The 46,388-nt window shown below is 48.1% G+C and carries 53 protein-coding genes, 1 tRNA gene and 1 other annotated feature; of the genes, 49 read left to right on the top strand and 5 right to left on the bottom strand.

All coding sequences use genetic code 11. The features are described 5' to 3' along the window. Positions 1-578 precede the first annotated feature (578 nt). Positions 579-830: a binding site (T-box leader), on the top strand. A 41-nt stretch (positions 831-871) separates the two neighbouring features. From metG to spoVT, 19 genes are all read left to right on the top strand, one after another. Beyond that, positions 872-2,851: a methionine--tRNA ligase gene (gene metG, locus BLS58_RS14680; protein ID WP_090399546.1), complete on the top strand. Its 1,980-nt coding sequence runs from the start codon at positions 872-874 to the stop codon at positions 2,849-2,851. Between the two features lie 28 nt (positions 2,852-2,879). Continuing rightward, positions 2,880-3,653, top strand: a complete 774-nt coding sequence (locus tag BLS58_RS14675; protein WP_090399545.1) for a TatD family hydrolase — start codon at positions 2,880-2,882, stop codon at positions 3,651-3,653. An 11-nt stretch (positions 3,654-3,664) separates the two neighbouring features. Next, on the top strand, positions 3,665-4,249 hold the full coding sequence (rnmV, locus tag BLS58_RS14670; RefSeq protein ID WP_281241019.1) for a ribonuclease M5: 585 nt from the start codon (positions 3,665-3,667) through the stop codon (positions 4,247-4,249). Continuing rightward, a complete protein-coding gene (gene rsmA / locus BLS58_RS14665) occupies positions 4,249-5,130 on the top strand; it encodes a 16S rRNA (adenine(1518)-N(6)/adenine(1519)-N(6))-dimethyltransferase RsmA (protein ID WP_090399544.1) in 882 nt (293 codons plus the stop codon). The genes rnmV and rsmA overlap by 1 nt, the downstream gene beginning before the upstream one ends. Positions 5,131-5,196: 66 nt before the next feature. Beyond that, on the top strand, positions 5,197-6,069 hold the full coding sequence (gene yabG, locus BLS58_RS14660; protein WP_090399543.1) for a sporulation peptidase YabG: 873 nt from the start codon (positions 5,197-5,199) through the stop codon (positions 6,067-6,069). 254 nt (positions 6,070-6,323) lie between these two features. Then, a complete protein-coding gene (gene veg, locus BLS58_RS14655; protein ID WP_090399542.1) occupies positions 6,324-6,578 on the top strand; it encodes a biofilm formation stimulator Veg in 255 nt (84 codons plus the stop codon). Between the two features lie 114 nt (positions 6,579-6,692). Beyond that, on the top strand, positions 6,693-6,866 hold the full coding sequence (locus BLS58_RS14650; protein WP_090399551.1) for a small, acid-soluble spore protein, alpha/beta type: 174 nt from the start codon (positions 6,693-6,695) through the stop codon (positions 6,864-6,866). Positions 6,867-7,066: 200 nt separating this feature from the next. Next, positions 7,067-7,930: a 4-(cytidine 5'-diphospho)-2-C-methyl-D-erythritol kinase gene (ispE, locus tag BLS58_RS14645; protein WP_090399541.1), complete on the top strand. Its 864-nt coding sequence runs from the start codon at positions 7,067-7,069 to the stop codon at positions 7,928-7,930. A 58-nt stretch (positions 7,931-7,988) separates the two neighbouring features. After that, a complete protein-coding gene (gene purR, locus BLS58_RS14640) occupies positions 7,989-8,816 on the top strand; it encodes a pur operon repressor (protein ID WP_090399540.1) in 828 nt (275 codons plus the stop codon). Between the two features lie 17 nt (positions 8,817-8,833). After that, on the top strand, positions 8,834-9,211 hold the full coding sequence (locus BLS58_RS14635) for a RidA family protein (protein ID WP_090399539.1): 378 nt from the start codon (positions 8,834-8,836) through the stop codon (positions 9,209-9,211). Positions 9,212-9,286: 75 nt separating this feature from the next. Further along, positions 9,287-9,742 carry a hypothetical protein gene (locus tag BLS58_RS14630; RefSeq protein ID WP_143018928.1) on the top strand — a complete coding sequence of 152 codons (456 nt, stop codon included), beginning with the start codon at positions 9,287-9,289 and terminating at the stop codon, positions 9,740-9,742. A 118-nt stretch (positions 9,743-9,860) separates the two neighbouring features. Beyond that, a complete protein-coding gene (spoVG, locus tag BLS58_RS14625; protein ID WP_090399537.1) occupies positions 9,861-10,148 on the top strand; it encodes a septation regulator SpoVG in 288 nt (95 codons plus the stop codon). A gap of 178 nt (positions 10,149-10,326) precedes the next feature. Next, the gene (gene glmU / locus BLS58_RS14620) at positions 10,327-11,691 is read left to right on the top strand and encodes a bifunctional UDP-N-acetylglucosamine diphosphorylase/glucosamine-1-phosphate N-acetyltransferase GlmU (RefSeq protein ID WP_090399536.1); all 1,365 of its coding nucleotides are present in this window, start codon (positions 10,327-10,329) and stop codon (positions 11,689-11,691) included. Positions 11,692-11,768: 77 nt separating this feature from the next. Next, positions 11,769-12,719: a ribose-phosphate diphosphokinase gene (locus BLS58_RS14615; protein ID WP_090399535.1), complete on the top strand. Its 951-nt coding sequence runs from the start codon at positions 11,769-11,771 to the stop codon at positions 12,717-12,719. A gap of 183 nt (positions 12,720-12,902) precedes the next feature. After that, positions 12,903-13,535 (top strand): 50S ribosomal protein L25/general stress protein Ctc, encoded by a 633-nt coding sequence (locus BLS58_RS14610; protein ID WP_090399534.1) that lies wholly within the window; start codon positions 12,903-12,905, stop codon positions 13,533-13,535. Between the two features lie 111 nt (positions 13,536-13,646). Next, positions 13,647-14,207 (top strand): aminoacyl-tRNA hydrolase, encoded by a 561-nt coding sequence (gene pth, locus BLS58_RS14605; RefSeq protein WP_090399533.1) that lies wholly within the window; start codon positions 13,647-13,649, stop codon positions 14,205-14,207. Positions 14,208-14,306: 99 nt separating this feature from the next. Beyond that, positions 14,307-14,537, top strand: coding sequence for an anti-sigma-F factor Fin (locus tag BLS58_RS14600; RefSeq protein WP_176764779.1), 231 nt, complete (start codon positions 14,307-14,309; stop codon positions 14,535-14,537). A gap of 134 nt (positions 14,538-14,671) precedes the next feature. Next, positions 14,672-18,217 carry a transcription-repair coupling factor gene (gene mfd, locus BLS58_RS14595; RefSeq protein ID WP_090399531.1) on the top strand — a complete coding sequence of 1,182 codons (3,546 nt, stop codon included), beginning with the start codon at positions 14,672-14,674 and terminating at the stop codon, positions 18,215-18,217. 150 nt (positions 18,218-18,367) lie between these two features. Further along, positions 18,368-18,907, top strand: a complete 540-nt coding sequence (gene spoVT / locus BLS58_RS14590) for a stage V sporulation protein T (protein WP_090399530.1) — start codon at positions 18,368-18,370, stop codon at positions 18,905-18,907. A 231-nt stretch (positions 18,908-19,138) separates the two neighbouring features. On the opposite strand, the gene BLS58_RS17660 is transcribed toward spoVT, so the two are convergent. Further along, positions 19,139-19,294 carry a hypothetical protein gene (locus tag BLS58_RS17660; protein ID WP_176764778.1) on the bottom strand — a complete coding sequence of 52 codons (156 nt, stop codon included), beginning with the start codon at positions 19,292-19,294 and terminating at the stop codon, positions 19,139-19,141. 167 nt (positions 19,295-19,461) lie between these two features. Here BLS58_RS17660 and BLS58_RS14585 point away from each other — a divergent pair, with 167 nt between their 5' ends. After that, positions 19,462-19,647: a hypothetical protein gene (locus BLS58_RS14585; RefSeq protein WP_090399529.1), complete on the top strand. Its 186-nt coding sequence runs from the start codon at positions 19,462-19,464 to the stop codon at positions 19,645-19,647. Between the two features lie 247 nt (positions 19,648-19,894). Further along, positions 19,895-20,824 (top strand): ectoine hydroxylase, encoded by a 930-nt coding sequence (thpD, locus tag BLS58_RS14580; RefSeq protein WP_090399528.1) that lies wholly within the window; start codon positions 19,895-19,897, stop codon positions 20,822-20,824. Position 20,825: 1 nt separating this feature from the next. Here thpD and BLS58_RS17865 read toward each other — a convergent pair whose 3' ends face one another. The 4 genes from BLS58_RS17865 to BLS58_RS14560 all read right to left on the bottom strand — a co-directional run bounded on the left by BLS58_RS17865 (position 20,826) and on the right by BLS58_RS14560 (position 22,277). Beyond that, positions 20,826-21,050: a hypothetical protein gene (locus tag BLS58_RS17865; RefSeq protein WP_090399527.1), complete on the bottom strand. Its 225-nt coding sequence runs from the start codon at positions 21,048-21,050 to the stop codon at positions 20,826-20,828. A 47-nt stretch (positions 21,051-21,097) separates the two neighbouring features. Further along, positions 21,098-21,373, bottom strand: a complete 276-nt coding sequence (locus BLS58_RS14570) for a cytotoxin (RefSeq protein WP_245723195.1) — start codon at positions 21,371-21,373, stop codon at positions 21,098-21,100. After that, positions 21,357-21,692, bottom strand: a complete 336-nt coding sequence (locus BLS58_RS14565) for an AbrB/MazE/SpoVT family DNA-binding domain-containing protein (RefSeq protein ID WP_090399526.1) — start codon at positions 21,690-21,692, stop codon at positions 21,357-21,359. The genes BLS58_RS14570 and BLS58_RS14565 overlap by 17 nt, the downstream gene beginning before the upstream one ends. A gap of 120 nt (positions 21,693-21,812) precedes the next feature. Further along, positions 21,813-22,277, bottom strand: coding sequence for a metallophosphoesterase (locus BLS58_RS14560; protein WP_090399525.1), 465 nt, complete (start codon positions 22,275-22,277; stop codon positions 21,813-21,815). A gap of 45 nt (positions 22,278-22,322) precedes the next feature. Between BLS58_RS14560 and BLS58_RS14555 the strand changes: the two genes are divergently transcribed. The 28 genes from BLS58_RS14555 to lysS all read left to right on the top strand — a co-directional run bounded on the left by BLS58_RS14555 (position 22,323) and on the right by lysS (position 46,074). Then, a complete protein-coding gene (locus tag BLS58_RS14555) occupies positions 22,323-22,928 on the top strand; it encodes a CadD family cadmium resistance transporter (protein WP_090399524.1) in 606 nt (201 codons plus the stop codon). Between the two features lie 23 nt (positions 22,929-22,951). Continuing rightward, complete coding sequence (locus BLS58_RS17655; RefSeq protein ID WP_176764776.1) at positions 22,952-23,098, top strand: hypothetical protein; 147 nt, start codon at positions 22,952-22,954, stop codon at positions 23,096-23,098. Positions 23,099-23,113: 15 nt separating this feature from the next. Further along, a complete protein-coding gene (locus tag BLS58_RS14550; protein ID WP_090399523.1) occupies positions 23,114-23,680 on the top strand; it encodes a cysteine hydrolase family protein in 567 nt (188 codons plus the stop codon). Between the two features lie 50 nt (positions 23,681-23,730). Further along, positions 23,731-25,203, top strand: coding sequence for a bifunctional methyltransferase/pyrophosphohydrolase YabN (yabN, locus tag BLS58_RS14545; RefSeq protein WP_090399549.1), 1,473 nt, complete (start codon positions 23,731-23,733; stop codon positions 25,201-25,203). A 12-nt stretch (positions 25,204-25,215) separates the two neighbouring features. Further along, positions 25,216-25,479 (top strand): RNA-binding S4 domain-containing protein, encoded by a 264-nt coding sequence (locus BLS58_RS14540; RefSeq protein ID WP_090399522.1) that lies wholly within the window; start codon positions 25,216-25,218, stop codon positions 25,477-25,479. A 96-nt stretch (positions 25,480-25,575) separates the two neighbouring features. Next, entirely contained in the window at positions 25,576-25,884 is a 309-nt protein-coding gene (gene yabP, locus BLS58_RS14535; protein WP_090399521.1) for a sporulation protein YabP, read from the top strand. Continuing rightward, complete coding sequence (gene yabQ / locus BLS58_RS14530; RefSeq protein ID WP_090399520.1) at positions 25,881-26,429, top strand: spore cortex biosynthesis protein YabQ; 549 nt, start codon at positions 25,881-25,883, stop codon at positions 26,427-26,429. The genes yabP and yabQ overlap by 4 nt, the downstream gene beginning before the upstream one ends. A 5-nt stretch (positions 26,430-26,434) precedes the next feature. Further along, entirely contained in the window at positions 26,435-26,824 is a 390-nt protein-coding gene (locus BLS58_RS14525) for a septum formation initiator family protein (protein ID WP_176764775.1), read from the top strand. 110 nt (positions 26,825-26,934) lie between these two features. Continuing rightward, positions 26,935-27,315, top strand: a complete 381-nt coding sequence (locus BLS58_RS14520) for a S1 domain-containing RNA-binding protein (RefSeq protein ID WP_090399518.1) — start codon at positions 26,935-26,937, stop codon at positions 27,313-27,315. Between the two features lie 120 nt (positions 27,316-27,435). Further along, positions 27,436-27,512, top strand: a tRNA-Met gene (locus tag BLS58_RS14515). Positions 27,513-27,798: 286 nt separating this feature from the next. Further along, the gene (gene spoIIE / locus BLS58_RS14510) at positions 27,799-30,294 is read left to right on the top strand and encodes a stage II sporulation protein E (protein WP_090399517.1); all 2,496 of its coding nucleotides are present in this window, start codon (positions 27,799-27,801) and stop codon (positions 30,292-30,294) included. A gap of 75 nt (positions 30,295-30,369) precedes the next feature. After that, on the top strand, positions 30,370-31,110 hold the full coding sequence (locus BLS58_RS14505; RefSeq protein WP_090399516.1) for a vWA domain-containing protein: 741 nt from the start codon (positions 30,370-30,372) through the stop codon (positions 31,108-31,110). Beyond that, entirely contained in the window at positions 31,070-32,071 is a 1,002-nt protein-coding gene (locus BLS58_RS14500) for a serine/threonine protein kinase (protein WP_245723193.1), read from the top strand. The genes BLS58_RS14505 and BLS58_RS14500 overlap by 41 nt, the downstream gene beginning before the upstream one ends. A 511-nt stretch (positions 32,072-32,582) precedes the next feature. After that, positions 32,583-33,341 (top strand): threonine/serine exporter family protein, encoded by a 759-nt coding sequence (locus BLS58_RS14495; protein ID WP_090399515.1) that lies wholly within the window; start codon positions 32,583-32,585, stop codon positions 33,339-33,341. 13 nt (positions 33,342-33,354) lie between these two features. Next, positions 33,355-33,789: a threonine/serine exporter family protein gene (locus tag BLS58_RS14490; RefSeq protein ID WP_245723192.1), complete on the top strand. Its 435-nt coding sequence runs from the start codon at positions 33,355-33,357 to the stop codon at positions 33,787-33,789. Beyond that, complete coding sequence (tilS, locus tag BLS58_RS14485) at positions 33,779-35,155, top strand: tRNA lysidine(34) synthetase TilS (protein WP_090399513.1); 1,377 nt, start codon at positions 33,779-33,781, stop codon at positions 35,153-35,155. The genes BLS58_RS14490 and tilS overlap by 11 nt, the downstream gene beginning before the upstream one ends. Positions 35,156-35,191: 36 nt before the next feature. Then, positions 35,192-35,734, top strand: a complete 543-nt coding sequence (gene hpt / locus BLS58_RS14480; RefSeq protein WP_090399512.1) for a hypoxanthine phosphoribosyltransferase — start codon at positions 35,192-35,194, stop codon at positions 35,732-35,734. Positions 35,735-35,800: 66 nt separating this feature from the next. Continuing rightward, complete coding sequence (gene ftsH, locus BLS58_RS14475; RefSeq protein ID WP_090399511.1) at positions 35,801-37,864, top strand: ATP-dependent zinc metalloprotease FtsH; 2,064 nt, start codon at positions 35,801-35,803, stop codon at positions 37,862-37,864. A 232-nt stretch (positions 37,865-38,096) separates the two neighbouring features. Continuing rightward, positions 38,097-38,858, top strand: coding sequence for a type III pantothenate kinase (locus tag BLS58_RS14470; RefSeq protein ID WP_090399510.1), 762 nt, complete (start codon positions 38,097-38,099; stop codon positions 38,856-38,858). 41 nt (positions 38,859-38,899) lie between these two features. Continuing rightward, positions 38,900-39,796 (top strand): Hsp33 family molecular chaperone HslO, encoded by an 897-nt coding sequence (hslO, locus tag BLS58_RS14465; RefSeq protein ID WP_090399509.1) that lies wholly within the window; start codon positions 38,900-38,902, stop codon positions 39,794-39,796. A 75-nt stretch (positions 39,797-39,871) separates the two neighbouring features. Beyond that, positions 39,872-40,804, top strand: a complete 933-nt coding sequence (gene cysK / locus BLS58_RS14460; RefSeq protein ID WP_090399508.1) for a cysteine synthase A — start codon at positions 39,872-39,874, stop codon at positions 40,802-40,804. Between the two features lie 143 nt (positions 40,805-40,947). Beyond that, the gene (locus BLS58_RS14455) at positions 40,948-41,538 is read left to right on the top strand and encodes an anthranilate synthase component II (RefSeq protein WP_090399507.1); all 591 of its coding nucleotides are present in this window, start codon (positions 40,948-40,950) and stop codon (positions 41,536-41,538) included. Positions 41,539-41,581: 43 nt separating this feature from the next. After that, positions 41,582-42,430 carry a dihydropteroate synthase gene (gene folP, locus BLS58_RS14450; RefSeq protein WP_090399506.1) on the top strand — a complete coding sequence of 283 codons (849 nt, stop codon included), beginning with the start codon at positions 41,582-41,584 and terminating at the stop codon, positions 42,428-42,430. Next, the gene (folB, locus tag BLS58_RS14445; RefSeq protein ID WP_090399505.1) at positions 42,423-42,782 is read left to right on the top strand and encodes a dihydroneopterin aldolase; all 360 of its coding nucleotides are present in this window, start codon (positions 42,423-42,425) and stop codon (positions 42,780-42,782) included. The genes folP and folB overlap by 8 nt, the downstream gene beginning before the upstream one ends. Beyond that, positions 42,782-43,315 (top strand): 2-amino-4-hydroxy-6-hydroxymethyldihydropteridine diphosphokinase, encoded by a 534-nt coding sequence (gene folK, locus BLS58_RS14440; protein ID WP_245723191.1) that lies wholly within the window; start codon positions 42,782-42,784, stop codon positions 43,313-43,315. The genes folB and folK overlap by 1 nt, the downstream gene beginning before the upstream one ends. After that, a complete protein-coding gene (locus tag BLS58_RS14435; RefSeq protein WP_090399503.1) occupies positions 43,267-43,476 on the top strand; it encodes a helix-turn-helix domain-containing protein in 210 nt (69 codons plus the stop codon). The genes folK and BLS58_RS14435 overlap by 49 nt, the downstream gene beginning before the upstream one ends. Positions 43,477-43,499: 23 nt before the next feature. Further along, positions 43,500-44,492 (top strand): tRNA dihydrouridine synthase DusB, encoded by a 993-nt coding sequence (gene dusB / locus BLS58_RS14430; RefSeq protein ID WP_090399547.1) that lies wholly within the window; start codon positions 43,500-43,502, stop codon positions 44,490-44,492. Between the two features lie 85 nt (positions 44,493-44,577). Then, positions 44,578-46,074: a lysine--tRNA ligase gene (lysS, locus tag BLS58_RS14425; protein ID WP_090399502.1), complete on the top strand. Its 1,497-nt coding sequence runs from the start codon at positions 44,578-44,580 to the stop codon at positions 46,072-46,074. The last annotated feature ends 314 nt before the right edge of the window (positions 46,075-46,388 follow it).

Here is a 46,388-nt window from a genome sequence, read left to right as displayed (position 1 = left end):
CAACACCTGTCGATTTCATTGTTGTTTACCTCCTTAAAATAACGTGTATTTTTGTGCCTTTTTTGACACTTTCTCTTTATAATAATTATAATAACAGTATTGTAAAATAAAGTCAATATAAAACATTTCAAACCAAATTTGATACAAATTTTCCTGAGTCGTTCCTCTCCCGCCTCTCACATCCCACCTCCCACCTAAGGGCATCGTCAAAGTCAATATAATCACTTATGTCCGGAAGTGTAGAGACGGAAAATAGCAATTCCCTCCGTTTGAGGAGTTTCTTGTAATTACAAAGCGCTGCTTGTACCTCTCGGGGCAGCGCGAACGCCGTTTGAGGGATTACAAAGCGCTGCTTGTACCTCTCGGGGTAGTACGATCACCGTCAGAGGGATTACAATGCGCTTCTGATCCCTCTCGAAGAGGCAATACTTCCACATGAGGGTTCACAGAGTGGAAAGACGAATGTTATTTCTTTTAATAAATTGTTGGACTTTGACTTTACCTTGCCTCCCACATCCAGAAAGCTTGACATCGGATGGAGAGTTCCTTATAGTTTTTGTAAGACATAATGATTAAGAATGAAGCCTGGGAACGGATGAGTAAATGCTTACGTGTCCACAGAGAGCCGCATGAGTGCTGAGAGGCGGCGGCAAACGGAGTGTTGAATATGGTCCGGGAGGTATTATCCTCGATCTGCGCCTGCAGTAAGGGGAGGACGTCTGTCTGCGTTAATAGACGGCCATCAGCTTAATTGAGCTGGTGCTTTGAGCTCCTGGGTTATACCAGGAGGAAGCAGGGTGGTACCGCGTGAGTGAACTCTCGTCCCTACATGGGGCGGGAGTTTTTATATTTAAAACGAGGAGTTTTTTAAATGTCAAAACCAACATTCTATTTAACGACACCGATTTATTACCCGAGTGGCAAATTGCATATCGGCCACGCGTATACGACGGTGGCCAGTGATGCATTGGCTCGTTACAAGCGTCTGAAAGGTTATGATGTCATGTTTTTGACGGGAACGGACGAACATGGCCAGAAGATTGAGCGAAAAGCAGAAGAAGCGGGCACGACTCCGCAAGCTTTCGTCGATGACATTGTTAAGGGCATCCGTTCACTTTGGGATACACTGGACATTTCCTATGATGACTTTATCCGCACAACGGAAGACCGCCATAAATGGTCGGTGCAGGAAGTCGTTGAACAGTTGAAGGCTCAGGGTGATATTTATTTAAGTGAGTATGAAGGCTGGTATTCCGTTTCCGATGAAACGTTCTATACGGAGCTGCAACTGGATGAACCCATCAAGGAAAATGGTAAAGTCGTGGGCGGCAAGAGTCCGGACAGCGGTCATCCCGTGGAGTGGGTGCGGGAGAAATCGTATTTTTTCCGGATGTCGAAATACGCAGATCGCTTGCTCGCTTTTTATGAAGAAAATCCTGATTTTATTCAACCGGAGAGTCGTAAAAATGAAATGATCAACAATTTCATCACGCCGGGGCTGGAAGATCTCGCAGTTTCCCGCACGGCCTTTTCCTGGGGCGTTCCGGTTAAAAGCGACCCTGAGCACGTCGTGTACGTATGGATCGACGCGTTGTTGAATTATATCACCGCGCTTGGATACGGCACCGAAAATGATGAGAAATATCAACGCTACTGGCCGGCAGACGTTCACGTGGTCGGAAAAGAAATCGTCCGCTTCCACACGATCTTCTGGCCGATTATGCTCATGGCTCTCGACCTTCCCCTGCCCAGGAAAGTGTTCGGCCACGGGTTTGTGCTCATGAAAGATGAGAAAATGTCGAAGTCCAAAGGCAATGTCGTCTATCCGGAAACATTGGTCGAGCGCTACGGGCTTGATGCCGTTCGCTATTATTTGCTGCGTGAAGTGCCATTCGGTTCCGATGGCCTGTTTACGCCGGAAGCTTTTGTCGATCGAATTAATTTTGATCTCGCCAATGACCTGGGCAATTTGTTAAACCGCACGATCGCGATGATCAATAAATATTACGACGGGAATCTGCCAAAGTATATTAAGGACGGAACCCCTTATGACAGCAATCTCGTTGAACATGCTTACGCCACCGTCAAGAAGGTGGAAACACACTTGGAGGAAATGGAGTTTTCCATCGCGCTAACATCGATTTGGCACTTCATCGGACGCGCGAATAAATATATCGATGAAACGCAACCGTGGATGCTGGCCAAAGATGAGGGAGGAGAAGGCGAACAACTGCAAACGGTCCTGTACCATTTGGCAGAATCGCTTCGCTATATTGCGGTCTTAATTCAGCCATTCATGACGCGATCTCCCCTGGATATTGCCAGGCAGCTTGGTTTTGCCGACCGGGAGCAGTTATTGGCGTGGGGTTCGCTGCAATCGTTCGGTCAGCTGCCGGAGGGTACGAAAGTCATCGAGAAGGGGACGCCCGTCTTTCCGCGCATCGATGTGGAAACCGAGGTGGCTTACATCAGCGAACAAATGACGGGAGGTTCGTCGGCGCCTGAGCCCGAGCCCGAGCAGCCCGAGGGGCTCATCACCATCGATGATTTTAAAAATGTAAAACTGCGCGTCGCGGAAGTCACGGCTGTAGATCCGGTTAAAAAAACCGACCGCTTACTCAAGCTCCAACTGGATCTCGGCAGTGAACAGCGGCAAGTCGTCTCCGGCATCGCCGAGCATTATGATGAAGCAGCCCTCGTCGGTAAAAAGCTCATCTGCGTCAGTAATCTCAGGCCGGCAAAATTAAAAGGGGAAGACTCCCAGGGTATGATCCTCGCCGGAGAAGCGGACGGCACCTTGCGTGTCGTTACGGTTGACGGGGAATTGCCGAATGGTACGGTGATTTCGTAATGGACAGCAGTAAAGAAGGGATATGAATATGGCTAACTTATTCGATACGCATGTGCATTTGAACGTGGAGCAGTTTGACGATGACCGGGAAGCTGTTATGGAACGCGCTCGGGAAGCGGGTGTAGGCTTGATGAATGTCGTCGGGTTTGATCACGAGACGATTAAAGCGGCCATCGAGCTGGCAGAAAGCTATGATTTTATTTATGCCACGGTCGGATGGCACCCTGTGGACGCTGTGGACATGCAAGCCAAGGATTTGGATGGGATCGAGTCGTTGGCGACGCATCCGAAGGTGGTCGCGATTGGAGAGACGGGATTGGATTATCATTGGGACAAGTCGCCCGCCCACATCCAAAAAGAGGTGTTTCGCGAACAAATCGCGCTCGCGAAACGCGTCAATCTCCCCCTCGTCATCCATGGTCGTGAATCGCAAGAAGATATCGCCGCGATCATGGAACAGGAAGGACTGGGCCCTGCGGGCGGGATTATGCATTGTTACAGCGGAGATACTGAAACCGCGCGGCGCTGTCTCGATCTTGGTTTTCACATCTCCTTCGGGGGCCCCGTGACTTTTAAAAATGCGCAGCTGCCAAAGGATGTTGCTCAAACCGTGCCGCTGGAGCGCTTGTTGGTGGAGACGGACGCTCCGTTTCTCGCCCCTCATCCTTATCGGGGAAAACGCAATGAGCCGGCCTATGTGGCAAAAGTGGCGGAAAAACTGGCAGAACTGCATGGACTCTCTTACGAACAATTGGCAGAGACGACGATGAATAATGCGAAAGCATTGTTTAAAATCGCTTAAGGGGTGCTTGGATGACTCCGTCTAAAATGATCGTTGAGGAATGTATCGTCGTCGAAGGCAGAGGGGATACGGCCGCTGTTAAACAAGCCGTGGATGCGGACACGATTGAAACAGTCGGCTCCTCCGTCCCCGCCCATGTCATCGCGCAGATCAAACTCGCTGCCAGCCGCCGCGGGGTCATCATTCTCACTGATCCTGATTATCCGGGCGAGCGAATACGCCGTATCATTTCGGAGGCGGTTCCCGCTTGTAAACACGCATTTATAAGTAAACAGGAAGCTAAAGCTGCCCGGGGAAAAGGTAACGGGGTGGAACACGCACGTATCGATGCGATTCGGGAGGCGTTGGCGAGCGTTAGGGCACCTGTAGGCAGAGCCCAGCAAAATAACGGGCTCTCAACTCAGGACATTCGTGCCGCAGGATTGCTGGCGGGTCCTGACGCCAGGGAACGTCGCGCCCTTGTCGGTGATCGGCTCAATATCGGTTACGCCAATGGCAAGCAGTTTTTAAAACGCTTACAAATGTTTCGCATCGGCCACGAGGAATTCCATGAAGCGGTGGCTGAAGTTTTGCAACAAGAAGAGGAGCATTCGTGATGAGTCAAGCTATAGCTACGCCATCGAGAACAAGAGCGATTCTGGAAAAGCATAATCTCGCCTATAAAAAAAGCCTCGGCCAAAATTTTATCATCGATGGGAACATTTTGCGCAGGTTGGTCGAGGCCAGTGAAGTGACGACGGCAGACGGGGTCATTGAGGTTGGGCCGGGTCTGGGAGCGCTCACCGAACAGTTCGCCCGCCGGGCCAAAAAAGTGGTGGCCTATGAGATTGATCAGCGCTTGCTCCCGGTACTTGAGGACACGCTTGCCCCTTACGAGAATACCAGCATTCATCATCAGGATATTCTTGAAGCGGATTTGCAGGCCTTGTTTGCGGATGAATTCAAGGATACGACACATGTCGTCGCGGCCGGAAATTTGCCGTATTATGTAACGACCCCGATTATTATGATGTTTCTGGAACAAAGGTTACCGATTAAAACACTGACAGTGATGATCCAAAAAGAAGTAGGGGAACGACTGGCGGCGGCGCCGGGAACGAAAGCTTACGGCTCCCTGTCCCTCGCCGCGCAATACTATGCGGAGACAGAAACCATCCTGAAAGTCCCGGCGACGGTGTTCATGCCCCGTCCCAATGTTGACTCAACCATCGTTCGTTTTCGGGTGCGCGAAGCGCCCCCGGTCCAGGTTGGGGATGAACGCTTATTGTTCAGCGTGATCCGGGCTGCCTTCGCCCAGCGGCGCAAAACGCTGGCGAACAACCTGATCCGTTGGATCGAGGAAAAAACGGGAGATCAATCAGCTTTGCCAGCGGCTTTCGATGTTGCCGGTATCGAGAGCCGGCGCAGAGCAGAGACACTTACGCTGGCCGAATTTGCCGCTTTGACGGAAGCCTTGGCGACAGAACAGGTCATATGACATTCCGCGTCCGATTCACTCCCCATGGGCTCCTGGCATATGCTAAGGCATGAAGGAGGAGTCACGATGTCCCTAAAGATCGGTGATCTCGTCACCCGTTATTCATACGATGAAGACATTTTATTTCGGATAACAGCCATTCAAAAAGATGGAACTTACGAGTTAAAGGGCGAAGATTTACGGTTAGTGGCGGATGCGCCCTCTGAAGATTTGAACAAAATTGATGATGACGAACGGTTAAAACGGGAAAAAGAGCAACAAAAAAAAGAAGCGCAGTGCTATCATCTTTTTCGCCAGGATCACCGTTTGTCAAGAGAACAAAGCGATTATGAAATGACGTCAAACTATTCCACATCCACCCCTCATTACTTCGAATTGAGGGGTCGTGTTTTGCATCTGGACGGAGATCCCGGTTATTTGCAAAAATGCACGATGATGTATGAACGTTTGGGCATTCCCATATATGGCGCTCATATGAAAGAAACAGAAATGCAAAATCAAGTGGCTTCTCTTCTGGAAATGGTACAGCCGGAAATCCTCGTAATCACCGGTCACGACGCCTACACATCGGCCCAGGGAGAGCAAAAAGAAGCGAAAGCCTATCGTCATTCCCGCGCGTTCGCCCAGGCGGTTCGAGAGGCCCGCAAAGTTGTGCCGCAGCTGGATGACCTCATCATTTTTGCTGGCGCGTGCCAGTCCTATTTTGAAAGTCTGATTCGAGCGGGCTCCAATTTTGCAAGCTCGCCGGCGCGGGTGAACATTCACGCTCTCGATCCGGTTTATATCGCCGCGAAAATAAGCCTGACGCCGTTTATGAATCGGGTGCAACTGTATGAGATTCTGCGTAACACCCTAACGGGAGACGATGGGCTCGGTGGCATTGATACCAAAGGGGTCCTACGACGCGGATTGCCTTTGCGGGATGATACTGAAATGTGAAAGCTCCATGACACTTCTTTATTCTCATGAATTTCCGTATAAATCGTGAATAAATGCACAAGATAAAGGGAAATCTTGCCGTTTAGCTAAAGAAAACTTGGCTTATCGCCAAGCCTGGCGAAAGCCTTAGTTGCACTTATCTGCAAAAAAAGTATTGACAGGACAGATCCGGAGTTGATACAATTTATTGTTTTGTATAATTTGACGGCGGCGCGAATATATGTTAATATAGAACAAGTGAGGTGGGGCTAGAGATGGGTAAAACGTTAGTGGAAATTAAGGAATCCCTTGAAGAAAATGTCGGTAAACGGATTACACTGAAGGCCAATGGCGGGCGCCGCAAAATCGTGGAACGCTCCGGGCTGTTGGAAGGCACTTACCCCTCGGTTTTTATAGTGAAGCTGGATCAGGATAAACACAAAGTAGAACGTGTATCCTATAGCTACACGGATGTTCTCACGGAAACCGTACAACTGACGGTTTTTGCGGATGAAGAATTACAAGCATAAACCCCTTGCGACAGCTGTGTCATTTTTCGGGTTAAAAATGACAGCTATATTTTTGTCTTTTTGACGTACGCTATTAAGGCACGACGCATTAATTAAGCCAGGGGGATGGTTGTGTTGAGCCGGAAGCGTTCGATAATGTCCGATGCCTTAAAAGAAGAAATTGCCAAAGAAATCGGGATTTATGACACGGTGCAGCAAGAAGGCTGGGGTGGCATAAAGTCACGGGATGCCGGAAACATGGTGAAACATGCCGTTGAGATGGCTGAAAGAAATATGCAAAAACAATAGGAATGTCGTGCAACCCGGGGCCTTTTCCCGGGTTTTTCATTTGAATGGATGAGAAATCGGTCCCTCACCGATTTCCATAATCCTACCTCCGATCTCCGACCTCTGGAAAGCTGTACAGTTAAGCTGTTTTGCACTAAAATGATGGTAACAGTTTGAAGAGCGCTGACGTTTCGTCGTTGGCATACGGAGGAGAATGAACGATGAAGTGTTCAGTAAAAGCCCCTGCTAAAATTAACTTATCATTGGAAGTGCTCGCCAAGCGTCCGGACGGTTATCATGAAGTCGAAATGATTATGACGGAAGTGGACCTTGCCGACCGTCTCGATTTCACAACCAGAAACGACGGGCAGATTGTCGTGGAGATGTCCGAAGGATTTATTCCCCTCGATACCCGTAATCTGGCATATCAAGCTGCGCGCGTCCTTAAAGATCGATTTCAGGTTAAAGAAGGCGCGACTATCCATATTCAAAAAAACATCCCCGTAGCCGCAGGTTTAGCCGGCGGGAGCAGTAACGCTGCCGCGGTTTTGCGTGCGTTAAATGACATGTGGAATCTTTCCCTATCGAAAGAGGAACTGGCCGAAATCGGCGCACTCATCGGTTCGGATGTCGCTTTTTGTGTTCATGGCGGAACGGCAAAGGCACTCGGACGTGGGGAAAAGATTGAAAAACTGCCGACGGTACCTCCTTGCTGGGTCGTATTGGCAAAACCGCCGATCGGGGTTTCAACGGGCGATATTTACCGGCATGTATGGGTGTCCGAACGTCGTCATTCTCCATCGGCTGAGGTTGAAAATGCGATTTATGCCCGGGATTACGGACAGATTTGCAACCACCTCCATAATGATTTGGAGAGCGTAACGTTGGCTCTTTATCCGGAGGTTGGGCGGATCAAGCAACGAATGGTTGAGTCGGGCATCGATGCAGCGTTGATGAGTGGCAGCGGTCCGACCGTTTTCGGCCTCGCGAAGCACGAAGGTCAGGTTCAGCGGGTTTACAATGCCTTGCGCGGATTTTGCGAACGAGTGTATGCAGTGCGGCTGTTGACTTCGGAAACTTGCTAAAACCGGATGATAATGATATATTTTCTCTAAATATTCGTGTTTTAGTTAAGGGGGGCCTATGAAGAAGCTGAAACGAAGCAGTCGTCTCGTCGATATGACCTATTTTTTGCTGCAAAACCCACAGCAGTTGATTTCTCTCAGTCATTTCTCCGAGCGCTATGGATCCGCGAAATCCTCGATTAGTGAAGACTTGGCGATCATAAAGGACATATTTGAAAGTGAGCGCATGGGCTATTTAATGACCGAGCCGGGTGTAAGCGGCGGGATCCGCTATGAGCCGGCACTTTCTGCCGGACAAGCGCATGCCTTGGTTGACAAGCTCTGCTCCCGGCTGGAAGATCCTGAACGCTTGCTCCCCGGCGGTTATTTGTACATGATGGATGTCCTCGGGCAACCGGGGTTGATGAATCAGGTGGGGCGTTTGTTCGCAGGGATCTATCGCGGCAAGCATATCGACGTGGTCATGACGATGGCAACGAAGGGTATTCCGCTCGCCTACGCGGTTGCTTCTTATCTGGATGTCCCCGTAAGCATCGTTCGACGGGATCATCGCATTACGGAAGGGTCCGTCGTGAGTATTAATTATGTTTCCGGATCGGCCAAGCGTATTCAGACGATGTCGCTTGCCCGGCGGAGCATCCCTGCGGGAAGCCGCGTTTTAATCGTCGATGATTTTATGAAAGGGGGCGGCACAGCGAAAGGGATGAGCGAGCTGTTAACGGAGGTCAATGCCCATCTCGTCGATATCGCCGTGCTTGTTGAAGCCGATACCAAGGAACGGCTCATCGATGATTATATTTCTCTCGTACAGCTTGCAGAGGTGAATGAGCAGACAAACCAAATAAAGGCAAGTCCAGGCAATTTTAAACATTATCTTGCTGACTAAAAGGAGGAAAAAATGCCATGAAAACCATTTATACGAATGAAGCGCCTGAAGCGATTGGACCCTATTCTCAAGGTGTTGTTGTCAACAATCTTTTTTACAGCTCGGGTCAAATCCCCCTCACCCCAAACATGGAGATAGTCGGGGAAGGCATTCGTGAGCAAACTCATCAAGTACTGGAAAATGTACAGGCTGTTTTGAAAGAGGCGGGCGCATCCATATCGTCTGTCGTCAAAACGACCGTATTTATAAAAAATATGGATGATTTTCCTGTCATTAACGAAATCTATGGCGAGTATTTCAATGAGCATCAGCCTGCCCGCTCCTGTGTGGAAGTCGCGCGTTTACCGAAAAATGCCCAAATTGAAATCGAAGTGATCGCGCTTGTCAACGAGTAAGATGAAAAACCGCCCGTGGGTGGTTTTTTTTTCACTGTGATTGGCATACTGCAAAATGAAAGGAAGGATGTCCATATGCTTGATTTACCGCAAATCTCACAAGTTAGCGCCAATCTCCTTGAACATGCCCGTCATAAAGGCGTGTCCGAACTGGAATTACAACGTGCCATACAGGAGGAGAACGTTTCGTTTTTAAATGAAGTGAGTGACGAGCTTTTTAGCTATGATGAAGTATTTACGCATGCCAGGGAACAGGGTGAAGAGCTTGAACGGGCGTTATTGGAAGGATACAATATCAAATTTATTACTAAGGATGGGTTGAAAACATGGTTGAAACAGAAATTTGGGTTCGAAGAAGGTCGTGACTACCGGGAAGAGGAAGGGCAAATCAAGGGTCTGGTGCTTGATAAAGACGAGCGGCAGATGCTTGAGAGTTCACTGGCTGGTAATTGGACGATTGAAACGGTGGATAATGACGAGAATCAAAACGAACAAAGAGTTATTTTACATTTAAACGTTTGGTTTGATTAAGATGAAATCGGCTACATTTTAAATTTTTTATGGTTTAAAAAAGGATTTTGCCTGGGTCGTGTGGAACATTGTAGCACAGGGCTTTTGTAAGCGCTACATTAATAAAGGTGGTGAAAAAATGGAAGTTACAGATGTGAGAATGCGCAGAGTGAATACATCAGGTCGCATGCGAGCCATTTCTTCCATTACCTTCGATCAGGAATTTGTTGTTCATGACATCCGCGTGATCGATGGGAACAACGGGTTATTCGTCGCGATGCCGAGTAAACGTACCCCGGACGGGGAATTCCGGGACATCGCCCATCCGATTTCTTCCCGAACACGCGAGAAAATTCAAACAGCGGTTCTTGATGAGTACGAACGTCAAGGGGAACAAGTGCAATATGAGGAAGCGGGGGCTTCTTAAAAGGTGCTATGACCTTGTACGCCGTATGTGCAAGGTCATTACTCTTTTAGACTTATGCAAGTGATCACTTGTGGTACCCCAAATCGCTCTGGCGGAAGAGGTTTTATCTTGAAAATCAGCGGTGTATAGGATATATTTTTACATAGAAAAGACACTTGGCGAAACGGGAGGGGACCGAATGGATAATCGATACGCAATCATTCTCGCGGCAGGCCAAGGAAAACGTATGAAATCAAGCAAACCAAAAGTTTTACATACTGTTTGCGGCAAACCGATGGTTTCTCATGTTGTTGACCAGGTTCAAGCCGCCAACTTTGCACAAACCGCCGTCGTGGTTGGCCACGAAGGTGCGGAGGTGCAAAAGGTCCTTGGAGACGAGGTAAGCTTTGTATGGCAAAATGAACGTTTAGGTACAGGACATGCCGTTAAGCAGGCAAAACCGCTGCTCGGCGATAAAAAAGGGACGACGCTGGTGATCAGCGCTGATACACCGATGATTTCAGCCGTAACGATGCAGGATCTGAGTGATCATCATGAACACAGCGGCGCGAAGGCGACCGTTCTAACCGCCCGTGTCGATGATCCTACCGGGCTGGGGCGTGTCATCCGTGACCCGGAAACAGGCGAAGTGCAAAAGATTGTTGAACATAAGGATGCGAGCGCGAAAGAACGAGGCATATCGGAAATTAATACGGCCACGTACTGCATTGACAACGAGGCTCTTTTTTCTGCCTTGCAGGAAGTCACGAATGATAATGCCCAGGAAGAATACTACTTGCCGGACGTCATTGAAATTTTAAAGGCGCGCGGCGAAAAGATTTCTGCCTGGGAAACGCCTGATGCTGCGGAAGCGCTGGGCATTAATGATCGCGTAGCCTTGGCGGATGCGGAAAAAACGATGCAGAGACGAATCAATGAATACTGGATGAAGCAAGGGGTGACATTCGTGGACCCCGACCATACTTATGTATCCGTCGATACGGAATTAGGCGCCGACACCACCATTTATCCAGGCACGATGCTTCGCGGCCAAACCGTAATCGGGGAAGGGTGTGAAATAGGGCCTCACTCGGATATTACAGATAGTCGTGTGGTGGATTTTACGACGATTAAGCAATCGACCGTGTCCGCGAGCGTCATTGGCGAACATGTTCATATCGGCCCTTTTGCTCATATCCGTCCCGACTCGAGTATCGCCCAGGGAGCGAAGGTGGGTAATTTCGTTGAAATCAAAAATACCGAGGTCGGGAAAGGCTCGAAAGCTAACCATCTAAGTTACATCGGGGATGCCGAGCTCGGTGAGGACGTTAATCTTGGTTGTGGAGCCATTACGGTCAACTACGACGGGAAGGAAAAGCATGTGACCACAATTGAAGACGGCGCATTTATCGGCTGTAACGCGAACCTGGTGGCGCCGGTAACCATCGGACAAAATTCATTTGTTGCCGCGGGGTCGACGATTACAGATGATGTGCCCGGCGAATCTTTGTCCATCGCGAGAGCACGGCAAACGAATAAAGACGGCTACCTGAAAGAAAAATAAGGGGAAGTTATGTGGAATTGACTGTCTCCAACCTCTCACTTCCCACCTCCCACCTCTAGTACGAAGGAGATACAAACATGGCCATGTATAACGATCCTTATCTGAAAATCTTTACCCTGAATTCAAATCCTGAACTCGCTCAGGAGATTTGTAAACACGTCGGTGTTGATTTGGGGGAAACGTCCGTGAAACGGTTCAGTGACGGTGAAGTGCAAGTGAATATTGAAGAGAGCATTCGCGGTTGTGATGTTTATCTCGTTCAATCCACTTCGGAGCCGGCCAACGAACATCTCATGGAACTGCTCATTATGATCGATGCTTGTAAACGGGCGTCTGCAAAAACGATTAATGTCGTGATTCCTTATTACGGATATGCACGGCAGGATCGCAAGGCGCGGTCGCGGGAGCCGATCACGTCTAAACTCATCGCCAATTTGTTGGAAAATGCCGGCGCTACAAGAATACTGACCCTCGATTTGCATGCTTCGCAGATTCAGGGATTCTTCGATATCCCCGTCGATCAGTTATTGGGAACACCACTTTTTGCTTCATATTTTAAAGAAAAAAAACTGGAAGATGTTGTGATTGTATCGCCTGATCACGGGGGAGTAGTACGGGCAAGACAAATGGCGGATCGTCTGGAAGCGCCGATCGCGATCATCGATAAACGCCGGCCGCGTCCGAACGTCGCGGAAGTGATGAATATCGTCGGCGATATTGAAGGAAAAACCGCTATCATTGTTGATGATATTATCGATACGGCGGGAACCTTGCAACTGGCGGCAGATGCGCTTGTTGAGCAAGGCGCGGAACGCGTTTTTGCTTCGTGCACCCATCCGGTACTTTCGGGGCCGGCGATATCGCGAATCGAGGAGTCGAAACTGGAAGAACTGATCGTCACCGATACGATTTCCCTGCCAAAACAGAAACAAATTCCGCAGATTACCCAGCTTTCTGTAGGGCCGTTAATGGCAGATGCGATCATTCGTGTGCATGAACAGACATCCGTCAGTTCCCTTTTCAATTAAAGAAAGCTTGGCTTATCGCCAAGCCTGGCGAAAGCCTTAGTTGCACTTATGCATGATAAGAAAGTTATACTTTGTTTCTTATCTGCTAAAAAAAGTTGCATAAAGCCTCGTATAATGCTAAGATGAGCTATTAGAGTGTGCTTTTTCGATGAATAAGAGGATCAATATAGATGAGGTGAAAGTATGGCAATATTAAAAGCGAACGCGAGAGAGGATTTGCGACGGTCCGAAACCCGGAAATTGAGAGCTGAAGGCTATGTACCGGCCGTGTTATACGGTAAGAAAACGGAAAGCACACCTGTGTTTGTACAAGGCCTAACGTTCATGAAAACGTTGCGTGAAGTTGGAAGAAACGGCATTATCGATTTGACCGTGGACGACGGTAAAAAGCACCAGGTGATGGTTCATGACTTGCAACAAGATGTGATTAAAGGACACACGACGCATATTGATTTTTTTGAAGTGGACATGACCTCGGAAATGGATGTTGATGTCGCCGTGAACCTCGTCGGTGACGCTCCCGGTGAGTCAGAAGGCGGTGTCGTCTCCCACATGCTTTACACCGTTTCCGTTCGCGCCCTTCCAAGGGACATTCCCGAGCAAATCGATGTCGACGTCAGTGAGTTGGGAATCAATGATTCCATTTCCGTCGGTGACTTAAAAGCAGGAGAGAACTATGAATTCCAAAGCGATGATGAAGAGACGATCGTTTCCGTCCTTCCGCCAAGTCAAGAAGAGGAAGAAGAGCCTGCTGACACCGATGAAGAGCAAGAACCTGAGCTCGTGGACAGTGACGAAAGTGAAGAAGAAAATTAAGCTTCCGTCTTCCTGGTGTGCCCCGGGAGAAGAGGTTGTTACATTTCAGGAGGCATAGCCTACAGGTTATGCCTTTTTCACGATATGGCTCTCCTTCGAAGGAGGTTTAAAGTGAAATTACTTGTTGGTCTCGGCAATCCCGGGTTAAAATATGCAAAGACACGCCATAATGTTGGGTTTATGGTGTTGGATGAGCTCGCGAAAGAATCGGGAGTCAAGTTAAATAAACATAAGGCTTTTCAGGGCGAATATAATGAAATCACCGTTGATGGTGAACGTATCCTATTGCTTAAACCGCAAACGTATATGAACCGATCAGGTCGTTCTGTCCAGGCGATTGTCGATTATTTTGGCATCGAGTCTGCTGATATCCTCGTCATCTACGATGACCTGGACTTGGCGGTAGGTGTGACGAAATTTCGTAAAACGGGCGGCCACGGGGGGCATAATGGCCTTCGCTCCCTTATCGATCACTTGGATACGAAGGCGTTTAATCGCGCACGTATCGGCATTGGACGCCCCCGGGAAGGCCAATCGGTGACATCACACGTGCTTGCACGATTCAGCAAAGAAGAGCGTAAAGAGATAGAGAACGTGCAGCAGTACGTGACAAAAGCCTGTAAAGCCTGGATGGAAGCGGATTTTGACTATGTCATGAATCAATACAATTAAGTCCCACCTCTCACTTCCCACCTCTAACCTCTAGACTGTATATCTCCGATGTCACTCGTTAACACTACCTATAAGTGTAACGAAAGGAGAGGGTTGTGGATGGCTCTATACTATCATTGTCGCCAATGCGGGACGGAGATGGGCATCATTTCGGCATCCGGAAAGAGCTACCGGGATCTTGGATTTGGGCTTCTCTCCCAACAAGACCAGGAAGAAATGATGAATGTGGATCAAGCCGGCCATGTTCATGTGGACATCCTTTGTGAATCATGCGATGAGGCGACGGCGCTCAATCCCGATCTGCATGAACAAACAGTCTGGATCCATTAGCGGCGGACTTTGTTAGTCGTTTCGGGAGGTTCACGGGAGAAGACGATTGAGAATAGTTTGAAAAAAGGCGGGCTTAGAAGAGGTCGCTTTTCCTATCATTAAGAATGAGCTGAAGCAGGGGAGGATGCTTGTTCATGAAGTCGATCGCACAAACATTGGCGAAAAATAAACACATCCAAAGCATTGAGGACGGTTTGGAAAATGGGTTGCATGAACAATTGCTCACGGGGTTGAGCGGTTCTGCAAAAACGTTATTGTCCTCGGCTTTGTATGATACGGGACAAAAGCCACAAATCCTGGTGACGTATAACTTGCTGCAAGCGCAAAAGTGGCAAGAGGATTTGAGCGATTTGCTCGGAGAAGAACATGTTTATTTATATCCCGTGAACGAGTTGATTTCTGCAGAGATTGCCGTTGCAAGCCCGGAAATGAGAGCCCAGCGTCTGGAAGTGATGAACGCGCTGTTTAACGATTTTCAGGGTGTATTAATCGTTCCGATCGCAGGGCTTAGACGGTTACTTCCTCCGAAAGAAGTGTGGTCAAAGAGCCAAATGGCACTTCGGGAGCAGGATGAGCTGGATGTTGACTTGTTTTTAAGTCGTTTGGCCTCTATGGGATATGCGCGCGTAGATATGGTTTCCTCCCCGGGGGAATTTAGCGTGCGCGGGGGAATTATTGATGTCTATCCTTTAACGGAAACCTATCCGATTCGCGTGGATCTTTTCGATACCGAAATTGAATCGATTCGTTACTTCAATGCCGAGGACCAGCGGTCTTTGGATGGGATATCATCCGTGCAGATCGGGCCCGCGGATGAAACGGTATTGTTTGCCGACCATTGGCAACAGGCCGCCGAGAAGCTGGATGCCGCCATGGAGGAAACCATCAAACAGGTGAAAGATAGAGAGACAAAGGATCAATTACGGCAAAAACTGTCCTGGGAACGTGATCAGTTAAAAGAACAGATACGTTTTCAGGGTTTATACAAGTATATGACGTATTTTTATTCGGAGGCACAAACGCTTGTAGATTATTTACCCGAGGACGCTGTCGTCTTTATCGATGAAATCAGCCGGGTCCAGGAGACAGCGGAACGGCTCGATGAGGAAGAAGCCAATTGGCAGTTGTCGTTGCTGGAGCAAGGGGATGCCCCCCAGGGCATACGCGTGTCCGTGTCTTTCCAGACGATATTACAGACGATTCGGCAGCCCATCGTCTATTTTTCATTGTTCTTGCGGAGTATTCCTGCCACCCAACCGCAAAACATCGTCAATGTCAACTGTAAGTCCATGCAGCAATTCCACGGACAAATGCCGGTATTACAAGGGGAAATGGAACGCTGGATGAAAGGGGACTTCACCGTCGTCTTCATCGCGGCTGATGAAGAGCGAGGGCGAAGATTGCAAAATGTGTTGAGTGACTATGACATGGAGGCGGAATGGGTGACGCGCGATACGGAATTGCAAAGCCGGCGCGCCTATATCATGCAAGGGGATTTACACAATGGCTTTGAGCTTCCCTTTGATCAACTGGCCGTCATTACCGAGCGAGAGACGTTTACGAAGAAAGTCACCCGCAAGCGTCGCCAGCAAAAGTTATCGAATGCAGAACGGATCAAGAGTTATTCCGAGTTGCATGTCGGGGATCTTGTCGTTCATGTGGACCACGGCATAGGCAAATATTTGGGAATCGAGACACTGGCCGTCAATGGTCTTTACCAGGATTATCTTCATATTTCTTATGCCGGTAATGACAAATTGTATGTTCCTGTTGAACAAATCGACCAAGTGCAAAAATATGTCGGCTCCGAAGATAAAGACCCCAAGATTTATAAACTCGGGGGGCAAAGTTGGAAAAAGGTCAAGCGAAAGGTTGAGTCATCCGTTCAGGACATTGCCGATGACCTCGTCAAGCTGTACGCGGAGCGCGAGGCTTCACAGGGATACGCTTTTTCTCAGGATGATCAGGAACAACGCGATTTTGAAGCCGCTTTTCCTTATCAGGAAACCGAAGACCAGCTTAAAGCCATCAGCGAGATCAAGGAAGATATGGAGAGAGAGAGGCCCATGGACCGTCTTTTATGCGGGGATGTCGGCTACGGAAAAACAGAAGTGGCGATTCGCGCGGCTTTCAAGGCGATTATGGACGGCAAGCAAGTGGCTCTGCTCGTGCCGACGACGATTCTCGCGCAACAGCATTTTGATACTTTTAACGAACGATTTGCCGATTATCCGATCAACATTGGCCTTCTTAACCGTTTCCGCACGCGGAAACAACAGAACGAAACGCTCCGTTCTCTCAAGACGGGCGGTCTCGACCTGGTCATAGGGACCCACCGTTTATTATCAAAAGATATTCAGTTTAAGGACCTCGGCTTTTTGATCGTCGATGAAGAGCAACGCTTTGGGGTCACCCACAAGGAAAAAATCAAGCAATTGCGGGCCAATATTGATGTGCTGACATTAACGGCAACCCCGATTCCGAGGACGCTTCACATGTCGATGCTCGGAGTGCGTGACTTATCCCTGATCGAAACACCCCCGGAAAATCGTTTCCCCGTACAAACGTACGTGTTGGAGTATAACCCGTCACTCGTCAAGGAAGCGATTGAACGTGAGCTCGGCCGCGGGGGACAAGTGTACTTTCTGCACAACCGGGTTGATAACATCGAACGAATGACAGAGCAAATCTCCATGCTCGTGCCTGAAGCTGAAGTGGCTTACGCCCATGGTCAGATGCAGGAGCGAGAATTGGAAGCGACGATGATTGACTTTCTGGAAGGGCATAAAGATGTATTGGTGACGACGACGATTATCGAATCAGGGGTCGATATTCCGAATGTTAATACTCTGATTATCAATCATGCGGACCGGATGGGGCTTTCCCAGTTGTATCAAATCCGCGGCCGCGTCGGACGCTCCAATCGCGTCGCTTACGCGTATTTCTCCTATCAACGGGATAAGGTGCTCACGGAAGTGGCTGAGCAACGCCTGCAGTCGATTAAGGAATTTACGGAGCTCGGTTCCGGTTTTAAAATCGCCATGCGTGACTTGTCGATCCGGGGCGCCGGGAACTTATTGGGGGCTGAACAACACGGCTACATTGATTCGGTCGGTTTCGATATGTATTCGCAAATGCTTAAGGAAGCGATCGATAACCGCAAAGGGGTCCAGGAAGCGGAAACGAAGGCCTCCGATATTGAATTGGATGTGAAAGTGGAAGCTTATATTCCGGAAGATTATATTAAGGATGCCAAACAAAAGATCGAAATGTACAAACGCTTTCGGGGTCTGGAGACATTCGATGACTTAAGCGATTTACAGGATGAAATGATCGACCGTTTCGGTGAATATCCGGATGAGGTTCGTGCCTTGTTTTCGATATCAAGGATCAAGTTGTATGCCCGTCAGGAAGGTGTAGAATCGATCTCGGAAAGCGGAGGGAAATGCACCATCATGCTTTCAGAGGAAACCTCGAACGTTATCGACGGGGCTTTGCTCTTTCAATTCGTCAATGAGTTGGGCAGAGATGTCGTCGTCGGAACGGATGGCCCGAAAATAAAGCTTATCGTTCACGCCAAACGTTTATCTTCGGCTGTTTACGTCTCCTTGCTCGATAAAATCCTTTCCCGGATTCCGGAAGTGAGAAAAGATTATTTGTCAGAAACGGTGTCTTCGTGAATGATCAGCCGAATTGGTGCCCACATGTAAAAATTCTTTTATTATGGGTGAATAGTTCTTTTTTGGATGACGGATACTACCCATAATCACGTGAAGCAGACAGACCTGATCACTGAAAGAGATTTCATCATAAGAAAGAGAGGTATCTGCATGAAAGCTACTGGTATTGTCCGTCGCATTGATGATTTAGGACGAGTCGTCATTCCGAAAGAAATACGTAAAACCCTTCGAATCCGCGAAGGCGATCCATTGGAGATTTTTGTCGACCGGGATGGAGAAGTGATTTTGAAAAAATACTCCCCGATCTCGGAACTCGGAGATTTTGCCAAAGAATATGCCGAAGCTTTGTATGATAGTCTCGGCCACCCGATTCTCGTCTCCGATCGTGATTCCTACATTGCCGTTTCGGGAGGTTCCAGGAAGGATTATGCCCACAAGAGCATCGGCGAAATGGTGGAGTCTGCCATCGATAAAAGACAGACGGTGACGGAGTTTGAACACGGAGAGTACAATCTCGTCAGCGATCATCGCGACGCGATGCAAGGGTATGTAGTTGCCCCGATCATCGCCAACGGCGACCCGATCGGAGCTGTGGTGATGATTGCAAAAGATCAGGCTCCGGAGGAAAATGTTGCCCGTACGCTCATGGAAACGGCAGCCGGATTCCTGGCGAGACAGATGGAGCAATAGCTGGTGTCATGACGTCCATGTCACAATCTGGCTTCTTAATTTTCCTAGAAAAAAAACAGCCGGACGCTTTACAAGCCACCGGCTGTTCCTTTATCATGAAGAACATAGCATAAGGAATGTCACCAAATATCATAATGGAAGCAGGCTCCTTCTCGAGTCTGCTTCAGCTCTGTCTTGGGAAAGATGTCGGAGAGCGTAAACATTATTCAGAAATTTAAATAATGTGTGTGGTTATCTGTTCATTTTGCGGAAAAAACGTCTAAACTTCTTGCTTCTTTGTTTAGGTTCCGGTTTTACCAGCGTCGTTTGATTTTGATCCGCGTCTGTATTTTCCTGCTCACGAAGATCCTTCTCCAATAATTCACGCCCCTTTGTATAAATAAGCATCGAGCTTCCTCCTTTTCTTTGATGTTGGCCACCTTTAGGCAATATCATCGTAACACATCATTATTCATCGAGGGAAGTGTGAATGCATGGAATTTTAGACGCAGGGTTTCAAAAGGATGATGACTTGCGTTATGATAACAACATCTTACATTTGGGAGGGTAAGGCTATGACGCGCTACGATGTTAAGGTATCTTTAACCAATGGATACGTGCTCCACGTAGAAGAAGAAGGCGAAAGCGAAAATGAAGTCAAGAATGAATTCATCGGGGAAAGTGGAACATATAACAAAGACGGGGTTTCTTTTTTCAAGGAACACGTGATATCGGTGGAAGTTTCAGAGATAGAAAAATAAAGCGCCCGTCGGGCGCATTTTTTTCGTTCTGAATCCCGATTATTAAGACCAGAGTAAGCAATAAAGCGATAAAAAAAGCTAGAAGCTGCAAAAATAGTCCGATTTTGATCACATAATTTCACAGCTTTCCTCACCGTTTTATGCGTTCACATTTGCTTTAAAAGCGATTTGCGCCAAGAATTCTTACCAGATAAGATGGATATATAAGTTGATCAAAATTAATCAAATGAATGAAGGAGTGTTTCAGATGCGTACAGATTTTTATCCATCCAGGGTAGGAAGCAATGCAAAACTCATGAAACGCGAGGACCCGGTCATTCACAATCGAGGAGAGTTTGACGGACCTCTCAGGGAATCAGAGCTGGATTCCTATGAGAAGAACGGATTTCTCATGCTCAATGATGTCTTTTCAGAAGAAGAAGTAGATATTATGTCGGATCAACTTAAGCAGACGCTCGAAAGCGCCAGGGGAGTAAATTCGGAAACCGTCGTGACCGAGCCTGGAGGCGATGAAGTCCGGTCCATCTTTGAGGTCCATAAGAACAATGATTTCTTTAGCCGCTTGGCGTCGAACGAACACATTGTGAAAGCAGCGCAACAATTGCTGGGCAGCGAAGTGTACATTAACCAATCCCGCATTAACTTTAAGCCGGGCTTTAACGGCAAGGAATTTTATTGGCATTCCGATTTTGAAACGTGGCACGTGGAAGATGGGATGCCGAAACCAAGAGCGGTCAGCTGCTCGATTATATTAACCGATAATTATGAATATAATGGGCCTTTGATGTTGATTCCGGGATCCCACCAATGGTACGTCTCCTGCGCAGGAGAAACGCCGGATAATAACTATGAGCAATCTCTGCAAAAGCAGGAACTCGGTATCCCCGACAAGGAAACTTTGACCCAACTATTTGAAAAAGCAGGAAAACGTATTGAAACAGCCACCGGTAAAGCGGGTATGGTTCTATTTTTCGAAAGTAATACCATGCACGGTTCCGCCGGCAACATATCGCCTTTACCGCGAAGCAACGCGTTCTTCGTGTTTAACTCTATCCATAATCAACTGGAAGAACCCTTTGGCGATGCGAAGCCGCGTCCGGAATTTCTCGCGAACCGGGAAGGAATCAAGCCGATGGAACCCAAGCCAACATTTGAAAAAGACAAAGCGACAACATGATTTAAGGCGAGGCCACTCCATGCGGGGTGGTCTTAATTTTGGGTAAATAGTTTCCCGCGTAGAGGACAGTGAAGCCATAATCCGTCAGATCCTGGCAGCTAATGGCGCCACCCATGGGTAGTAAAGCCATAAAAAAGCCGCTCCATTCAGAAAATGGCGCCACTTTCTTTAAGTATACATCAATGAGCTTTTGGCGAGCAGCATCACGTGCGGATACGGGAATCACCGCTTAACCCTCTGCAACCGTAGTCGCTTGATCGCTTTTGTAGGTTGTTAGGGGTTATTTAAGGTGCGATCATGATGACCGCAGTTTCTTAATACAATCATTTCTGTGTTTTCAAAATGAAAGGTAATGCGAACGTCCATGTTGGCGCTGATTCCCCATATATTGGGATTATGGTAACCTTTCATTTTTTTCATTCTTAGTGAAGGGTGAGAGAAATCTTCGGTCATCATTACCAATGCTTTATTTATCGCTTTTTGCGATTGTTGATCCAGCTTTTTATAAGATTTTTTGAACCGACTGGTTCGCTCAACGTTCATCGCCATCGGATGTCTCATCGCTTTCCAAATCTGCAATTAAATCATCGACATTATCAAATGTTTTCACACGACCTGCTTTTATATCTTCCTCGGCTTCTCTTTCTTCTTCCTGCCATTCTTCCGTCCAAAACCATGCTTGATCTTTTGGAATTTCAACGGTTGGGACAATAACGATCCTTCCATTTTCTAAACGGCATTCCAGTCGATCCCCTTCATGTAAATTTAAAGCATCAACAAATTCTTTAGGGATAGTGACTTGGGAGCGTCTTTTAAAACGAATGGATTCACGTTGCATAGAAACACCTCGTTTTTTTGCTTGTGCCATATGATATGCTTTCCTTCTCATGTATGATTATACGACAATTTGATTTTCTGATTTCATTTTATCATAATTCACGTTTTTTCTCTACAAAATAACCGATCGCCGAGATAGGCGACCGGTTTTTTACGTATAACCTATAATCAGTAATGATTGTGTTTTCTGAATAGACGCTTGGCAAATCCTGACGGTTGATGTTTGCACGAGAGATTGTTGCACATACCCCAAGAAATCATGGACCGTCTCGTCACCGCCGTTCTTGTACCATTTCTCGCCTTTAATCTGCAAATCGTTGTAACCGGCTGGTGTTTTGACGTCTGTTGTGTTAACGAAGTCTAAAAACATCTTTTCGTGATTGCCTATTAAGTACGTCACTTGATCAGGGTATATACTGATCAAGCTCAACGCAAAGTTAACACATTGCCTGCTTTGCGGGCCTCTGTCGATCAAGTCACCTAAGATCATTAAATCATCGCCATCATGTATATAGATACCTGCATTGGAAGAAAAAATTGGCAAAATGTCTTTTTCTGTTTCATTTGACGGGTTGCGCTGTTTGAAAACTATGCTTAAGGTGGAGTAAGCTGTCATTGAAGAAAAATATATAGCTCGCTATATTAAAGTGGAGTTGTCTGCATGGCCATAACGATTTTAACTGCCATTATTGCGTATGTAGCTACAGCGATCGATTACCTCGTTATCTTGATCATCCTTTTTTCGCAAACGAGCAAAAAAGGTCAGCTGAAATATATTGTTATCGGTCAGTATTTAGGCACGGCCATCATCTTCGTGGTGAGCCTTTTGGCAGCGCTCGGGACGATCTTTATTCCTCAGCAATGGGTCGTCGGTTTACTTGGGCTTTTGCCCATATATTTAGGAATAAGAGTGTGGCTTAAAGGGGGAGAAGAGACGGAGGAAAGTGACATCTTGTCGCTTTTATCATCCGGGAGGTTTAATCATTTATTCTTGACGATCACTTTTATTGTATTAGCGTCAAGTGCAGATGATTTTGCCATTTATGTTCCTTATTTTACGACGCTTAATGTAAACGAAATCCCCGTGGTCATTATCGTCTTTTTGATCATGGTAGGGGTTCTGTGTTATATCAGTTACCAACTCGCCTCTATTAAGTATATTGCAGAGAAGGTAGAGAAATATGAACAGGGGTTGGTTCCCATCGTGTTCATCGGCCTCGGAATTTATATTATGTTGGAAAACGGAGTCTTTGAGGTACTGTTTTAAAATGGATCCGGGAGGGATGTATATTGGATCCGCTTACGATTATTATTATCATTGTCATGCTCATCTTTTTATTCCCGTTAATCAAGCGGGGCGTAGGCTGTTTATTCAGGTTATTGGCGCTTGCTGTATTAGTGATTGGAGCGCTCGTGTTGTTGGGAATATTCTTCTAGGGAGGCAAGCCATCCATGCTGGAGAAACAAAAATCAGGGACAGCTTTATTGCTTATCGATTTTATCAATAATCTGGATTTTCCGGAAGGGGAATTGCTGGAGCCGCAAGGGGTTGAGGCTGCTCTGAAAACGAAAGAATTAAAATCTTACGCGAAAGAATTAGGCATCCCCGTTATTTATGTTAACGACAATTATGGAAAATGGAAGAGTGATTTCGGGGATATCGTGAAATTTTGTACAAGCGCTGATTCCAGGGGAAAGGAAATGTCAGAAACCGTTTTGCCGGAAGAGGACGATTATTTTATTTTGAAGCCTCAGTTTTCCGGTTTTTTCAAAACGCAGCTATCCTTGCTTCTTGGGCATTTAGAGGTGAAAAATCTCATTCTCACGGGTGTAGCGGGTGATAAATGCATTCATTTTACGGCGAACGATGCTTATATGCGCGGCTACGACATCCGGGTGCCGAAAGATTGCACGGCTTCCAATTATAAAGAATCCAACGAGCGCGCCCTGACCTTATTGGCAGACGTGCTGGGCGTGGACACAACGACATCCGATCAAATCAGGCTTGCGATGAGATAAATTTAGAGAGTGGCAACGTAAAAGGAGCGAAAAATACCTTGAAGGACAATATGAAACCGACCGTGGAGATTATTGGCTTAGGCGCGGGTGATCTTGGGCAATTGCCAGTGGCCACATATCGACGCTTGCAAGGCGGGCAGATAGTGTATGCTCGCACGGCTCAGCACCCTGTTATTGCAGAATTACAGACTGAAGGGGTCGTGTTCGAATCCTTCGATGCCATCTACGAGAGGTATGATTCCTTTCAACCGGTATATGAGCATATCGCAGAAGCGGTGATCGGCGCGGCCGAGGTGTCCCGTGACGGCGTACGTTATGCCGTGCCCGGGCATCCGCTCGTCGCTGAAGAAACCGTGCAGCTTCTGCTGGCCGCGGAAGCAAAAGGGCGGGTAAGCGTAACCGTCGTCGGAGGAGGAAGCTTTCTCGATCCCGTGTTTACAGCGCTTCGCATCGATCCGAATGATGGCTTTCAGCTCCTTGATGCGACTGCGCTTACGGCGGAGGATATCACCTTAAAACAGCACCTGCTTGTCTCACAACTGTATGACAGCTATATCGCCTCCGAAGTGAAATTGACGTTGATGGCGCATTTTCCGGATGATTACGCGGTTACACTCGTCAAAGCGGCGGGAACCCCTGACGAGGATGTGAGGACGCTTCCGCTTTTTGAGCTCGATCGTGAAATGGATGTCAGCAATCTCACCGTCCTTTACGTGCCGCCGGTGCCGGATGAAAACTATTTGCGGCATACGTTCACCCGTCTTCGAGAGGTGATTCGCATATTGCGGAGCCCTGACGGTTGCCCGTGGGACCGGAAGCAGACCCATTTTACATTAAAGCGGTTTTTACTGGAAGAAACGTATGAGGTTCTGGAAGCGATTGACGAAGAAGACGACGATCATCTCGTCGAAGAACTCGGTGACGTCCTCCTGCAAGTTCTCCTGCACGCCCAAATCGGCGAAGACGAAGGCTATTTCGCGATCGAAGACGTCATCGCCGCTTTAACCGAGAAGATGATTCGTCGCCATCCGCATGTTTTTAAGGAAAAAATTGAAGGTGATCGCGCCGAAGATGTAGAAGTGCGTTGGGATAAAATAAAAGCAAGCGAGAAACAAAGCCGCGCCCCGGGGTCCATCCTTGTTGATATCCCGCGCAACATGCCCGCGCTCATGAACGCTTATGAGATTCAGAAGAAAACGGCGAAGTTAGGATTCCAATGGGATGAAAAAGCACCGATGTGGGAGAAACTCGAAGAAGAAATCACGGAGTTCAAGGAAGCCCTGGCAGAGAACCACGCCGAAGATGCAAAAAAAGAACTCGGCGATGTTTTCTTTATTCTCGTAAACCTTGCGCGAACGTATAAGATTCAGCCGGAGGAAGCATTGCTGATGACGAACCGCAAATTCATTCGGCGTTTTCAATATGTGGAAGAGCAGTTGAAAGCAGTCGGGAAAACACCGGAAGAAAGCGATCTGCCGGAAATGGACCGCTATTGGGAGCAAGCCAAAAACAAAGAAATGTAAGGGATGACGAATATGCGTATTGATAAATTTCTGAAAGTCTCTCGTCTTATTAAAAGGCGCACGATCGCCAAAGAAGTGGCAGGCGCGGGCCGTCTGCAAGTGAACGGACAAGTGGCGAAAGCCGGGACCGAGGTGAGCCCCGGGGATGAAGTTACGATTCAGTACGGGCGCAAAACCGTCAAGGTTCGTGTGGAACGTCTTGACAACGCGGCACAGAAAGGAGAAGCGACGAACCTGTACACAACGCTTGAGGAAGCGAAAGCGGAGGAGGAGTGATCCGATCCGACCGCCGACATTGGACGAAGCTTGTTCTTTTTTTCCCCTTGTATGCATAAGCTGGCGGTAATGAATGTCATTCCTGGGGGGATTATCATGAACGACTTTGGGCCGCAGCAACGATACAAAAGCGAAGGGTCTGCACCTGACCATGATATCGTTTTAAAAGGGCGGAAGATCTTGGAGATCAGCGGAGTCAAGGAAGTCGAAAGTTTTGACAGCCGGGAAATTTTGCTCGAAACCGTTATGGGATATTTGGCGGTGCGAGGCAAAGAATTGTATATGAAAAACCTGAACGTGGAAAATGGCCTGGCCTCGATCGAAGGGAAAGTTGATGATCTCATCTATGTGGATGAACACGGGCACGGGAAACCAAAAGGCTTTATCGGGAAGTTATTCAAGTGACACTAGACGTTCAGTTTCAAACGTTTTTCGCCATGATGATTGCCGGCGCTGCTATCGCGGCCCAGCTCGATGTCTATCATCGCTGTTTGCCGCAGGCAGCCAGATCCAAATGGCGCCAAGCCTTCGGTGATCTTTGCTTTTGGATCGTACAGGCCATTCTCGTTTTTGTCGTTTTATTTCAAATGAATGATGGCGATTTGCGCTTCTATATTTTCCTGTCGATCATTCTAGGTTTTTTCACGTATTGGCAGACGGTGCGTCCGTTGTTTTTACGAGTGCTGGAAGTTGTGATCAAGGTTGTCAATACTATTTATGCGATGATTTTGAGAATCTTCTATTTGTTCTTATGGACTCCTGTGGTATGGTTATATAAAGGAACGAGGCAAGTGCTCATGATCATCTATCAAAGCATACGATGGGTGCTCTATCAAGTCGCTTATTTGTTAGGGCGTCCGCTGTATTTGGGGGTGGGTGGTCCCCGCGCTGTATCGTTTGTGAAAAGATGGTGGAGCCGCCTGAGAAACTGGTTTTACAGGAGGAGATAAGACTAATGGCGTCCGGTATTCCCCCAAACCGTAAGGTTACACAGTTGAATAGGCACAAGATGAAAGAACAGGAACAACAACGATTGGCTATGCGTGAACAACGACGGAAACGCGGGTTAAGGCGGAGGTTAACCGTCATTGGCTTGGCAGCCGGTGTCGTTGTTATTTTCTCAAGTATAGGTCTCATTTCACAACATGGCATGATCGAAGCGAATGAAGCGGAAAAAGCCGAATTACAAGCGGAGCTGGAAGCGCTTGAAGAGAATGAAGAGCATCTCGAACAAGAAATCGTGAACTATAATGATGAAGAGTACATTACCGAAATTGCCCGCAAAGACTTTTATATGTCCAGGCCGGATGAAACGCTGTTTAAGCTGCCGGATGAAGAAGAATAGCTGTCACGGTTCATTTTTTTGCTCATAAGATAAACATCATGTATGCTAAAGATACCTTGGGGATCCAGAGTCCCCGGAGTGAAAAAAATTAAGGAGGAGCATTTCGTACAATGTCGATTGAAACAGGCAGTAAGTATCAGGGTAAGGTCACCGGCGTTACCCACTTTGGAGCATTTGTTGATTTACCGGAGGGGCAAACGGGGCTAGTGCATATCAGTGAAGTCGCCGACCAATATGTAAAGGATATCAATGAATTTATAAAGGTTGGGGACGACGTCACGGTAAAAGTGCTCAAAGTAGGGGATGACGGGAAAATCGGTCTATCGATCCGCAAGGCACAGGATCGAAAGCGTAGGCAAGGAGGCGGGAAACGGGAATCAAAGCAATCTTTCGAAGATAAGATGAACCGTTTTCTTAAAGATAGTGAAGAGAACCTGGCAACCCTGCGAAAGCAATCCGAAAGTAAAAGGGGCGGTGGATCGAGACGATAACTTACACTGTTTCAACTGTATGATAGAAAGCAAAAAAGAGAGGCGGATGCTTCTCTTTTTTGCATTACTCCATTGACTTCACTAAAGACACTCGTTATAATTTAGCCTGTGTTCTTAGAAGGCGGTGTAGCTCAGCTGGCTAGAGCGTACGGTTCATACCCGTAAGGTCGGGGGTTCGATTCCCTCCGCCGCTACCAATTAAATGAATCAACAACAATAGAGGCCAACGGCCTCTTTTTTTTCACCTTACTGTCGGAAAACCGGGCATTCCACGCTTAATCGATACATTTCTTTCTCCCTGATGGCCAAAATCCCAAAAATATTTTCCTGCCTTCCATGGAATGTGTTGGAAGAATCACCTTTTTCCTTTCCTGTGAAAGCCGTCGAACGATTTTTTTGATCACAACCGTATTCTGACAAACGTTGCGCCTTTAACCGTTTATACTCCATCACTAAGAAAATTAAAAAACGGTGGTGGCGCACATGTTGCAAAAAGAATCGATGCAGAATCAGCTTGGGAAAGTGTTTAAACCCTCTGATTGGATGGCTCGCGGGAAAGATCTCTGGAAGAAAGGCGCGCACAGTATCCAAAAAGGGACGGCGGTAGTGTTTCTAAAATGGGGATTGCTATTGTTCCTCGTCGGGGTCATGTTGGGACGAGCCGCGATTTTATCGGATCTCTATCCATTTGCGATTCCTTTTTTCGCGGCGGTGTTTGCCTGGAAAAAGGAAAAGGCGGCATTGGCCGCTGTAGCTGTGATCGCAGGAACTTTATGGGGGCTAACCTTTAATATTCCGTATGTGCTCGCGGGGCTGTTGTTATTTCTCCTGTTTTATAGAGTGGCTCAGTACATAGGTTACAACCGGAGATGGACATTACCCGCGGCTGTTTTCCTTGCCTCCCTGGCATCGAGGGTTATGGTGACGGGCGTCGGCGAAGCGGCGATGACCCAGTATCATTGGCTTATGGCAGGCATTGAAGCAGCGCTGGCTTTAATGTTGACGATGATTTTTATCCAAAGCCTGCCGTTATTGGACGTACGTAAAAAACAGCGGTCGTTAAAAAATGAAGAGATTATCTGTTTTATCATTTTATTGGCGTCTGTCATGACCGGAGCGATCGGTTGGGTGATCTATGGACTGGGCGCTGAGCATGTGCTTGCCCGTTATCTTGTACTGTTGTTTGCACTTGTTGGCGGCGCGGCGATCGGGGCGACGGTCGGGGTGGTCACGGGACTTGTGCTCAGTTTAGCGGCCGTGGCGAATTTGTACTACATGAGTTTGCTCGCGTTTGCCGGATTACTCGGGGGGTTATTGAAAGAAGGAAAAAAACTCGGGGTAAGTACTGGGCTCTTGGTGGGGACGGCGTTAATCGCGTTATACGGAAGCGGCATGAACAATGCAACGATTACAGTGATGGAGTCCGCGGTTGCTGTCGGTCTTTTCCTGCTCACTCCGAAAGCGCTAACGGATTATATGGCTAAATATATTCCCGGCACGATGGAGTATTCCAGTGAACAACAACGGTATCTTCGTAAAATTCGCGATGTTACGGCAGCGCGAGTGGAGAAATTTTCGGATCTGTTTCAAACGTTATCGGCCAGTTTTTCGCCGCCGGACCAGCGTAACAAGCATGTTCAAACTACGGACGAAGAGGAAGATCGTTTTTTGGCAGATATCACCTCAGACACTTGCCAGAAATGTTTTCGCAAGGAAAGGTGCTGGGTGGACCGCTTTGATACAACCTATGATGTGATGCATACCATTATGAATGATATTGAACAAACGGAGAGGGTTGAACCGACGACCTACGAACGCTTGAAACGCCATTGTATTTACCCGGATCGAATTGTGCGCACGATGAAAGAACAATGGGAGCCCCACGAAATGCGGCAATTGTACGCACGGCAGCTCGAAGAGAGCCGTAACCTTGTGGCCGATCAGCTTCAGGGGGTGTCCGAAGTCATGGGCGAGTTCGCCAAAGAAATCCAAAAAGAAAAAGAAGCCCATCATTACCAGGAGGAACAAATTTATACGGCCCTTTTCGATGCCGGTCTTAATATTGGACGTGTGGATATTTATAACCTCTCACCGAGGGATGTGCACATTGACATTGTGCTCGGAAAGGGGATGGATCATGAGGAAGCTGAGAAGTTAATCGCCCCGATGCTATCCGGCATTCTATCCGACCATATTATCGTGGAGGCGATACACAACGATGATTTGAACGCCGAGAATCAGGTGACGTTCGCTTCCGCCAAAACATACACGATCGATACAGGTTCGGCAACCGTGGCAAGAGGGGGGGCATGGCTTTCGGGAGATAATCATGCCGCGATGCAGCTCGGGTTTGGAAAGTATGCGGTGGCGATTAGTGACGGGATGGGAAATGGCCGCCGTGCCCATCGAGAGAGTCAAGAAACGTTAGAGTTGCTGCAAAATATATTGAAGTCCGGCATTGATGAACGGGTCGCCATCCAGTCCATGAATTCAGTCTTATCCCTGCGCGCCGATGATGAAATGTTTTCCACGCTTGACTTGACGATGATCGATTTACAGACCGCAGATGCCAATTTCCTCAAAATCGGCTCCATGCCAAGCTTTGTGAAACGGGGAGATCGCGTGTTTACGGTGGAAGCGGGAAATTTACCGATGGGAATCGTTTCAGAGGCCAATTTTGATATCAAGAGGGAACGCCTTCAGGATGAGGATGTCCTTGTAATGATGAGTGATGGTTTATTCGATAGCGCCCGGTTTATTGAAAATAAGGAACGTTGGATGAAGCGTTTAATTCGAGATATTGAACCGGAGGATTCGCAACTCATGGCTGATCTTTTGCTTGAGGAAGTCATTCGAATGAGTAACGGCTCTATTAGCGATGATATGACCGTTGTTGTGACAAAGGTTCGTCGTAACACGCCGAAATGGGCAACGATTCCGATGGGGAGGTGGGCACAACCGTTCGCGAAAGATGCATAGTGAGGTATAATGCCTCCCGTAATGGTCAATGATGGATGTAAATCAATCATGACTCAGGAAGGGGAGGCTATGTCGATGAATACGGGAACATTAAGGCAGATTTTACTCATCACAGACGGATGTTCCAATGAAGGAGGGGATCCTTCCGCGATTGCTGCACTGGCCAACGAGCAGCAGATAGCGGTGAATGTCATCGGGGTGCTTGAAGAAAGCGCGATGAATGAACAGGCGCAGACAGAAATTGAAAATATTGCGTTGGCCGGTGGCGGAATCCAGCAGATCGTTTACAAGAAACAGCTCGCCCAAACCGTGCAAATGGTGACGACACAAGCGATGACACAAACCCTCCAGGGAGTGGTCAATCAAGAACTGTCACAAATTTTAGGTAAAGAGCAAGAGTGGGATGAACTGCCTCCGGAAAAGCGCGGAGAGGTTATGGAAGTCGTTGACGAGATTGGGGAGACGGTTAATCTGGAAGTGGCGATTCTCGTTGATACGAGCGCAAGCATGCGTACCAAATTACCGACGGTACAAGACGCGTTAATCGATCTATCGATCAGCATGTCTTCCCGGGGCGGAAGTAATCGATTTATGGTACTTGCCTTCCCGGGAAAGAAGAAGGATGTGGACGTCCTTCGCGAATGGACGAGTGGCATGGAACAGCTGAGCGGCATTTTTCAAAAGATCACAACAGGCGGAGTGACACCGACCGGACCAGCATTAAAAGCGACACTCCAACAGTTCGGGAAGTTGAGAAAAAGGAGCTTGATCTCTCGTGGAAAAGAAGAACCATACCTTGAAGAACGAGGCTCCTGACCTTCCAAACGGGACGAGGTTACTCGGGAAATGGTATCGTAAGCCTTATCATATTCGTGGCATACTGGGACGGGGAGCGACAGGGGTCGTTTATTTGGCCGAGGCCAGAGAGGGTGAGGTCGCGCTTAAAGTCGGTAACAACAGTATGTCCATCACCTCTGAGGTGAACGTTTTAAAGCATTTTGCCAAGGTCCAAGGTCACATACTTGGGCCTTCTTTCATCGATGCCGATGATGTCTATATTAACGGACGGAAGTATCCGTTTTATGTCATGGAATATTTACAGGGGGAGACACTCTTTAACCATATAGACCGGCACGGGAAAGAATGGGGGCCCGTTCTCATCGTGCAGCTGTTGGGGGATTTAGACCGCTTGCATCGGGCCGGTTGGGTATTTGGGGATTTAAAACCGGACAATCTCATCGTCGTCGGCGGCCCTCCTTATCGAGTGCGGTGGCTCGATGTTGGTGGAACAACAGTCCTGGGCCGTTCTGTGAAAGAATATACGGAATTTTTTGATCGTGGTTATTGGGGTTTGGGGGACCGGAAAGCCGAGCCCACCTACGATTTATTTGCCGCTGCCATGATATTGCTGAACATGACTTACAAAAAAAGATTTGAAAAAGGGCGTGACGGCAAGGAAACACTCATCGCTCATATTGAAGGTTCGCGCGTGCTTTCTCCTTATCAACAATGGCTGAAAAAGGCGTTATTCGGTCAATTTGCAGATGCCGAAAAAATGCGGCAAGCGCTGATGCATATTATTTCCAAAGAAGCAAAACCTTTAAGTAAGGACCCCTCTTCCCAAGCGCAGCAAAAATCTGCAAACCACCAAAAAAAGAAAAGAAAAAAACAAAAAGGGGGCGGGCGCAGACAGGGGTTCAGCTCCGTCGACGTCGTTTTAGTCATTTCTTTTCTATTGCTCGCATCTGCTTTATACTGGGTAGGACAAGTCATTTAACAGAGGGGTCACGGGTCCGTCAAAGTCCAAATATATTCGCGGATATCCGAGGGAACGGAGATCGCTCCGATCTTTATGACACTTGAATCGCGTTGTTATACCCCAAAGGCAGGGTATCTCACTCCGAGAGGGACCAGAAGCGCGGTGTTATACCCCAAAAGCAGGGCATCTCACTCCGAGAGGGAGCAGAAGCGCGTTGTTATACCCCAAAAGCAGGGCATCTCACTCCGAGAGGGACCAGAAGCGCGTTGTTATACCCCAAAAGCAAGGCATCTCACTCCGAGAGGGACCAGAAGCGCGTTGTTATACCCCAAAGGCAGGGTATCTCACTCCGAGAGGGACCAAGAATCACGTTATCATCCCTCGCGGAGATCGAACCAATCCGAGAGGGCGATGTGATCTCCCTCGGGCTCGTCTTAGAAAGGCGATTTTTATTTCCCTTAAAAATCGTTTTACTTTGACTTTACCTTGACAGAGGGGTGTGATCGATTAAGGTTAGGGGACAGCAGTGATGGCACAAAATGAACGCTTGATCGATTTATGTCTGTTCGCCGGAAAGCTCATGGTTACTTACGGGGCGGAGACGTACCGGGCGGAAGAGATCATGAACCGTATGGCTATCGCGGGTGGCATGAGAAACGTTCATAGCTTCGTGACGACGACAGGTGTTTTTTTAACAGGCGCTCATGAAGATGGCGATAATCTAATGCAGATGATCCGGATTGTCGATCGTTTCCAGGATTTAAATAAAGTGACGGAAGTGAATCAGCTTTCCCGCGATTTCGCGTTTGGGCATCTCGATGTGGGTGAGGCTCATCAGGAACTGCTTAAAATTTCGGCTGCCCGTATGAATTATCCGCTCTGGCTCATTTACATTGCCTCCGGCGTTGGGGGAGGGACATTTTCATATTTAGTGGGTAGTTCGATGTTCGATATGATCCCGGCTGCGGTAGGAGGGCTCATCTCTGCGTTATCTCTCGTTCTATTCCAGCATTATTTGCACGCGAAATTTTTCTCGGAGTATCTCGCCGCATTTTTCGGGGGGGTCACTGCCTTAACTTTAGTGCATAGCGGCTATGGTACGAATGTGGATCAAGTGATTATCGGTACATTGATTCCGCTTGTCCCCGGGATTCCGTTGACGAATTCGGCGCGGGATTTAATGAATGGGGATTTAATCTCGGGACTCGCACGCGGGGCTGAAGCAGCCCTGACCTCGTTATCGATCGCAGCCGGCGTGGCCACCGCTGTATCATTGTTTTTGCCGTGAGGGAGGTGGCATGATGTGGGAAATCTTGATTTGTTTTATGGCAACGGTGGCGTTCGCGATTATTTTTAACACGCCCTATCGCCTATTATGGCGGATCGGATTGATCGGCGTCCTTGCCTGGACGATATACAGTGCGTTTCAAAGAATCGATGTTTCCTTCATCGCCGCGACGGCGGTCGCCGCTTTTGCTGCTTCACTCGTCAGTTACTGGTTATCGCAGCGCCATAATGTTCCCGTAACAACGTTCATAATCCCTGGCATTATTCCGCTCGTCCCCGGCGGAAAAGCATATGAAACGATGTTGGCATTTGTCGAGGAAAATTACATAGAAGGGTTGTCGCAAGGGTCGGGGACACTTTTGCACGCCGGTGCCATCGCGGGCGGTGTCGTGTTCGCTCTTTCGATATTTTCCATTGGCAGGGGAGTCGATCAAAAATATGAAACATAAAATCGAGACATTTGCTTCTCGCCACGAGATGTTCCCTCCCGGAACTGCAGTGCTCGTCGCCGTTTCCGGTGGCGTCGATTCGATGGCTCTGCTCCATTATCTTCACTCGAACAGGCATGTTTATGGCGTGACCGTCATGGCTGTCCATTGTAATCACGGCCTTCGTGTCGATGCATTTGCAGATGAAAAGCTTGTCGAACAGTTTTGCCGGGAGAACGACATCCCTTTTTTTTACAAAAAACTGGATTTGCCGTCAAGCCGTTCGATTCAGCGCGTGAGTCGGGAGATGCGGTATGAATTTTTTTCCGAAATCATGGCATCTGAAAACGTGGACAGACTGGCGACGGCTCATCACGGAGATGATCAGGTGGAGACGATCCTGATGCAGCAAATGCGTGGCATAAACTATTATGGAGGACAAATCGGCATCGCCGCTCATCGCCCCTTTGGGCTGGGAAAGCTTGTGCGGCCGTTGCTGGCGCTAACCAAAGCGGAGCTTATCGCGTATGCTCGGGCGTACAGCGTGCCATGGCGGGAAGATACGAGCAATGAGAAAGACGACTATACGAGAAACCGCGTGCGAAATCATCTGTTGCCAACATTGAAACGTGAAAACAGGGAAGTACACGCCCATTTTCAAACATTTGCAGAAGATGTGAGAGATGACGCGATCTATTTACATGAACAGGCGGAAAAAATCATCTCCGAGACGACGGAGAAACAACCGGATGGGTACAAACTGGAAATCACGCCATTCCGTCAATACCCTATTCCTTTACAACGGCGAGCGATTCACTTACTATTGAATTATCTGTACGAGCAAAAGCATACGCAGTTTTCCCGTGTACATATCGATGAATGTTTGGCTTTAATGGCGAGCCGATATCCATCAGCAGAGCGGTCGTTCCCCGAAGGGGTGTACGCGCGTCGCAATTATGGACAGCTACATCTTGCGAATCATAAGGGGGCGAAGGGAACTGAACGGGATGAATGGCCGAAGGCGCTGTATGAATTCCCGGCAAAAGTGGATTCCGAAATGGGAAGTCTTTGCTTTAAACACGTCAAAGAGCGTGTTCCTCATGATGAAGCCACTTATTGTTGCCCGTTAGCAACGCTTTCGTTGCCATTACTGGTGCGGACACGTCTACCCGGGGACGTCATCCGCCCCCTTGGTCTCGGCGGCACGCAGAAACTGAAACAGGTCATGATCGATGCCAAGGTGCCACGCCCGGAGCGTAGTCGCTGGCCGGTCGTGACAGACGCGAAAGGTACCGTATTATGGGTTCCCTTGCTTAAAAAAAATGAAGATGCGGGCCGTCATGCCCGGGACGGCGAGTACCTGCTGATAACTTTTAAGGGCGTTTGACATAATAAGATACGAAAACGAGGGTGTCCAGGGAGAATGAAGGAAGACATTGAAAAAGTTTTGATCAGTGCCGATGAAATAAAAGTAAAAAAAGAGGAAATCGGGGAGCGAATCACCCGTGAATACCAGCATCGTTTCCCCCTTGTCATCGGAGTATTAAAAGGGGCGATGCCTTTTATGGCTGATTTGACTCGTTCCATTAATGCCCATCTTGAAATTGACTTCATGGACGTTTCCAGCTACGGGAACCAAATGACGTCTTCCGGGGAAGTTAAAATTGTCAAAGACCTCGATTCCTCTGTAGAAGGCAGAGATATCATCATTATTGAAGATATTATAGATAGCGGTTTAACATTGAGTTATCTCGTCAGCCTATTTCATCATCGGAAAGCGAACTCCGTGAAGATTGTGACATTGTTGGATAAACCGGAAGGGCGAAAAGCTGATATTGTTCCAGATATCGCCGGTTTCACAGTGCCGGACGAATTTGTGGTGGGTTATGGCCTCGACTACGCTGAACGATACCGCAACCTCCCCTATATCGGTATCCTGAAGCCGGACATTTATCGAGATTCTTGAATTGGACTGAAAGAGCAAATGTGATAAGATTACCTTTGTTGTGTTACCTGCGGGAGGAGGTCAGGAATGAGCCGAACAGTGAGATACACTTTTTTTTGGTTATTAATTCTTCTCATACTTATCGGGATTGTTCAACTGTTTACAGATGATCCGGTTGAAGATGAGATGATGAATACGGATGAATTTCTGCAAGCACTTGAACAAGACGAGATTGCCTCGATGACCGTTCAGCCCGAAATGGAAGTTTACCTCGTGGAGGGTGAATTGGTTAATGGCGGAGACGAAGACGAAGCGAATGAATTCACGGCGTACATTCTGCGTAATGCCGAAATTACAAACATGTTACTGGATGCGATCGAAACGAATGAGTCGTTGACGACGATCAATACGGAACCTGCCGAAGAAACGGGCGGCTGGATGACGTTCCTCGTCGCAGTGGTGCCGTTCATCATTATATTTATCCTTTTCTTCTTCTTGCTCAGTCAGATGCAAGGCGGAGGAAACAAAATGATGAACTTCGGCAAGAGCAAAGCGAAAATGCAGCAGGAATCGGACAAGAAAAAAGCCCGCTTTAAAGATGTGGCCGGTGCCGAAGAGGAAAAACAGGAACTCGTCGAGATCGTGGACTTCCTCAAGGATCCGCGCAAGTTCGCCAACATCGGAGCGCGAATACCGAAAGGGGTTCTCCTCGTAGGACCGCCGGGGACGGGTAAAACGTTACTCGGTCGCGCGGTCGCCGGTGAAGCAGGCGTGCCTTTCTTCTCGATCAGCGGCTCCGATTTCGTGGAAATGTTCGTCGGTGTCGGTGCGTCAAGGGTACGGGATCTGTTTAACAACGCCAAAAACAATGCACCCTGTATCATTTTTATCGATGAACTGGACGCTGTGGGCCGCCAACGTGGCGCCGGTGTCGGCGGCGGTCACGATGAACGTGAACAAACGTTGAACCAGTTGCTCGTAGAAATGGATGGGTTTGAAGGTAATGAAGGGATTATTATCATTGCCGCGACCAACCGTTCCGATGTGCTCGACCCCGCGCTTTTGCGTCCCGGCCGTTTCGACCGTCAGATTACCGTCGGTTTGCCGGATGTAAAGGGACGTGAAGACGTACTCAAAGTCCACGTTCGTGAAAAGCCGATGGACGAAGATGTACAGCTTGACATGATTGCACAGCGAACACCTGGATTTTCAGGTGCCGACTTGGAAAATCTTCTCAATGAAGCTGCGTTGGTCGCCGCGAGAGCGAACAGTGTCAAGATTAAAATGGTGCACGTTGAGGAGGCGATCGATCGCGTGATTGCCGGACCTGCCAAGAAAACAAGAGTCATTTCCGATAAAGAAAAGAACATTGTCGCCTTTCACGAAGCCGGTCACACTGTCGTGGGTGTCAAGTTGGAAAACGCGGATGCCGTGCATAAAGTAACCATCGTTCCCCGTGGGCAAGCGGGCGGATATGCCATGATGCTTCCGAAGGAAGATCGCTACTTTATGACGAAACCGGAGCTGCTTGATAAAATTGTCGGCTTACTGGGTGGGCGCGTATCCGAAGATATCATCTTCGGGGAAGCGAGCACCGGAGCCCACAATGACTTCCAGCGGGCCACTGCCATTGCGCGTAAAATGGTGATGGAGTATGGCATGAGCGAGAAATTGGGGCCGTTGCAATTCGGATCTTCCGGAGGAGGTCAAGTGTTTCTCGGTCGCGATATTCAAAATGAGCCCAACTATTCCGATGCGATCGCGCATGAGATTGATAAAGAAGTACAAAGAATTATTATGGAAAGTTACGAGCGTTGCCGCCAGATCTTAACCGAGAATAAAGATAGACTAGAACTTGTGGCCGAGCACCTGTTGGAGCTCGAAACATTGGACGCTGATCAAATCTACTCACTCATTGAAGACGGGAAATTGCCTGAAGGCCACCATTCGAACCAAACGCAGGAAGAGGCGCTTCAGAATTCAGGAGATGCCGATCCCGTGGACGATGAGAACGTGAAAGTCAATATCGGTTCACAATCCGAAGATAGCGGCGAGGATACGAGTGAAACGACCGAAACCAGTGAAGAGGCTGAAACAGCAGAGCGTGAGCGCGAAGATGAACAGAATAATGACGACGACCGCAAGTCATAACTGTTTACGCGGGAATTTCACCAGCCTCTTGGTGGCGAAGAACGAGGGATGCCCGTCCACAGGGCATCTCTTTTTTGGCAGTTAAGAAAGTATAAACTTTCTTATCTTGCATAAGTGCAACTAAGGCTTTCGCCATGCTTGGCGATAAGCCAAGTTTTCTTTACAGATACAAAAGTTGTGCGATAAGTCAAGTTTTCTTTCTACTAACAGTGAAGCAGAAAGGGTTGGTCCGATGATTCTTGTTATAGACGTCGGGAATACGCAAATTGTATTTGGGGTATACGATAATCAGCGCCTGGTGAACCATTGGAGACTATCGACGGTGCAGGAGCGAACAGAAGATGAGTATGGTGTCCTTATGCACACGCTACTAGGAAATGAGCGGATGGCACTGGAAGAGATCGAGGGTGTGATTATATCTTCAGTTGCGCCATCCTTAATGTTCGCCTTCGAACAAATGGCCCAAAAATATTTTGGGCAAAGCCCGATGATCGTAGGACCTGGGGTCAAAACAGGCTTAAATATCCTTTATGACAACCCGCGTGATGTAGGAGCCGACCGTATCGTGAATGCTGTCGCGGCTATTGAAGAATATGGGACGCCGCTCGTCATCGTTGATTTCGGAACAGCTACGACATTTTGTTTTATCGATGAGAAAGCCAACTATGTGGGGGGAGCGATTGCCCCCGGGATTTCCATTTCGACAGATGCGTTATATGCTCATGCATCGAAACTTCCCCATATCGAAATTACAGCTCCGCAGTCGGTGGTAGGCAAGAATACGATCCACGCCATGCAGTCCGGCGTCTTTTATGGTTACGTCGGTCAGGTGGAGGGGATCGTCGGTCGGATGAAGGCGGAAGCAAACAAAGAACCAACCGTGATCGCCACAGGTGGGTTGTCGCAGTTAATCGGCCGGGAAGCTACGTCTATAGATACCGTTGACCCTTTCTTGACACTCAAAGGTTTGAAGTTAATATATGACAAAAATTAAGACCTATAAAGTATTTCGATTGCTAAAGGAGCGACTTCCATTTGCAGGATTATCTTATAAAAGCCACTGCTTTTCAGCAGCAAGCGCGAGTTTACGTGACCAGAACGACCGAAATGGTTAATGAAGCTGTTCGTCGTCATCAAGCCTACCCGACAGCAGCGGCAGCATTAGGTCGGACGATGACCGCCGGAACAATGATGGGGGCCATGATGAGCGGCGACGACAAGTTGACGGTGAAAGTGGAAGGGGATGGTCCGCTTGGGTACATGATCGCAGACAGTAATGCCCAGGGCGAGACAAGGGGCTATGTGCATAATCCCCACGTTCATTTTGAGTTAAATCGAGCTGGTAAACTTGATGTGGCCCGAGCGGTTGGCACTGACGGCCATATTGCCGTGGCCAGGGATCTCGGGATGAAAGAGCAATTTACGAGCCATTCTCCGCTTGTTTCCGGAGAACTGGGAGAAGATTTCACCCATTACTTCGCTACATCGGAACAAGTGCCTTCTTCTGTCGGCCTGGGCGTCCTCGTTGACACAGACCATTCCATACTTGCCGCAGGCGGGTTTATCCTACAGGTTCTGCCGGGGGCAACGGAGGAAACCATCGATCTGATAGAAAAGCACATCGAAGCTTCCCCGCCGATCTCGAAATTAATTGAACGAAGGCATACACCCGAAAGTATTATGGAAACGATCACAGGCGGGGAGTACCAATTTTTGGAACAAATGCCTGTGCAATTTCGCTGTCCGTGTTCCAAGGAGCGGATAGGGCGAGCGATTGTTGGGCTGGGTAGCGAAGAAATTCAAGCGATGATTACGGAAGATCAGGGCGCAGAAACGGAATGTCATTTTTGCCATGCCCAATATCACTTCAGCGCCGATGATTTGCTGCAGTTAAAGACAGAAGCGTTGAACCAGGAAGAACATTCGCGTTGACAAATGTGCACGGTTTCGGTAAGATTGACTATAATACCAATAAATATACTTGGAATTTAATTGGGAGGGACATGTATGAGTAAAGTTGTCAATTCGATCACTGATTTAATTGGAGATACGCCGCTTGTGAAGTTAAATCGTCTTCCGGGAGAAAATGACGCCGATGTATATTTGAAACTTGAATTTTATAACCCGGGCAGCTCTGTTAAGGACCGGATTGCCTTGGCGATGATTGAACGGGCTGAAAAGGAAGGCAAGTTAAAACCCGGCGATACGATTATAGAAGCGACCAGCGGGAATACAGGTATAGGACTCGCGATGGTTGCAGCTGCCAAAGGCTACCGTTCACTGCAGGTCATGCCGGATACGATGAGTCAGGAACGCCGCAACTTGTTGAAAGCATACGGGGCAGAGCTCGAACTTACGCCCGGAGCAGAAGGCATGGGTGGCGCGATCCGTAAAACCAATGAATTGGCAGAAGAAAAGGGCTACTTTGTTCCGGAACAGTTCGAAAATCAAGCCAATGTGGATATCCACCGCGAAACGACAGGCCGGGAATTGCTCGAGCAAGTGGATGGGCAAATCGATGCATTTGTATCCGGAATCGGTACCGGTGGCACGATTACCGGCGCGGGTCGACTGTTAAAGGAGCATTTCCCGAATCTCAAGAACATTGCTGTTGAACCGGCGGATGCACCAGTGTTGTCCGGTGGCGAGAAAGGGCCGCATAAAATCCAGGGTATCGGTGCCGGATTTGTTCCCGGCATTCTGGACACGGACGTTTACGATGAAGTAGCGACAGCGACCACCGAACAAGCCTTTGAATATGCTCGCCGCGCAGCCCGTGAAGAAGGGATTCTCGGCGGTATTTCTTCCGGTGCAGCTCTCTATGTTGCTTTGGAAGAAGCGAAGAAACAAGGGAAAGGCAAGAAAGTCGTCGCCGTTATCCCATCCAATGGTGAACGCTATTTAAGTACGCCGCTGTATCAATTTGACGACGAGAAATAAATGATTCGCTCGTTGCCGGGGACAACAAGTTCTATGCTTGTTGTCTCCGGTTTTTTGTTTTTGTGAGTGCTCATTGATTGCCTTTTTTTTCGATGGTAGACTATAGGGAAGTACAAGGAGAGTTGAGCTGAGGAGGAGCAGAGATGTTATTAGTGATTGATAATTACGATTCGTTTACGTACAACCTTGTTCAATATTTGGGTGAGCTGGGTGAAGAATGTCTCGTTAGGCGTAACGACGAAATGTCGGTAGGGGAGATGGCCGAACTGAAACCCGAACGGTTAGTCATATCTCCGGGTCCGTGTGATCCTGATCAAGCGGGCGTCACGCTTGCAGCGATTGAATATTTTAGCGGACGGATTCCTGTTCTCGGTGTGTGTTTGGGGCATCAGGCGATCGGGCAAGTGTTTGGCGGCAAAGTCACACAGGCTTCCCGCCTTATGCACGGAAAGACGTCGCGTTTACTTCATGATAGTCAGACATTGTATAAAGGTATTCCGCAGAGGACCGAGATTATGAGGTATCACTCTTTAACGGTGGAGCGTGATTCGTTGCCGGAATGCCTGAAGGTTACATCATGGACGGAAGAAGGAGAACTTATGGGTTTTCGCCATCGAAATCATCCGACGGAAGGGGTTCAGTTTCATCCTGAATCAATCATGACCACAGACGGCAAGCGCATGCTTGAACAGTGGTTAGTGAGCTATAGTACGCCCGAGACGCTAGGCGTTTAATGGATTTTTATATATAGCAGCAGGTGGAGAAAGGAAGTAGACGATGGATAATAAGCTTATGCTTTCCGGAGACACATGGACATTGGATTTCGAAAAAAAAACAATGGTCATGGGCGTTCTAAATACGACCCCTGATTCTTTTTCAGATGGGGGCTCTTATGACAGCATCGATAAGGCGGTCGAAAGGGCAAAGGAAATGGTAGCCGAAGGTGCTGATATGATTGATATCGGGGGAGAATCGACCCGTCCCGGACATAAACCAGTTCCTTTACAGGATGAACTTTCCCGGGTTTTGCCGGTGATTGAAGCTGTATCTGAAGCCGTTCATGTGCCGGTATCGATCGATACGTATAAGGCAGAAACAGCTCGTCAGGCGATAGCTGCCGGAGCTGATATAATCAACGATATTTGGGGGGGCAAATATGATGCGGAGATGGCCGCTGTAGCTGCAAAAACGCAGGCCCCGATCATCGTTACGCATAACCGGCAGCAGCCCCTTTATGAAGATTTAATGTCCGAGATTATAGCTGATCTTTTGGAGAGCATCGATCTTTGTGTACGTGCAGGTGTGAAACGTTCCAACATTATCGTCGACCCGGGGATTGGGTTCGGAAAATCACACGAAGACAACCTGGAAGTGATGCGGCGCTTAAATGAAATTGTCGAGCTTGGTTACCCGGTTTTGTTGGGAACTTCCAGGAAATCGTTGATTGCCAAGACCCTCGACCTCCCGGCTCATGATCGTGTAGAGGGCACAGGTGCAACGGTAAGTCTGGGCATTGAGCGTGGTTGTCATATCGTACGAGTCCATGACGTTAAGGAAATGGCGCGTACCGTGCAGATGATGGATGCCATGCTTGGGAAAGGGAAGGTTGGGATGTCGTTTGGATAAGATATTCATTACCGGTATGATGTTTTACGCGTATCATGGTGTTTTTCCGGAAGAAAACAGGTTGGGTCAGCGTTTTACCGTGGACATTGTTTTGGAAGCTGATTTAAAAGAAGCGGCTGCCGACGATGACATTGACAAAAGTATCGACTACGGAGCGGTTTACGAAGCGACCAAGCGCGTCGTTGAAGGAAAGACATATCAATTGGTGGAATCCGTTGCGGAAAGAGTCGCAGATGAAATGCTCACGGCGTTCAATAGTGTCGAACGGGCGACGATAAAAGTGATTAAACCTGACCCCCCGATTCACGGCCATTATGATCACGTTGCGATTGAAATCGTGAGGAGTCGATGATGAACGTGGCTTACGTCGCCCTCGGGGCAAACATTGGAGACCGCACCCACTACTTACGAAAAGCACTGGAAGAAATCAATCGAGTGCCAACGATGCGGATCACTTCGGTTTCGTCTATCTACGAAACGGAACCGGTAGGGTTTGACACAGATGCTTATTTTCTCAATATGGCCATCGCTTTGGAAACGGATGAGCATGCCGAGGGTTTGTTGGCAAAACTGCAAGGAATAGAACAGCAATTGGATCGGGTGCGAAATAATGAGCGGTATAGTTCAAGGACGATAGATCTTGACATTCTGTTATTTAACGAAGAAAATATTGAGAAGAATGCGTTGTGCATCCCGCACCCGCGTATGCACGAACGTGCTTTTGTACTCGCTCCCATGTCGGAAATCGCCCCCAATGTAAAGATGCCAACCACCGGGCGATCGCTGAAGCAAATCATGGATGCAATGCCGGAACGACTAAAAAAAGGAGTCCTTCTATGGAGACGACAAGGGCAGGCGGAAGAATTCGGGCTTTTCGAAAGTTGAAAGGATACACGCAGCAAGGTTTTGCTGAGCAAATGCATATGTCCGTGTCCGTCGTCGGAGAAATCGAGCGTGGGACAAGGTCGGCAGAAGATGATTTTATTAAACGGGCATCCTCGCTTTTGGATATTTCGGTGGAAGAGTTGTTGGGAGAAGATCATTAAGAGGAAAAAGTGCGGTGAATGTCATGTTGCAAATCGGAAATATTAAAATGAAAAACCAAGTGGTTTTAGCGCCGATGGCCGGTGTATGTAACCCGGCTTTTCGTTTAATCGCCAAGGAATTTGGCTCCGGTCTCGTGTGCGCGGAAATGATCAGTGACAAGGCCATTTTGCATGAAAATGAAAGATCAATGCAAATGCTCTATGTCGATGAAAGAGAAAAGCCGCTCAGCCTACAAATTTTCGGAGGCAGCAAAGACTCGATCGTCGCAGCTACTCATGTGGTCGATGAGCAAACGAATGCTGATATTATCGACATAAACATGGGCTGTCCGGTACCGAAAGTGACAAAATGTGATGCCGGCGCGCACTGGCTCCTCGATCCTGATAAAATTTATGATATGGTGAATGCAGTCGTTCGCAATGTCCAAAAGCCGGTGACCGTAAAGATGAGGACCGGTTGGGATGAGGATCATATTTATGTCCTTGAGAATGCGCATGCTGTAGAAGCTGCGGGTGGCGAGGCTGTGTCTGTGCACGGCCGTACCCGTTATCAAATGTATGAAGGATTGTCCGATTGGGATCTTCTTCGGCAAGTTAAAGAGGCGGTGAATATTCCCGTTATCGGAAACGGGGACGTAAATACGCCTCAGGATGCCAGGCAACTGCTGGATACGACCGGTGTTGACGGAGTTATGATCGGGCGTGCCGCTCTCGGCAACCCCTGGATGTTGTACCGTACCGTCAAATATTTGGAGGATGGTTCCTTGCCTCCTGAACCAACCCCTAAGGAAAAAGTGGATGTCTGCATGCTCCATATGGACCGCTTGATCGATCTCAAAGGCGAGAAAATCGCGGTTCATGAAATGAGAAAACATGCTGGCTGGTATTTAAAAGGTTTGCGCGGGGGCGGAAAAGTTCGAGGCAAGATTAACGAACTTAATCATAGAGACGATGTAGCAGATGTGATGTATCAATTTGCAGAAGAGCTGGAGGGGGCGGCTGCTGTCACATCATAAATGATGTAGACGACGGGAAACATAAATGTGCTGCCAGTGCTTAGGCTGGCAGTTTTTTGATGATCGAGAAGGGGGAGATGATGATATGACGCAGGAGAATCAGCAAAATGATCAAATGCTTGCGCGTCTTGAAAAATTGCAACAGTTACAGGAAGAAGGCTATAATCCTTTTGGTGTTCGCTTTGACCGTACCCATACGGCCGAAATGATGCATGAAACGTTTGCCGATTACAGTAAAGAAGAATTGGAGGAACGCGAAGGCTCCGAAACGGTGGCTGTCGCCGGGCGTGTGATGACCAAGAGAGGGAAGGGAAAAGCCGGGTTTGCCCACGTGCAGGACCTTAGCGGCCAAGTGCAATTATATGTACGCAAGGATACGGTTGGCGAAGACCAGTACGAGCGATTTCAATCATCCGATATTGGCGATATCGTCGCCGTCAAAGGTGTTGCTTTCAAAACAAAAGTCGGTGAACTTTCCGTTAAGGCTCAGGATTTTCAACTATTGACCAAATCGTTGCGCCCCCTTCCGGACAAACATCACGGATTGAAAGATATTGAGCAGCGTTACAGGCAGCGTTACCTCGATCTTATTGTTAATCCCGATGTTCAGGAGACGTTCATTAAACGCGGCCGAATTTTACAGTCAATGCGCCGCTATCTGGATGATCAGGGTTTTCTTGAAGTTGAAACCCCGATGATGCATCAGATACCGGGAGGCGCGTCCGCACGCCCGTTTGTGACCCATCACAATGCGTTGGATATGGAACTTTACATGCGAATCGCGATTGAGCTTCATTTGAAACGATTGATCGTCGGTGGCCTTGAAAAGGTGTATGAAATCGGCCGTGTTTTTCGAAATGAAGGTGTGTCGACGCGACACAACCCCGAGTTTACGATGATCGAATTATATGAGGCTTACGCTGATTTTCAGGATATCATGACCCTAACGGAAAATCTGATCGCCCATATCGCCCGGGATATTCATGGTGAAATGAGCGTACAGTACGGAGATACGATGATTGACCTTTCTCCGTCGTGGCCGCGCGTTCATATCGTAGATTTGATCAAGGAAGAAACAGGTGTGAATTTCTGGGCAGAGTTGAGCGATGAAGAAGCTCATCAGCTCGCGAAGGATCATCACGTGCAGGTAGACGAGCATATGACGTTTGGGCATATCGTCAACGAATTCTTTGAACAGCTGGTGGAAGAAAAACTCGTACAACCGACATTCGTCTATGGTCATCCGCTCGCCATTTCACCATTGGCACGCCAGAATGCAGACGACCCCCGCTTTACGGACCGCTTTGAATTGTTCATTGTTGGACGCGAACACGCGAACGCCTTCACAGAATTAAACGACCCTGTGGATCAGCGCCGAAGGTTTGAAGAGCAGGTAAAAGCGCGCGAACGTGGAGATGATGAAGCGCAAATGATGGATGAAGACTTCCTGGAATCACTCGAATATGGCATGCCGCCGACAGGCGGGCTGGGCATTGGCATTGATCGCCTTGTCATGCTGCTGACAAATGCAGCATCCATTCGTGATGTGCTTTTATTTCCGCAGATGAAAAGAAAGGATTAATGGCAGAGGGTGTAACACATTTGTGAGATGAAAAAAATAACACTTGTCCTCCATTAATTCTAATGGTACACTCGTTTTTGCCGTAGAAAAAAGACCGGTGAGGCCGCCAAAAACCTCCCGGTCGGAGATGCGGCAAAAAGATAAATTCGTAAAAAAAAGTTGTTGACTAAGCATTTCGTAAGTGATAGCATTATAAGAGTCGCCGCAAAGAGGGCGACAATCATTTGCCCTTTGAAAACTGAATGAAAGCCAAGCGTAAGAAGAATGAATCAAGCCAGCGCAACGCACACCCCCGTGTGCGAAGCGGAACTTTT

It is taken from the genome of Natribacillus halophilus, from assembly GCF_900100185.1.
Taxonomy (GTDB): Bacteria; Bacillota; Bacilli; order Bacillales; family Marinococcaceae; genus Natribacillus; species Natribacillus halophilus.
This window is presented reverse-complemented; position numbering and strand designations above follow the sequence as displayed.

Coding starts and splice junctions, on each gene's coding strand:
- metG (WP_090399546.1), top strand. CDS start 872: ATGTCAAAACCAACATTCTATTTAACGACACCGATTTATTACCCGAGT.
- BLS58_RS14675 (WP_090399545.1), top strand. CDS start 2,880: ATGGCTAACTTATTCGATACGCATGTGCATTTGAACGTGGAGCAGTTT.
- rnmV (WP_281241019.1), top strand. CDS start 3,665: ATGACTCCGTCTAAAATGATCGTTGAGGAATGTATCGTCGTCGAAGGC.
- rsmA (WP_090399544.1), top strand. CDS start 4,249: ATGAGTCAAGCTATAGCTACGCCATCGAGAACAAGAGCGATTCTGGAA.
- yabG (WP_090399543.1), top strand. CDS start 5,197: ATGTCCCTAAAGATCGGTGATCTCGTCACCCGTTATTCATACGATGAA.
- veg (WP_090399542.1), top strand. CDS start 6,324: ATGGGTAAAACGTTAGTGGAAATTAAGGAATCCCTTGAAGAAAATGTC.
- ispE (WP_090399541.1), top strand. CDS start 7,067: ATGAAGTGTTCAGTAAAAGCCCCTGCTAAAATTAACTTATCATTGGAA.
- purR (WP_090399540.1), top strand. CDS start 7,989: ATGAAGAAGCTGAAACGAAGCAGTCGTCTCGTCGATATGACCTATTTT.
- BLS58_RS14635 (WP_090399539.1), top strand. CDS start 8,834: ATGAAAACCATTTATACGAATGAAGCGCCTGAAGCGATTGGACCCTAT.
- BLS58_RS14630 (WP_143018928.1), top strand. CDS start 9,287: ATGCTTGATTTACCGCAAATCTCACAAGTTAGCGCCAATCTCCTTGAA.
- spoVG (WP_090399537.1), top strand. CDS start 9,861: ATGGAAGTTACAGATGTGAGAATGCGCAGAGTGAATACATCAGGTCGC.
- glmU (WP_090399536.1), top strand. CDS start 10,327: ATGGATAATCGATACGCAATCATTCTCGCGGCAGGCCAAGGAAAACGT.
- BLS58_RS14615 (WP_090399535.1), top strand. CDS start 11,769: ATGGCCATGTATAACGATCCTTATCTGAAAATCTTTACCCTGAATTCA.
- BLS58_RS14610 (WP_090399534.1), top strand. CDS start 12,903: ATGGCAATATTAAAAGCGAACGCGAGAGAGGATTTGCGACGGTCCGAA.
- BLS58_RS14600 (WP_176764779.1), top strand. CDS start 14,307: ATGGCTCTATACTATCATTGTCGCCAATGCGGGACGGAGATGGGCATC.
- mfd (WP_090399531.1), top strand. CDS start 14,672: ATGAAGTCGATCGCACAAACATTGGCGAAAAATAAACACATCCAAAGC.
- spoVT (WP_090399530.1), top strand. CDS start 18,368: ATGAAAGCTACTGGTATTGTCCGTCGCATTGATGATTTAGGACGAGTC.
- BLS58_RS17660 (WP_176764778.1), bottom strand. CDS start 19,294: ATGCTTATTTATACAAAGGGGCGTGAATTATTGGAGAAGGATCTTCGT.
- BLS58_RS14585 (WP_090399529.1), top strand. CDS start 19,462: ATGACGCGCTACGATGTTAAGGTATCTTTAACCAATGGATACGTGCTC.
- thpD (WP_090399528.1), top strand. CDS start 19,895: ATGCGTACAGATTTTTATCCATCCAGGGTAGGAAGCAATGCAAAACTC.
- BLS58_RS14570 (WP_245723195.1), bottom strand. CDS start 21,373: ATGGCGATGAACGTTGAGCGAACCAGTCGGTTCAAAAAATCTTATAAA.
- BLS58_RS14565 (WP_090399526.1), bottom strand. CDS start 21,692: ATGGCACAAGCAAAAAAACGAGGTGTTTCTATGCAACGTGAATCCATT.
- BLS58_RS14560 (WP_090399525.1), bottom strand. CDS start 22,277: ATGACAGCTTACTCCACCTTAAGCATAGTTTTCAAACAGCGCAACCCG.
- BLS58_RS14555 (WP_090399524.1), top strand. CDS start 22,323: ATGGCCATAACGATTTTAACTGCCATTATTGCGTATGTAGCTACAGCG.
- BLS58_RS14550 (WP_090399523.1), top strand. CDS start 23,114: ATGCTGGAGAAACAAAAATCAGGGACAGCTTTATTGCTTATCGATTTT.
- yabN (WP_090399549.1), top strand. CDS start 23,731: ATGAAACCGACCGTGGAGATTATTGGCTTAGGCGCGGGTGATCTTGGG.
- BLS58_RS14540 (WP_090399522.1), top strand. CDS start 25,216: ATGCGTATTGATAAATTTCTGAAAGTCTCTCGTCTTATTAAAAGGCGC.
- yabP (WP_090399521.1), top strand. CDS start 25,576: ATGAACGACTTTGGGCCGCAGCAACGATACAAAAGCGAAGGGTCTGCA.
- BLS58_RS14525 (WP_176764775.1), top strand. CDS start 26,435: ATGGCGTCCGGTATTCCCCCAAACCGTAAGGTTACACAGTTGAATAGG.
- BLS58_RS14520 (WP_090399518.1), top strand. CDS start 26,935: ATGTCGATTGAAACAGGCAGTAAGTATCAGGGTAAGGTCACCGGCGTT.
- spoIIE (WP_090399517.1), top strand. CDS start 27,799: ATGTTGCAAAAAGAATCGATGCAGAATCAGCTTGGGAAAGTGTTTAAA.
- BLS58_RS14505 (WP_090399516.1), top strand. CDS start 30,370: ATGAATACGGGAACATTAAGGCAGATTTTACTCATCACAGACGGATGT.
- BLS58_RS14495 (WP_090399515.1), top strand. CDS start 32,583: ATGGCACAAAATGAACGCTTGATCGATTTATGTCTGTTCGCCGGAAAG.
- BLS58_RS14490 (WP_245723192.1), top strand. CDS start 33,355: ATGTGGGAAATCTTGATTTGTTTTATGGCAACGGTGGCGTTCGCGATT.
- tilS (WP_090399513.1), top strand. CDS start 33,779: ATGAAACATAAAATCGAGACATTTGCTTCTCGCCACGAGATGTTCCCT.
- hpt (WP_090399512.1), top strand. CDS start 35,192: ATGAAGGAAGACATTGAAAAAGTTTTGATCAGTGCCGATGAAATAAAA.
- ftsH (WP_090399511.1), top strand. CDS start 35,801: ATGAGCCGAACAGTGAGATACACTTTTTTTTGGTTATTAATTCTTCTC.
- BLS58_RS14470 (WP_090399510.1), top strand. CDS start 38,097: ATGATTCTTGTTATAGACGTCGGGAATACGCAAATTGTATTTGGGGTA.
- cysK (WP_090399508.1), top strand. CDS start 39,872: ATGAGTAAAGTTGTCAATTCGATCACTGATTTAATTGGAGATACGCCG.
- BLS58_RS14455 (WP_090399507.1), top strand. CDS start 40,948: ATGTTATTAGTGATTGATAATTACGATTCGTTTACGTACAACCTTGTT.
- folP (WP_090399506.1), top strand. CDS start 41,582: ATGGATAATAAGCTTATGCTTTCCGGAGACACATGGACATTGGATTTC.
- folK (WP_245723191.1), top strand. CDS start 42,782: ATGAACGTGGCTTACGTCGCCCTCGGGGCAAACATTGGAGACCGCACC.
- BLS58_RS14435 (WP_090399503.1), top strand. CDS start 43,267: ATGGAGACGACAAGGGCAGGCGGAAGAATTCGGGCTTTTCGAAAGTTG.
- dusB (WP_090399547.1), top strand. CDS start 43,500: ATGTTGCAAATCGGAAATATTAAAATGAAAAACCAAGTGGTTTTAGCG.
- lysS (WP_090399502.1), top strand. CDS start 44,578: ATGACGCAGGAGAATCAGCAAAATGATCAAATGCTTGCGCGTCTTGAA.